Annotated in this window: 46 protein-coding genes and 1 riboswitch (1 of these 47 only partly in view); of the genes, 24 read left to right on the top strand and 22 right to left on the bottom strand. The window is 40.6% G+C overall.

Translation table 11 applies throughout. The annotated features are described in order from the left end of the window. A protein-coding gene (locus ACOB80_RS05340) for a methylmalonyl-CoA mutase family protein (protein ID WP_473164766.1) crosses the window boundary here: on the bottom strand, positions 1 to 2407 show its 5' portion. 974 nt of this gene lie to the left of the window's left edge; the window shows 2407 of its 3381 coding nt (coding positions 1–2407); the start codon lies at positions 2405 to 2407; the stop codon falls past the left edge of the window. Positions 2408 to 2689: 282 nt separating this feature from the next. Between ACOB80_RS05340 and ACOB80_RS05335 the strand changes: the two genes are divergently transcribed. After that, positions 2690 to 3559, top strand: a complete 870-nt coding sequence (locus ACOB80_RS05335; protein WP_473164765.1) for an AraC family transcriptional regulator — start codon at positions 2690 to 2692, stop codon at positions 3557 to 3559. A 122-nt stretch (positions 3560 to 3681) separates the two neighbouring features. Here ACOB80_RS05335 and ACOB80_RS05330 read toward each other — a convergent pair whose 3' ends face one another. The 3 genes from ACOB80_RS05330 to ACOB80_RS05320 all read right to left on the bottom strand — a co-directional run bounded on the left by ACOB80_RS05330 (position 3682) and on the right by ACOB80_RS05320 (position 10355). After that, a complete protein-coding gene (locus tag ACOB80_RS05330; protein WP_473164764.1) occupies positions 3682 to 6696 on the bottom strand; it encodes a TonB-dependent receptor in 3015 nt (1004 codons plus the stop codon). Positions 6697 to 7020: 324 nt separating this feature from the next. Then, on the bottom strand, positions 7021 to 9759 hold the full coding sequence (locus ACOB80_RS05325) for a glycosyl hydrolase family 18 protein (RefSeq protein ID WP_473164793.1): 2739 nt from the start codon (positions 9757 to 9759) through the stop codon (positions 7021 to 7023). A gap of 176 nt (positions 9760 to 9935) precedes the next feature. Further along, positions 9936 to 10355 (bottom strand): hypothetical protein, encoded by a 420-nt coding sequence (locus ACOB80_RS05320; RefSeq protein WP_473164763.1) that lies wholly within the window; start codon positions 10353 to 10355, stop codon positions 9936 to 9938. 385 nt (positions 10356 to 10740) lie between these two features. Here ACOB80_RS05320 and ACOB80_RS05315 point away from each other — a divergent pair, with 385 nt between their 5' ends. Further along, entirely contained in the window at positions 10741 to 12015 is a 1275-nt protein-coding gene (locus ACOB80_RS05315) for a hypothetical protein (RefSeq protein ID WP_473164762.1), read from the top strand. Positions 12016 to 12261: 246 nt separating this feature from the next. Here the strand turns inward: ACOB80_RS05315 and ACOB80_RS05310 are convergent, their stop codons facing one another. Continuing rightward, on the bottom strand, positions 12262 to 13446 hold the full coding sequence (locus ACOB80_RS05310) for an acetyl-CoA C-acyltransferase (RefSeq protein WP_473164761.1): 1185 nt from the start codon (positions 13444 to 13446) through the stop codon (positions 12262 to 12264). A 246-nt stretch (positions 13447 to 13692) separates the two neighbouring features. On the opposite strand from ACOB80_RS05310, the gene ACOB80_RS05305 reads away from it, so the two are divergent. The 10 genes from ACOB80_RS05305 to ACOB80_RS05260 all read left to right on the top strand — a co-directional run bounded on the left by ACOB80_RS05305 (position 13693) and on the right by ACOB80_RS05260 (position 24343). Further along, the gene (locus tag ACOB80_RS05305) at positions 13693 to 14091 is read left to right on the top strand and encodes a MerR family transcriptional regulator (RefSeq protein ID WP_473164760.1); all 399 of its coding nucleotides are present in this window, start codon (positions 13693 to 13695) and stop codon (positions 14089 to 14091) included. Between the two features lie 53 nt (positions 14092 to 14144). Continuing rightward, positions 14145 to 15314 (top strand): isovaleryl-CoA dehydrogenase, encoded by a 1170-nt coding sequence (locus ACOB80_RS05300; RefSeq protein WP_473164759.1) that lies wholly within the window; start codon positions 14145 to 14147, stop codon positions 15312 to 15314. 151 nt (positions 15315 to 15465) lie between these two features. Beyond that, a complete protein-coding gene (locus ACOB80_RS05295; RefSeq protein ID WP_473164758.1) occupies positions 15466 to 17073 on the top strand; it encodes a carboxyl transferase domain-containing protein in 1608 nt (535 codons plus the stop codon). A gap of 8 nt (positions 17074 to 17081) precedes the next feature. Further along, positions 17082 to 17894, top strand: coding sequence for an enoyl-CoA hydratase/isomerase family protein (locus tag ACOB80_RS05290; RefSeq protein ID WP_473164757.1), 813 nt, complete (start codon positions 17082 to 17084; stop codon positions 17892 to 17894). 22 nt (positions 17895 to 17916) lie between these two features. Then, entirely contained in the window at positions 17917 to 19956 is a 2040-nt protein-coding gene (locus ACOB80_RS05285) for an acetyl/propionyl/methylcrotonyl-CoA carboxylase subunit alpha (RefSeq protein ID WP_473164792.1), read from the top strand. Positions 19957 to 19958: 2 nt separating this feature from the next. Next, positions 19959 to 20858, top strand: a complete 900-nt coding sequence (locus ACOB80_RS05280; protein WP_473164756.1) for a hydroxymethylglutaryl-CoA lyase — start codon at positions 19959 to 19961, stop codon at positions 20856 to 20858. Between the two features lie 40 nt (positions 20859 to 20898). Further along, positions 20899 to 21600 (top strand): CoA transferase subunit A, encoded by a 702-nt coding sequence (locus ACOB80_RS05275; RefSeq protein ID WP_473164755.1) that lies wholly within the window; start codon positions 20899 to 20901, stop codon positions 21598 to 21600. 11 nt (positions 21601 to 21611) lie between these two features. Then, the gene (locus ACOB80_RS05270; RefSeq protein ID WP_473164754.1) at positions 21612 to 22268 is read left to right on the top strand and encodes a 3-oxoacid CoA-transferase subunit B; all 657 of its coding nucleotides are present in this window, start codon (positions 21612 to 21614) and stop codon (positions 22266 to 22268) included. A gap of 214 nt (positions 22269 to 22482) precedes the next feature. Beyond that, positions 22483 to 22571, top strand: a riboswitch (cyclic di-GMP riboswitch). Positions 22572 to 22638: 67 nt separating this feature from the next. Next, positions 22639 to 22998 (top strand): DUF3718 domain-containing protein, encoded by a 360-nt coding sequence (locus tag ACOB80_RS05265; protein WP_473164753.1) that lies wholly within the window; start codon positions 22639 to 22641, stop codon positions 22996 to 22998. A 193-nt stretch (positions 22999 to 23191) separates the two neighbouring features. After that, positions 23192 to 24343: a patatin-like phospholipase family protein gene (locus tag ACOB80_RS05260; protein ID WP_473164752.1), complete on the top strand. Its 1152-nt coding sequence runs from the start codon at positions 23192 to 23194 to the stop codon at positions 24341 to 24343. 38 nt (positions 24344 to 24381) lie between these two features. Here the strand turns inward: ACOB80_RS05260 and ACOB80_RS05255 are convergent, their stop codons facing one another. Next, positions 24382 to 26349, bottom strand: a complete 1968-nt coding sequence (locus tag ACOB80_RS05255) for a monovalent cation:proton antiporter family protein (protein WP_473164751.1) — start codon at positions 26347 to 26349, stop codon at positions 24382 to 24384. A gap of 271 nt (positions 26350 to 26620) precedes the next feature. Between ACOB80_RS05255 and ACOB80_RS05250 the strand changes: the two genes are divergently transcribed. Then, positions 26621 to 27511, top strand: coding sequence for a GGDEF domain-containing protein (locus tag ACOB80_RS05250; RefSeq protein WP_473164750.1), 891 nt, complete (start codon positions 26621 to 26623; stop codon positions 27509 to 27511). Here ACOB80_RS05250 and ACOB80_RS05245 read toward each other — a convergent pair. The 15 genes from ACOB80_RS05245 to rnm form a co-directional block, all read right to left on the bottom strand. Then, the gene (locus ACOB80_RS05245) at positions 27497 to 28159 is read right to left on the bottom strand and encodes a hypothetical protein (RefSeq protein WP_473164749.1); all 663 of its coding nucleotides are present in this window, start codon (positions 28157 to 28159) and stop codon (positions 27497 to 27499) included. The two genes, ACOB80_RS05250 and ACOB80_RS05245, sit on opposite strands and share 15 nt — an antisense overlap. Before the next feature lie 30 nt (positions 28160 to 28189). After that, the gene (locus ACOB80_RS05240; protein ID WP_473164748.1) at positions 28190 to 29503 is read right to left on the bottom strand and encodes a DEAD/DEAH box helicase; all 1314 of its coding nucleotides are present in this window, start codon (positions 29501 to 29503) and stop codon (positions 28190 to 28192) included. Positions 29504 to 29612: 109 nt separating this feature from the next. Beyond that, positions 29613 to 31022, bottom strand: a complete 1410-nt coding sequence (locus ACOB80_RS05235; RefSeq protein ID WP_473164747.1) for an alanine/glycine:cation symporter family protein — start codon at positions 31020 to 31022, stop codon at positions 29613 to 29615. A gap of 91 nt (positions 31023 to 31113) precedes the next feature. Beyond that, a complete protein-coding gene (locus ACOB80_RS05230) occupies positions 31114 to 32982 on the bottom strand; it encodes a collagenase (protein WP_473164746.1) in 1869 nt (622 codons plus the stop codon). A 145-nt stretch (positions 32983 to 33127) separates the two neighbouring features. Then, positions 33128 to 34525 (bottom strand): Re/Si-specific NAD(P)(+) transhydrogenase subunit beta, encoded by a 1398-nt coding sequence (gene pntB, locus ACOB80_RS05225; protein WP_473164745.1) that lies wholly within the window; start codon positions 34523 to 34525, stop codon positions 33128 to 33130. A 12-nt stretch (positions 34526 to 34537) separates the two neighbouring features. After that, positions 34538 to 36076, bottom strand: a complete 1539-nt coding sequence (locus ACOB80_RS05220) for a Re/Si-specific NAD(P)(+) transhydrogenase subunit alpha (protein ID WP_473164744.1) — start codon at positions 36074 to 36076, stop codon at positions 34538 to 34540. A gap of 231 nt (positions 36077 to 36307) precedes the next feature. Further along, positions 36308 to 36817 carry a YcgN family cysteine cluster protein gene (locus tag ACOB80_RS05215; protein ID WP_473164743.1) on the bottom strand — a complete coding sequence of 170 codons (510 nt, stop codon included), beginning with the start codon at positions 36815 to 36817 and terminating at the stop codon, positions 36308 to 36310. 22 nt (positions 36818 to 36839) lie between these two features. Then, positions 36840 to 37883: a lytic murein transglycosylase gene (locus ACOB80_RS05210; RefSeq protein WP_473164791.1), complete on the bottom strand. Its 1044-nt coding sequence runs from the start codon at positions 37881 to 37883 to the stop codon at positions 36840 to 36842. Between the two features lie 33 nt (positions 37884 to 37916). Next, positions 37917 to 38195 carry a YcgL domain-containing protein gene (locus ACOB80_RS05205; protein ID WP_473164742.1) on the bottom strand — a complete coding sequence of 93 codons (279 nt, stop codon included), beginning with the start codon at positions 38193 to 38195 and terminating at the stop codon, positions 37917 to 37919. A 59-nt stretch (positions 38196 to 38254) separates the two neighbouring features. Next, complete coding sequence (gene rnd, locus ACOB80_RS05200; RefSeq protein WP_473164741.1) at positions 38255 to 39403, bottom strand: ribonuclease D; 1149 nt, start codon at positions 39401 to 39403, stop codon at positions 38255 to 38257. A 69-nt stretch (positions 39404 to 39472) separates the two neighbouring features. Continuing rightward, on the bottom strand, positions 39473 to 40333 hold the full coding sequence (gene rluB, locus ACOB80_RS05195; protein WP_473164740.1) for a 23S rRNA pseudouridine(2605) synthase RluB: 861 nt from the start codon (positions 40331 to 40333) through the stop codon (positions 39473 to 39475). 122 nt (positions 40334 to 40455) lie between these two features. Continuing rightward, a complete protein-coding gene (scpB, locus tag ACOB80_RS05190; RefSeq protein ID WP_473164739.1) occupies positions 40456 to 41040 on the bottom strand; it encodes an SMC-Scp complex subunit ScpB in 585 nt (194 codons plus the stop codon). 53 nt (positions 41041 to 41093) lie between these two features. Continuing rightward, positions 41094 to 41918, bottom strand: coding sequence for a segregation and condensation protein A (locus tag ACOB80_RS05185; RefSeq protein WP_473164738.1), 825 nt, complete (start codon positions 41916 to 41918; stop codon positions 41094 to 41096). A gap of 32 nt (positions 41919 to 41950) precedes the next feature. Next, positions 41951 to 42571 carry an L-threonylcarbamoyladenylate synthase gene (locus ACOB80_RS05180; protein WP_473164737.1) on the bottom strand — a complete coding sequence of 207 codons (621 nt, stop codon included), beginning with the start codon at positions 42569 to 42571 and terminating at the stop codon, positions 41951 to 41953. 64 nt (positions 42572 to 42635) lie between these two features. Then, complete coding sequence (gene rnm, locus ACOB80_RS05175) at positions 42636 to 43508, bottom strand: RNase RNM (protein WP_473164736.1); 873 nt, start codon at positions 43506 to 43508, stop codon at positions 42636 to 42638. A gap of 361 nt (positions 43509 to 43869) precedes the next feature. Here rnm and aroF point away from each other — a divergent pair, with 361 nt between their 5' ends. From aroF to trpA, 7 genes are read left to right on the top strand one after another with little or no spacing between them, the layout of a single operon-like run. Continuing rightward, the gene (gene aroF, locus ACOB80_RS05170; protein WP_473164735.1) at positions 43870 to 44886 is read left to right on the top strand and encodes a 3-deoxy-7-phosphoheptulonate synthase; all 1017 of its coding nucleotides are present in this window, start codon (positions 43870 to 43872) and stop codon (positions 44884 to 44886) included. After that, positions 44883 to 46520, top strand: a complete 1638-nt coding sequence (locus tag ACOB80_RS05165) for an anthranilate synthase component 1 (protein ID WP_473164734.1) — start codon at positions 44883 to 44885, stop codon at positions 46518 to 46520. The genes aroF and ACOB80_RS05165 overlap by 4 nt, the downstream gene beginning before the upstream one ends. Positions 46521 to 46522: 2 nt before the next feature. After that, positions 46523 to 47140 carry an aminodeoxychorismate/anthranilate synthase component II gene (locus tag ACOB80_RS05160; protein WP_473164733.1) on the top strand — a complete coding sequence of 206 codons (618 nt, stop codon included), beginning with the start codon at positions 46523 to 46525 and terminating at the stop codon, positions 47138 to 47140. An 18-nt stretch (positions 47141 to 47158) separates the two neighbouring features. After that, positions 47159 to 48196 (top strand): anthranilate phosphoribosyltransferase, encoded by a 1038-nt coding sequence (gene trpD / locus ACOB80_RS05155; RefSeq protein WP_473164732.1) that lies wholly within the window; start codon positions 47159 to 47161, stop codon positions 48194 to 48196. Further along, positions 48196 to 49587, top strand: coding sequence for a bifunctional indole-3-glycerol-phosphate synthase TrpC/phosphoribosylanthranilate isomerase TrpF (trpCF, locus tag ACOB80_RS05150; RefSeq protein WP_473164731.1), 1392 nt, complete (start codon positions 48196 to 48198; stop codon positions 49585 to 49587). Before trpD ends, trpCF begins: the two co-directional genes overlap by 1 nt. A gap of 2 nt (positions 49588 to 49589) precedes the next feature. After that, the gene (gene trpB, locus ACOB80_RS05145; protein WP_473164730.1) at positions 49590 to 50795 is read left to right on the top strand and encodes a tryptophan synthase subunit beta; all 1206 of its coding nucleotides are present in this window, start codon (positions 49590 to 49592) and stop codon (positions 50793 to 50795) included. A gap of 1 nt (position 50796) precedes the next feature. Then, positions 50797 to 51624 (top strand): tryptophan synthase subunit alpha, encoded by an 828-nt coding sequence (gene trpA, locus ACOB80_RS05140; RefSeq protein ID WP_473164729.1) that lies wholly within the window; start codon positions 50797 to 50799, stop codon positions 51622 to 51624. 58 nt (positions 51625 to 51682) lie between these two features. Here the strand turns inward: trpA and ACOB80_RS05135 are convergent, their stop codons facing one another. Beyond that, the gene (locus ACOB80_RS05135; protein WP_473164728.1) at positions 51683 to 52552 is read right to left on the bottom strand and encodes a DMT family transporter; all 870 of its coding nucleotides are present in this window, start codon (positions 52550 to 52552) and stop codon (positions 51683 to 51685) included. 323 nt (positions 52553 to 52875) lie between these two features. Between ACOB80_RS05135 and ACOB80_RS05130 the strand changes: the two genes are divergently transcribed. The 4 genes from ACOB80_RS05130 to ACOB80_RS05115 all read left to right on the top strand — a co-directional run bounded on the left by ACOB80_RS05130 (position 52876) and on the right by ACOB80_RS05115 (position 57601). Next, positions 52876 to 53373, top strand: a complete 498-nt coding sequence (locus ACOB80_RS05130) for a CIA30 family protein (protein ID WP_473164727.1) — start codon at positions 52876 to 52878, stop codon at positions 53371 to 53373. Continuing rightward, on the top strand, positions 53370 to 53588 hold the full coding sequence (locus ACOB80_RS05125; protein ID WP_473164726.1) for a TIGR02450 family Trp-rich protein: 219 nt from the start codon (positions 53370 to 53372) through the stop codon (positions 53586 to 53588). Before ACOB80_RS05130 ends, ACOB80_RS05125 begins: the two co-directional genes overlap by 4 nt. Further along, positions 53567 to 54277 (top strand): flavin reductase family protein, encoded by a 711-nt coding sequence (locus ACOB80_RS05120; RefSeq protein WP_473164725.1) that lies wholly within the window; start codon positions 53567 to 53569, stop codon positions 54275 to 54277. Before ACOB80_RS05125 ends, ACOB80_RS05120 begins: the two co-directional genes overlap by 22 nt. A 531-nt stretch (positions 54278 to 54808) precedes the next feature. Next, positions 54809 to 57601: a collagenase gene (locus ACOB80_RS05115; RefSeq protein ID WP_473164724.1), complete on the top strand. Its 2793-nt coding sequence runs from the start codon at positions 54809 to 54811 to the stop codon at positions 57599 to 57601. Positions 57602 to 57671 lie beyond the last annotated feature (70 nt).

Below are 57671 nucleotides of genomic sequence, written 5' to 3'. Positions count from 1 at the left end.
TACGTACCCCTTTGTCAATAAAGTATTCTTGAACATCGCCCATTAAGCGAAGTGCAAATTCTGTCGAGAAAATACAAGTATTTTGCGCCTGATCTTCTTTAAGGATATCGGCCTGCACCGTACCGCGAACTTGGGTTAATGTTTTTGCTTTTATGTCTGCGTATACGTCAGCCGGTAATACTTGATCGCCAGTAACGCCAAGTAACATTAAACCAAGTCCATCATTACCTTCTGGTAATTCACCTTGATATTGAGGTTGTTCACTACCTTTCGCTTTATAGATAGCTTTTATTTTCTTCTCTACGTCTTTTTCTAAACCGTTTTCTTTAATGTAGATTTCACATTGCTGATCGATTGCTGCATTTAAGAAGAAGCCTAACAGAATTGGCGCAGGTCCATTTATGGTCATCGATACTGATGTTGCCGGATGTGCAAGATTAAAACCTGAGTAAAGTTTCTTTGCATCATCTAAACAACAAATAGAAACACCAGCGTTACCAATCTTACCGTAAATATCAGGACGTAAATGAGGATCGTTACCGTATAGCGTTACTGAATCGAATGCGGTAGATAAACGTTTAGCCGGCATTCCTTTTGATACATAGTGGAAACGACGATTTGTTCTTTCAGGGCCGCCCTCACCAGCAAACATTCGTGTTGGATCTTCACCTTCACGTTTAAACGGGAATAAACCTGCAGTATATGGAAATTCTCCCGGAACGTTTTCTTGTAGGCTCCACGTTAGAATATCGCCCCAGCCTTGGTACTTAGGCAAACATACTTTAGGAATATCAAGTTGAGATAAAGACTTAGAATGGGTTTCAATAGCAAGTTCTTTGTTTCGTACTTGGAACTTGAACACAGGCGCTTTGTATTTGTTAACCTTTTCTTGCCACTGTTCAATAATTTGCTTGTTTTTAGGGTCTAGATCTAACGCCACCTTATCAAACAATTCTTGAAGGTTTTCAGCAAGGGCTTTACCGCTTTCCTCACCACTTTCTAAAGCAGTGTCAATTGCCTGTTGGATACCATAAAGCTTTTGAGCGACAGCCGCTTGCTTTTCGACCCACTCGTCGTACGAGCGATTATTGTCAGCAATTTCAGATAAATAACGAGTACGTTTGCCCGGAATAACACTTGCTTTTTCAGCTTGAGTGCCAGATAAATCAAGCAAATCAACTTTTAGTGCTTCTGACTTTTTCGCTAACTCTGTGATGATTTTGTTGTATAACTCTGTCATACCTCGGTCATTAAACTGCGAAGCAATCGTACCAAATACTGGTACTTCATCATCACCAGCTTCAAACAAACCACGATTGCGCTTATATTGCTTTTTAACATCACGAAGTGCATCTTCAGCGCCACGCTTATCAGATTTATTTACCGCGATAACATCAGCAAAATCTAACATATCGATTTTTTCTAGCTGAGTTGCCGCACCGTACTCTGGCGTCATTACATATAAAGATAAATCAGAATGCTCTTCGATTTCTGTATCTGACTGACCAATACCCGATGTTTCAAGAATGATCAGGTCAAAATCAGCGGCTTTTAAGATATCTAATGTGTCATTTACATATACTGAAAGCGCTAGGTTTGACTGACGTGTTGCCAGAGAGCGCATATAAACACGTTCATTGTTTACCGCGTTCATACGAATACGGTCACCTAACAACGCACCGCCAGTTTTACGCTTAGAAGGGTCAACTGAAACAATAGCAATCTTGCTTTCGTCGGTTGCCATTAAAAAGCGACGAATAAGCTCATCAACTAATGAAGATTTACCTGCACCACCAGTACCTGTAATACCTAGAACTGGCGTTTTACTTACTGCAGCAATTTTGCGAATTTTATCTAAATCACTTTTGTTTTCTTCTGGCGCATTTTCTGCTGCTGAAATTAAACGCGCTATCGCTTGTTTATCGTTCTTTTTAAGGCTAGCGACATCATCTTTGGTAATGTTTGTACCTGTTTTAAAGTCACAACGCTTGATCATGTCATCGATCATGCCTTGCAGACCTAGCTCACGGCCATCATCAGGAGAATAAATACGCGTAATACCGTAGTCATGAAGCATTTTAATCTCGTCCGGTAGTATTACACCACCGCCGCCGCCAACGATACGAATATGCTCACAACCACGCTCTTTTAATAAGTCGTACATGTATTTAAAGTATTCATTATGCCCGCCTTGGTAAGAAGTCATCGCGATAGCGTTCGCATCTTCTTGAATTGCCGTGTTCACTACTTCTTCAACACTGCGGTCATGACCTAAATGAATTACCTCAACACCACTAGATTGAAGAATTCTGCGCATAATATTAATTGCGGCGTCGTGTCCATCGAATAGCGAAGCTGCCGTTACTACACGAACCTTGTTCTGTAATTCATATCTTTCTTGAGTCATTTTCATTCTCGATCTTTTTAAAACTTGCCTGTTAAAGGAGTGCTTACCTTTAAGAAGCAGCCTGATGACAAAAACTATTAGCCAAAATTTATTATTTAGCCAGTATTACTATTTCCTACATACATAGAACAGAGTAAACCTTATGTTTTTGTGCCTGTTTGCTAATTATCAATAAACTTACATTCATTAGAACACAGTAATTTTCTACATAAAATTGATTTTATTGCGCCAATGATGGACTATATTGTCATTATTACCCAAGAACAGCATTTGAGAGCTCGTGTGAATACTTCTCTAGCAAATTCTTACGCAGACATCCGACTAGTTATTCCCGTTTTTTTGCAAAAAAAACTTAAAGTCCACCCCTTAACTTCGGGCTTACATTTTTTAGCTCTCGGTAAAGCAAGCCAAGTCGTTAATAGAAGCACAGCTTCTGAGGCAGCAGACTATCACCAAGTTATCTATTGTCAGTATGGTGAAGGTATTCTCTATTACAAGGGAAAACAACGTGTCGTCAGTCGTGGTGATATCGTACTCATTTCTCCTCTACAACCTTTTAGTTATCAAGCAAAAGAAGGTAGTAAAAACGCCATATATTGGTTGAACTTTACCGGAAAGCTAGCCGATGATTTTGCGGAAAGATTATTAATGAAAATGGATGATGGCTTAGGGTTTACAGGCGCAAAGGACAATATATTTAAAGATTTAGATCAGCTTATTCAACTCGGTAGTCGAGGGTATACGGCGACGAATGTAATTCATGCTGTTCATTTGCTGCAGCAAACGCTAAGCTTTCTAGCATTGCAACTACGAATTGAAGCTTTCAACCAAAGTAGTCACTTTAATTTAGATGCAATTGAATCGTTAATGAAAGAGAATCTGCATCAAGATCTTAATTTAGATACCTTGGCACACTACAGTCAGTTATCAAAATATCACTTTGCCAAGAAATTTAAAGAGCTTACCGACACCTCCCCAATTCAATATTTTATTAATATGAAAATTCAACAGGCATGTTTTCAACTGGACAATACCGAAGATACCATAAAAAAAATTGGCGAATCGCTCGGTTACAATGACCCTTATTACTTTTCACGGTTGTTTAAAAAAATGGTAGGCATGTCGCCTAAACAATATCGAAGCTCGCAATAAACGGAGTTTAGATAGAAAAGACAACTAATAGATTAATTAAACATTCAACGGTGTAAGGGAAAGTTAAATGATTGTCTATTAGTTGTCTTGAAACTTATCAAAGACTATAAGCGATTACTTAACTAAAACTTAGCTGAGACATAAACACTAAATCTTCTATCTGTTTTAAAGTGACTTCGCGGTGTTTGACGACCATTTTGTTCATACATCATTTCGGTTTCTATGACTTCATCTAAAATGTTAGAAGCTTCAAACCCAACCTTAAAGTTATCATTAATTTGATAAGCAACAGATGCATCTAACTGCCCCGTCGCCTTGGCCACAACTGGAGCAAACAGGTCCGCGTCCCTACGTGTTAATAGATAATCGGAACGCCAGCTATATGCCATTCTTGCTGATATGTCGTACTTTTCATACATTAATGCCAAGTTTAACGTGTCATCTGAATAGCCTGGTAAGTCTAAGTTTTTAAAGGCGCGGAAATTATTTCGCCCACCGTCGCCATCAGACCCCTCACCAAAACCTACTTTATCGTCAATATCTGATTGTGCGATAAATGTATAATTTGCCGAGAAACCAAGGCCACTCCACGCGCCAGGTAAAAAGTCATAAAACTGGGTATAGGAAATTTCGAAACCGCTAAGGTTTCCTGACCCTTCGTTTGTATAGCTTTGATAGTCCACTGACTGGACAGCACCAGAGGTAGGGTTTTCTACGTTTTCTGTTGTCAGTCGTTGACGAATAAGGTTATCAAGCTCTTTTCTAAATAAGCTTACATTTAGTGAGCCCGCATCAGAGAAGTACCATTCTAAACTCAAATCGATGTTTAATGCTTCTTCTGGCTCAATAAGCGGGTTACCTGTTTTACCTGAGAAGTTAACCGCAACGATGTTTTCTCTCGAATAATCATAAACTCGGTTATGGGTTAGTTCTTGATAGTTTCTAAACTGTTCAAACACAGGGAAGTATACGTTTTGTGAAATAGCAAAGCGTGCGATATGCTCCTCACTAATTTCCATACTTAAGTTAAAGCTAGGAAGTACCTTAGTGTATTCTTCGCCTTTTATCGTTGTTTGAGGTCCTTCCGCAGCGTTAGCAAACGGAATTGCATCAGGAAATTTTTCAGCAATTTGTGCCGTTCTTGGATCCCAACCCGGAAATGGATTTGGAAATAAAATAGCGCCAGTAGACTCTACCTGCCAACTAATATATCTAAGACCAAAGTTACCTTTTACCGGGTACTCAAGATCATCGAACATGTAATCGGCCATAAGATACACTTCCCAGCGGTCTTCGGTTGTATCAGTGATTTCAGAATCTAAATAACCATCTGTTGTGTTAGCACGCTGAGCCAAATCAGGCCCTGCAAATGGTGTAAATTCAGCCATAGATGCGCCAAAATCATGATAATTATGAACACCTGACATCAATGGAAAATAAAATGTCTGATCGCCATTTAATACACCACCACCAAAAAACTCAGAAGCTCCGAAAGTATACGCTTCATATATTTCGGGGTGTAAAACAAGACTAGCCGGCGCAGGCTCTGCCGCCCATTGCCAACTCCATGCCGGTGATACAGATTGCCAGTTCCATATTGAATTACGCGATAACTGATTCTTCTCTGAAACATATAACCCCGCTTTTACAGCAGAAATCCAACCTTCGTCGATACGATACTCAAGATCTAACGCATAAGATGAGGAGTCAGCTTCATTAAATTCTTCATGATCCATTTTAGAATTCATGAATGCTTGCTCGTTATACATAGGGTTCGCACCATCACCAACAAAGTTAATATTTGTTGGTAAGCTACCTGATAAGTCAAATTCAGCGCCCACAGGTACGGTCGTTTCTGGTCTTCCATTAGGGCCATACCAGCTTGGGAAAGTTGGCATCATCATACTGCTATAGGTCCAATCTTTAATTTTATTGGTTGCGTCTACCTTTTGATAATCAAAAGACACATCAAGGTTATCGTTAGGGGAATAAACAAGATTAAAGCTAATATCTTCTATTTCATTACCAGACTGGTTATAGCGGCTTTGAGCCAGCATAAAGTTGTTATTCAGCTCACCCGCAACCATAAAGCCTTGATCATCAAATTGGCCATTGACTACTCCGACATTATTTGGGTTAACGATAAAGCCTTGCTCACCATATTGAACAACGCGTTCACTCCAGTCTCGTTGTGCTTCAGAGCTAATGTATTCACCTGTTAACGTTAAGGTTTTAGCGGTGTTTTGCCATTGCACAGAAGTAAATAAACCCTCTCGAGTGCGATCCGAATCAGCTGTTCGAATTGCAACACCTGCAGGCGCATACAAGGTTTTATCTTCATAACCAGGAATTGCCGTACCATTATTGCCAAAGTGCTCGGTTTCTCGTGCAGTAGCGCTCCGTTCATAATAGTTTTCAATACCGACACCATCACCTCTGTCTTTATATTCAGAATCGGTATAGCCTAATAAGAAACCGAATTTACCATGGTCTCCTTTCCATACATCGCTGAACATAAATGTTCCACTGGGTGTCCACTCTTCTCGGTGGTCACCGTAAGAGCCTTTGATTTGCCCATAAATAATTTGGTCATCGCTATCAAACGGTTTTCGTGTGACTAAGTTAACAGTACCCGCGACGCCGCCGGCAATAAGATCTGAAGTAGTATTTTTAACAACTTCTATTCTGCCTAATAACTCGCCAGGAATGTCAGCATAACTTAAGCCACCTCCTGTTGAACTCGCACTAAACGCATCACGTCCGTTAATTTCACTACGAATTCGTTTCAAGCCTCGCACAATGACACCTGTGCCTTCTGAAGAGAAATGGTTGGGGTCATCTGATGAATCAAAGCGCTCTATGGTAATACCAGGAACACGTTGCAATGCTTCCGTCACACTTTTGTCAGGCAAAGCACCAATATCGTCCGACGTAATAACATCTTTAACTGTGTCTGCTAACCGTTTAATTTCTTGTGAGCTCGCTACCTGATTTCGAATTCCTTTAACTTCAATAACTTCATCAACTTCGAGTTGCTTCTTTTCTTGTTTTTCTGTTTCCTGAGCAAAACCTTGTGAACCATAAACAGCAGACAATACGGCTAAACTTATTAGACTTTTATTTAAATGTTTAATCATGTGATACCCCATCCCTTCGTTTCTTATTTTTCAAATAGGCAACCGTGCATTAATAATTGATACAGCATTACGACAGCGCTGTCATTTTTTATTTTTAATAAACCCAACGTAAAACAAAGGGAATTATATTTTAGGTTGGGTCAAAAAAATTGCGCATATTTTGCACGACTTAAATACTATAGCAGGCAATACAATATTTAATAGAAGTTAACACTAACATCTTCACGAATGAACCCTAAAACAAACGTAAACCAATGTTATTAATTGATTTTATTTTCACAACAATAAAGAGGCTAATCATAAAGTGACCCCCATAACTTCATGTTAATCAAACCAGTGAGGGTAAAAATTTCGCAGAGTAGGTAAAAAAGTTCGGCTTATTGGTAGCGCTTTGTCATCTACTAGTATTTGATATTTCAATTTCGACAATTTTTCTATTTTCACTACTTTTTTCGGATTAACCAAATAAGAACGGTGTACTTGAATCAATAAATTATCATCGAAATAAAGTTTTATCGCTTTTAGCCTCATCGAAATAAATCTAGGCTCTTTTTCACCTTGGCGGTAAATACCAGAATAGCCAGACTCAGCCTTAATAAAGGTAATTTTGTCTTTTTGTTTAGTTAACTCATAGAGCTCTGCAAGAACTGTTGGCTCTTTGGTTAACGATTTAATGGCTTTTTGCACCATTAATACCTGATAAACCAAAACCTGAATAAATTGTTTATCTTGATCAGTTAGTAGAGTATGTGTCTTAATTTCAATTTTTACTTCTTCTGCGTTTACAACTACCTCATGTTTGGTACTGATGGACTCTTCTCCCACTGTTGCGACAAGCTGATCATGGTGATGAATAACCAACACAGCACTTTGCTTGATTACGTCAATAAAGTACTGACTTACCTCTTCAAGTGCGATGGTTATGTCTTTATTTGGTACCATCGACATGCTAAATGATGCCAACGAATCGATCCTATCTTCAGCACTTGCTAGAGTTTCAATGTTTGTCGATACGGGTTTAGTTTTTTCATCAATACCGTTACACGCTTTATCATTCTGGTCTACTGATAGACTTAACGGGGGTAAACAGATTTTTGAATTCAGTACTTTTTCTTTTGGGACAATAATAAAAAACTGCTCAAGGTTATTATCACTTCTAAAAGAGAGACCTTGCCCGCTAGCTTGCCTGTGTAAGGCATTCAACCGTGAATAGCTAGACAATTCGATTTGATGCTCGTTAGACGTAACTAGACTGATCGAAACAGCTAACTCCTCAGATAGTTTTACCACTTCTATGTTGACTTGTTGGCTATTTGGCCGAACATCAACAGCGAAGCCCACAATGTTATAAACGAGTTGTTGAAAGCCAGCCGAATTAACTACGATAGTTACATCCTCATTTCTTTTAAAAGAAATGCGACAAGATTCTGATTTGCTATTAGTAGCGTTTGATTGAGCCGTTATTAAATATTGTGTTGCAGCATTACTTAATAGCTGATTGATGTTAACGGCTTCATATAATCTACTGGAATAAGAACTTCTTAACTTGGTTTCGGAAAGAATTTGCGAAATTGGGACTATGGTCGCTAAAGCGATTTTATTCAGTTTTGACGTTAAACTTGGCTCTAATACTTTATTCTTGTGCAAAGCGTTAGAAACATCAGCAACCGCTAGTAATGGCCATTCCAATGAATGCAGCCCGTGCTGAATCTCATTAAAGTTATTAATATCAGCAAGCTGTTTCATTCGCTTTTGATGGCTCATCCAAATGAAACTACAAAAAATAGTGACGAATACAGCAATGATTTCTAACAGAAGAATAAGCAATGCCCTGTTGTCTTGCCAAAACTTTTCTCCTTGATAGAAAATACTTTTAAAAAAGTGATACTCATCAAATACGTGATAAAGCACTTGATCGCCGTTGTGTAACTGTAACACCGCCATACCAGCTAAGCCTTGGTCTTTGGCAAACCTAACCTTTTCAGCGACAGAGCGCTTGCTTTCGTAACTGATGAAGTGTCCATCAAATTTGTTCTCATTATATAAGTAGCTACTTTTAGTTACCTCATCCCAAAACTGTTCATAGCCCCCGATGGACAGGAAATAATTCAATGCTTTTTGATTATAAACACCTGTTTCCCCGCTGTGTGTACCATCCCAACTGCCCCAACTTAGCTTTTGAGGAATTTGCCTCAATCCATTATTTTTGATGGGAACGCCATCCCAACCGACCCCAAATGAAGCGACAGACACAATGATTTTTTCTCGTTCAATGCCAAATTGACTAAGCTTATCGACTAAACTCGACACGGAGCGCTTATCAGGGTAATTAAACAGAGAAGACTGTGGCTCAGCGAATTGTCCTTTATCGCCCGGTAACCTAGTACTATCTAATACCACCAAATCTAAGCTCTCAGAAAAACGAGCTGCATCCCATTCATCTTCAAGAGAATAAGGCGCTAATATAGATTGTAACCAGCAACTAGTACCACTTAGGTCACATTGTCGTCTTAGCTCTTCAACCAAAAGACTTAGGTGGACAGGATCTTGAGGCCTGTGAATAGTCTTTGAATTGTCTCGCGTTCTAAAAATTGGAAATTGCCAATCAACTTCAATACCATCAAATTGGTACTTTTTCATGAATGCGATAGCTTCTTTTGCTATTTTTTCACGCCCAGCTTTCGTGGTAGTTAACGTAGAATAATTATCTGAACGTCCCCAACCTCCAAGGCTGATAATCACTTTAAGAGAAGGGTTTTGCTGCTTGATAACTTGCAGCTGACGAAAGCTCCCCAAATACTCAGCCTTGTCATCGATAGCAGGAAACAAATGCTCTACATCGGCAAATGGATCACCAAGGACTACCTTGCCTTCTTCCGTTAAATCGGCACTTTTGTAAACCAAATGCGTCATCAAATGTGTTGGCAAGTCGAGTACTTGAACATTAGGTGTATATATTGCCCATTGAGAGTAATAGCCGAGAATGTAAGGTTTATTAGAAAAGGAAGTCGCTGAGCTACTTGAAATTACAGGGGAAGAGAAGCACCAAAAAAATACCAACATTGACACAAAATGCGCCGATCGTTTTAAACCTTTTCGGCTGAATCGTAAAGCGTTCAATGTAAGTAAAATTCTTGATATTAAACAAGTCAAATAGTCGTTAACTCGCAGTCATTACTCTTTTTATTAAAACAGAGAATAACGAAAAAAATCGCATAAGTTAACTATAAATAGTTGTTTTACAGTTGTGAAAGTTGATGACGTTTCGCAATAGTATTGAGAATTTTAGTCACCTTTTTGTCGAGTAAAATAGGAAGAATGGCTGCTTTTTCAAGCGATAAATCGATTTCATTAGCGGTTAACTGTAAAAAGCAACGGTATCTGTTTGCTCGTGAATCGAAAGAAACAATCACGTCATCTGCTAACTGTTCAATATCATGTGAAAAGTTCAATTCGACTTGATCAGCCGAGCGACAATTAATATCAAACTGCCAATGAATTTCATCTTCTGGTTCACCAAACCACCCTGCGGTCATGGCAACGAAATTTAGTTTAGCTTCTAATTTACTGGCGATAGCTTCTATTTTAGGTAACAGATCACGCGTGCTCGCTTCTACCATTAAGCTTATTGGCAAAGTTTCATTTACAGAAATATTCATGACGGTATTTTGACCATTGACTCCTAAAAAAGCCTTGACTAATTTTTAAACAAGTTTAATGCCAAGTCATTTATTGTATCGAAATGCAAAGATGAATATAAGAAATAAGATGAATAAGGCTTAACTTGAACTGTCAGATTTAATTGTTAGTGCTTAGTCGAATCTGACGGTCGCATTTGTGCCAGAAGCGGACGTTTAAATTACTCGACAAGGCTACCTTTGGTGGGTTGATTTGCCACCAAAGGAGGCATTCATATAATTACCTTGGCATGAATTTAAAGTCGTGCCAGTCGTGCCAAAGTATCCAATTGCACCAAATCGATTATTTAGGTAAATTTTTTCGAAGTGGAGTAATCGACATTAGATAATTTATAAGGTTCGCAAAATGGACAATGCAACCATCATTGGAACAATAGTTGGCGTCATAAGCATCATAGTTGGCGTAGCTAGCTTAATCGACCCCATAAATAGAAAAATAAAAAAACTAAAAAAAAACAGAGGTAATGAAAAAGTAATAAACCTAAAACTCTCTCGTATTGAAATTTATAAAGAGATGAATTCTTCGGGTTACAATGCTTGGTTGACAAACACCTTGGAGAAGATTTATTTCAAAACTAAGTTTCTATTTCTCTTTGGAAGAACATTCCCTGTTTATTTGATTAAACCTGCGAAAACCTTTAGTTATCCATTTAAGGAGCTTTGTTTTTTAGAGCATGTCCATATAGAAAACCTTGATGAGAACGATGAACAAAAAGAGTTTTTCAGTTTGCTCTCCGATCAAATAAAACGCCCCGAGATGATAGGGTTTAGCCTAAAAAGCATGAAAATTAATACTAAAGGTGAATTAGTAAGAATCAATGCAGTCCCTTGTACATATCGGCAGAATATAGTTACTTCACATATATTAGAGTGGGAGCTATATAAACAGAAAAAAATGAATGATTTTTCTAAAATGCAAGCACATCAAGTTTTAGAACATTTGCATTTTAGAAAGAAGTATCATGGTAGTAGAGACTCAGAAAATGGAATTATTGGAACGGACTCAGCTTTTCCGCTACTGAGTGTTCAGGGCATTGTAGTTTTTAAGGACTATACGGATGACGTTCCTGATTGGAAATTTGTAATTATGAAAAGGCCATCTGATGTTGCTGTAGCCCCTGAGCTTTGGCAGTTTCAGCCTGCTGGCGGGTTCGAGCTATACGGTAAGGAATCTCTTTGGGACGAAATTTTAACAGTAAAAGGATTTGATGTAAGGTTGGCATTATTAAGAGAGTATGCAGAAGAATTATTTGATATAAAAGAGTTCCAATATCAAAGCGATGGAAAAAACCCTGAATCTATACTTCAAGAAAAAAACATTTCCTATTTACTCAGTTTAAGAGAATCTGGCAAAGCCCATATAGACTTTTTAGGGGTGGTAGTTGATCTTTGTCGTCTAAGACATGAATTATCTTTCCTAATTTTTATTGATGATGAAGAATTCTCCATTAATCAGAAATGGGGGAGTTCTGAGGAGTCTTCTACTACCTTAAAACTATTACCTGAGGATATTAGTGATTATGTCGCAGATCAGCTGCATTCTTCGAGTGCTGGGCTTTTAGAATTAGCACTACAGCATGATCGGCTTATTGATTCAGGAATTAGCAAAAGGGTCTATTAATAAGCCATATCACAGTCAATATAGTTTTAGGTAAACTGTTTCTGTACGAGCATAGCCGATTGACTGCAATGAGCTTGAAACCGCATACGAAAATACAAACGCGACGGTTCGCTGTTCGCTCATAGCTGTCAGATAAGATTTAAGCTGCTACAAATAAATGAGTATAAGAAAAAACCGCGCCTTTAAAAGTGCGCGGTTTTAATCAATAGGCGAATGTCGCGAGCGTAGCGACAATCCAATCTATGTTTATAGCATTTCTAATGCAATTGCGGTTGCTTCACCACCACCAATACAAAGCGATGCAACACCTTTAGAAACACCACGGTTTTTCATTGCATGAATTAGTGTCACCATGATACGCGCACCACTTGCACCTAGCGGATGACCTAGTGCACAAGCACCACCGTTAACATTTACTTTTTCAACGTCAAGTTCAAGTTCTTTAATTGCTAACATTGTAACCATGGCAAATGCTTCATTAATTTCCCATAAATCTACATCTGCAGCAGACCAGCTTGCTTTATCAAGTACTTTTTTCATCGCACCGACTGGAGCAACAGTAAACTCAGCTGGCTTTTGTGCATGCGTCGCATGAGCAACAACTTTACACAGTGGTGTTAAGCCACGCTTTTCTGCTTCAGATTGCTTCATCATTACCAATGCTGCTGCGCCATCTGAAATAGAACTAGAATTAGCTGCGGTAATGGTGCCGTCTTTTTTAAATGCTGGACGTAACGCTGGGATTTTATCAGGACGAGCATTACCTGGTTGTTCATCGATATCGACAACAACATCGCCTTTGCGTGTTTTAATCGTTACTGCTTCAACTTCATTAGAAAAAGCGCCCGCTTCAATCGCTGCATTAGCGCGAGACAAAGAACGAATAGCGTATTCATCCATTTGTTCACGTGTAAAAGCAGCTTCATCTGCTGTTTCTTGTGCAAAACAGCCCATAGAAATACCGTCGTAAGCATTTTCTAAGCCGTCAACCATCATATGGTCAAGCACTTGACCTGCTCCCATTTTGATACCAGAGCGACCAGAAGGCAGCATATGTGGTGCATTAGTCATGCTTTCCATACCACCAGCTACCGCAGTATCGATAGAGCCAGCAAGTAATGCATCGTGAGCTTGCATCGCGGCTTTCATGCCAGAGCCACATACTTTGTTAATCGTTGTACAAACGGTAGATAATTCTAAGCCTGCTTCAAGTGCTGCTTGACGAGCTGGCGCTTGCTTTAAGCCCGCAGGTAAAACACAACCCATAATAACTTCATCAACTTGTTCGTTACTAAGGCCTGCTGCATCTACAGCTGATTTAATTGCTGTTGCACCTAAGCTTGGTGCTGTCACCGACGATAAAGCGCCTAAAAAACCACCCATTGGTGTACGTTTTGCGCTAACAATTACTACTGGATCTTGATTAGACATTAATGTTCTCCAATTTATTTTATGGAGCTAGACTACAACAAGTTAACGTTTACGCCAACGTTAACTTAAAAAATAGCTGAAGAAATTATATAAAAGAAGTGTACGAGAAACTTGCCAAGTTGCCAGTTTAACTCACTTAGACAAACGAGCAACGGAACTAAAACCGCAACATTCGCCAAAAGGAAGTTTACGTTAACGTAAACTTCATGTTATGGTTACCCTAGTATTATCAACGATGAACCAGTTATGAGCAACAAAAAAACCATCACTTATTCAATCGGTGAGTTGGCTAAAGAGTTCGACATTACCACTCGCAGTATCCGTTTTTATGAGGATCAAGGCCTAATTCACCCTACTCGTAAGGGACAAACTCGAATTTATAACCAAAGAGATAAAGTTCGACTAAAGTTAATTCTACGTGGTAAGCGTTTGGGTTTTTCGTTAGCAGAAACTGGCCGGTTATTTGAACTATATGATGCAGACAAATCAAGCGAAACTCAGCTTACAACAATAATGAAACTAATTGCTGAGAAAAAAGCAGATTTGAACCAACAACTTGAAGATATTAAAGCGGTTCTAGTAGAGCTAACTGGATTAGAAAACAATTGCCAAAGTGCACTTGACGATATCCAAAAACAAAAATAAAGAGCCACTATAAACCAATACATGAGAAACAAATTATTACTCAAGGACTCAACATGATTTCTACTTTTTCTTCTATCAACTTTAACTTAGGCGAAACCGTTGACATGATCCGCGATCAAGTGAACGCATTTGCTAAAGATGAAATTGCTCCACGTGCAGCACAAATCGATATCGACAATGAATTCCCGCATGACTTATGGCGCAAATTTGGCGACATGGGTCTATTAGGTATGACTGTTGAAGAAGAGTTTGGTGGTTCAGGCCTAGGATACTTAGAGCACGTTATTGCCATGCAAGAAATCTCTCGTGCTTCAGCATCTGTTGGCTTAAGTTATGGTGCGATGTCTAACCTTTGCTTAAACCAATTACGCAAAAATGGTTCACAGGAACAAAAAGCAAAATACTTACCTAAACTTTGTTCTGGTGAGCACATTGGTGCATTAGCTATGTCTGAGCCAAATGCAGGTTCAGATGTGGTTAGCATGAAACTACGTGCAGAAAAGCAAGGCGATAAATATATTCTTAACGGCAACAAAATGTGGATTACTAATGGTCCAGACGCCAATGTATATATTATTTACGCTAAAACCGATGTTAACGCAGGTTCAAAAGGTATCACTGCCTTTATCGTGGAACGTGACTACCCTGGATTTAGCCGCCACCAAAAACTAGATAAATTAGGTATGCGCGGTTCAAACACTTGTGAATTAGTATTTGAAAACTGTGAAGTACCAGCAGAGAACATTCTTGGTGAAGAAGGCAAAGGTGTACGTGTACTTATGTCTGGTTTGGATTACGAACGCTTAGTACTTTCAGGTGGTCCTCTAGGTATCATGGACGCATGTATGGACTTAGTTGTTCCTTACATTCACGACAGAAAACAATTCGGTCAGTCAATTGGTGAATTCCAATTAGTACAAGGCAAGATCGCAGACATGTACACGCAAATGAATGCAGCAAAATCATACGTTTATATGGTTGCTCAAGCATGTGACCGTGGTGAAACAACGCGTAAAGATGCTGCTGGCGTTATCTTATATACAGCTGAGCTTGCCACTAAAATGGCGCTAGACACAATTCAGCTATTAGGTGGTAATGGCTATATTAATGAATTCCCTGCTGGTCGTTTATTACGTGACGCTAAGTTATATGAGATTGGCGCAGGTACTTCAGAAATTCGCCGCATGCTAATTGGTCGCGAATTATTTAACGAAAGTAAATAACGAATAGTGAAGAGACTGAAAGTGGCTAGTATCTCATGTGCTTGTCACTTTCTAATTAATAGAAAGTTTACATATATCCCTTGGTCTTATCTGCCATGGCTAGTTTTACTTGGTTGCGCCAGATATCGAGGGCACTTAAAAGGTAACTCTAGTGGCTAAAATCAATTCAAAAATAAACCCACGTAGCCCTGATTTTCTTGAAAACGCAGAGCACATGCAGCTTCAAGTCGATGACTTAAAAGAAAAGCTTGATCAAATTAAACTTGGCGGTGGCGACAGAAGTCGAGAGCGTCATTTGTCCCGCGGCAAACTTCTCCCGCGCGACCGCGTTGCAGCTTTACTCGATCCAGGCTCACCGTTTTTAGAACTCTCTCAACTTGCTGGTTATGAAGTATACGAAGACAATGTACCTGCAGCGGGCATTATTACAGGTATTGGTAAGGTAAGCGGTCAAGAATGTATTATCGTTGCGAATGACGCAACAGTAAAAGGCGGTACATATTACCCGCTCACTGTGAAAAAGCATTTACGCGCACAAGCAATCGCTCAAGAAAATAACTTACCTTGTATTTACCTTGTTGATTCTGGGGGCGCTAACTTACCCAACCAAGATGACGTATTCCCAGATAAAGACCACTTCGGTCGTATTTTCTTTAATCAAGCCAATATGTCAGCGAAAGCGATACCTCAAATTGCCGTGGTCATGGGCTCTTGTACAGCTGGTGGCGCTTATGTTCCTGCAATGGCTGATGAGTCTATTATTGTAAAAGAGCAAGGCACAATCTTTTTAGCCGGTCCTCCGTTAGTAAAAGCGGCAACAGGTGAAGTCGTTTCTGCTGAAGATTTAGGTGGTGCAGATGTTCACTGTCGTACCTCGGGAGTGGCGGATCATTATGCTCAAAATGACAATCATGCATTGGAGCTGGCAAGAACAGCCATTAAAAACTTAAATCGTGTCAAGAACATTGAATTAAACATTCAAGCTGTTCAACCACCAGAATACGATGAAAAAGAAATTTACGGCATCGTGCCAAAAGACACTCGTAAGCCATTTGATGTAAGAGAAATTATTGCTCGCATCGTCGATGGTAGTAATTTTGACGAATTTAAAGCGCTTTACGGTACAACTTTGGTATGTGGCTTTGCGCACATTTTCGGTTACCCAGTAGGCATTGTAGCTAATAACGGTATTTTGTTCGGCGAATCGGCGCAAAAAGGCGCACACTTCATCGAACTTTGTGCACAGCGTAAAATCCCACTTGTTTTTCTACAAAACATTACTGGCTTTATGGTTGGTCAACAATATGAAGCTGGCGGTATCGCTAAACACGGAGCCAAAATGGTGACGGCAGTAGCGACAGCACAAGTGCCTAAATTTACCGTACTGATTGGTGGTAGTTTTGGCGCAGGTAATTACGGCATGTGTGGCCGAGCTTATGATCCTAGATTCTTGTTTATGTGGCCTAATGCTCGAATCTCAGTCATGGGAGGTGAGCAAGCCGCAGGCGTATTAGCGCAAGTTAAACGCGACCAAAAAGAAAAGCGTGGCGAAGAATGGAGCCAAGAAGCAGAAGCTGAATTTAAGCAACCGATCATAGATACCTACGAACATCAGGGTCATCCTTATTATGCCTCAGCTAGACTTTGGGATGATGGCGTTATCGACCCTGCCGACACTCGCATGGTACTGGGCTTGTCTATCTCAGCCTCATTAAACAAACCAATTGAAGAGACCAAGTTCGGTCTATTTAGAATGTAGGAGTCATCATGAACGAAGAAAATCAAAAAGTTTTGTTTGATGTTGACCGTTTTGGTGTGGCAACGGTGACCTTGAATACACCAGAAAAACACAATGCTTTCGACGACGGTATTATTGAATATTTAGGCAACCTTTTTACCAAAATAGCGGCTCGAAGCGATATTCGTATCGTCGTATTAGCGTCAAACGGTAAAAGTTTTTCAGCGGGTGCAGACTTAGGCTGGATGAAGCGCATGGCAGACTACAGCTATGAAGAAAATTTAGCTGACGCAGAATCGTTAGCGCATATGCTTAAATCACTTAATTTTTTACCGCAGACCACTATCGCAAAGGTACAAGGTGCTGCATTTGGTGGTGCTGTTGGTTTAGCTAGCTGTTGTGACATTGTTATTGCTAGCGATAGAGCCAGCTTTTGTTTAAGTGAAGTTAAACTCGGTTTAATTCCTGCAACTATTAGTCCATACGTGGTTAATGCTATGGGCCAAAAAGCATGTCGCCGTTATTTTCAAACGGCAGAACGCTTTACTGCTAATACAGCACAACAATTAGGGTTAGTTGATGAAGTTACTCAACCAAGCAAGTTAGACGAAACCGTTGATGACCTTATTCAAACCATCTTAAACAATGGCCCTGACGCTGTTCGACAAGCTAAGCAACTTGCATTGGACGTAGCTAACGAAGAGATTAATAGCGAACTCATCGGTATTACCAGTGAGCGCATAGCGGCAATTCGTGTATCTGACCAAGGGCAAGAGGGTTTAAATGCATTTTTTGAAAAGCGTAAACCTCAATGGCAAGTAGACCTAGAGAGTAAAGGGTAAATTCATGACAAAAGCATCCACAATGTTTACAAAAATTCTAATAGCTAACCGTGGTGAAATTGCCTGCCGTGTTATCAAAACGGCACGTAAAATGGGGATTTCAACTGTTGCAGTGTATTCCGACGCTGACAAAAATGCACTGCACGTGAATATGGCAGACGAGGCTATATATATCGGCCCTTCTCCATCTAGAGAAAGCTATTTACGTATAGACAAAGTCATCGAAGCCGCCAAGAAAACTGGCGCTCAAGCAATTCATCCTGGTTATGGATTCTTGTCTGAAAACGCCGAGTTTTGTCAGGCTTGTGCAAAAGAGAATATCACTTTTATTGGCCCACCGGTTGGCGCTATTGAAGCCATGGGCTCTAAGTCTGCCGCTAAATCCATTATGGAAAAAGCGCAAGTTCCTCTTGTGCCTGGTTATCATGGCGATGATCAATCAGAAGCTATCTTAAAGAAAGCTGCCGATGACATGGGCTACCCTGTATTACTAAAAGCGACCGCTGGTGGCGGTGGTAAAGGCATGCGTCAAGTTTGGAGCGAAGCAGAATTCGTAGAAGGCTTAGCGGCTGCAAAACGCGAAGCAAAGTCATCCTTTAACGATGATACTATGTTAGTTGAAAAATACCTCACTCAACCTCGACACGTTGAAATTCAAGTATTTTGTGATAACCACGACAACGCTGTTTACTTATTCGAACGCGATTGCTCTGTACAAAGACGTCACCAAAAAGTGATTGAAGAAGCACCAGCGTTTGGTATGACTGAAGCGTTGCGTGCACAAATGGGTGAAGCAGCAATTAAGTCTGCAAAAGCCATTGGTTATCAAGGCGCAGGCACGGTTGAATTCTTGTTAGATCACGATGCCAAAACGGGTAAAAGTGCTTTCTACTTTATGGAGATGAACACGCGTCTTCAAGTAGAGCACCCTGTAACAGAATTGATTACCGGCGTCGATTTAGTTGAATGGCAACTTCGAGTCGCTGCTGGAGAAACCTTACCTAAGGCGCAAGATGAATTAAGTATTAATGGTCATGCTTTTGAAGCACGTATATATGCAGAAGACCCTGACAACGATTTTCTTCCGGCAACAGGTAACTTAAAGTTCTTACAACCACCTAATGAGTCAAACAATGTTCGTGTGGACACTGGGGTGCGTCAAGGTGACGATGTAAGTGTATATTATGACCCGATGATAGCAAAACTGATTGTTTGGGATGAAAGCCGAGAGAAAGCGTTACAGCGCTTAACTAAGGCCTTAACTGAGTACAGAGTAAACGGCGTTACCACTAACATAGATTTTCTCTATAACGTTGCCACCTGCCCTGCTTTCGTTAACGAAGACATCGATACTGGCTTTATCGAAAAGCATCAAGATGAAATTTTTCACGATGACCAAAAAGCGTTATCAGATGAACTTCCAATTGCCGGTTTGTATCTTGTTTTAGCGCAGTCGTTAAAAGCTAAGAAACAAGCGCAAAACTCTACTGATGCAAGTTCACCGTGGCAACTCGCTAATGCATGGCGTTCTAATGAAGCAAACGTGCACACTTTTATCGTTTCACATCACGATGACACGTACACATTAACCGTTGAAGAAAAACGCGCCGCCAATAGTTCTTACTATCTGATTCAAGTCAGTCATGGTGAAACAGTTTCGCGTAAACACGACTGCCAGGGTTTTATCGACGGCAATACATTACACATCAGTATTGATGGCCATAGATCACAAGCTACTATTGTTGATTGTGATGATGACATCAGCTTGTTTCGCGCAAATGGCGTATTTAACTTTAGCCTAGTTAAACCAGACTGTGGTTTAGATGATGGTAGTGACACCGCGGGTGGTGTAACGGCACCAATGAATGGCACCGTCGTGTCGGTATTAGTTGCTAATGGTGAGCAAGTTGAGAAAGATCAAGCGCTGGTTGTGATGGAAGCGATGAAGATGGAACATACTATTAAGGCGCCAAGTAAAGGCACAGTATCAGCTGTTTACTTCCAAGAAGGCGACTTAGTTGATGGTGGCGCAGCCTTGCTCGCATTTGAAGCAGAGGAGTAAACATGACCCTTCCTAACCAGGTAAAAATTGTCGAAGTAGGTCCGAGAGACGGTTTACAAAATGAAAAGTCACCTATTTCAGTTGAAGATAAAGTAACGCTAATTCATATGCTTGCTAATGCAGGTGTTAGTTATATCGAAAGCGGTAGCTTTGTATCACCTAAATGGGTACCGCAAATGGCAACCTCGGCTGAAGTATTTGAAAAAATCGAGCGCAAATCTGGTGTTACTTATGCGGGGCTTACGCCGAATATTAAAGGCTTCGAAAACGCAATTGCCGTTGGCGTCGATGAAGTCGCTATTTTTGGTGCAGCGTCTGAGTCATTTAGTCAAAAGAATATCAATTGCTCTATTGAGGAAAGCCTTGAGCGTTTCGCTCCAGTGGTTGAAGCAGCAAAAAAAGCTGGGTTAAAAGTTCGCGGATATGTTTCCTGCGTTGTCGGTTGTCCTTATGAAGGCGAAATTGCTCCTGAAGCAGTTGCCAACGTTGCTAAAAAATTAATCGACATGGGATGCTACGAAGTATCCCTTGGTGACACCATTGGCGTGGGTACAGTAGCTAGCGTAAAAAATATGTTACAGGCAGTTACCGCCCTTGTTCCTAAGCAACAACTGGCTGTTCACTTTCATGATACTTACGGACAAGCGTTAACCAATATTTACACCGCTTTAGAAAACGGTATTTCTGTTGTAGACAGTGCCGTTGCTGGTTTAGGTGGATGCCCTTATGCTAAGGGCGCTTCTGGCAATGTAGCCACTGAAGATGTTTTATATATGCTTAACGGTTTAGATATCAAAACCAATATCGATTTCCAAGCAATATTAGAAGCTGGCTGGTTTATTAGTGATGTACTTGGTAAACCCCCTGTTTCAAAAGTATCAAACGCGTATCGTGCAAAATAATACGACTATATTTTTTAGAATAACGAAGAAGGATTAGATCATGGCCGGATTTGACAAAGTTGTGTCAAGTTATGAAGAAGCGCTTGCCGGGCTTGAAGATAATATGACTTTAATATCGGGCGGCTTCGGCTTGTGCGGTATCCCTGAAAATTTAATCGCTGAAATAAAGCGTAAAGGCACAACCGGGTTAACGGTTGTTTCAAACAATTGTGGCGTCGACGACTTTGGTTTAGGTATTTTGTTACCTAATAAACAAATCAAAAAAATTATCGCCTCTTACGTTGGCGAAAATGCCGAGTTCGAACGTCAAATGATGAACAATGAGCTTGAAGTAGAGTTAACACCACAAGGTACGCTAGCTGAAAAAATGCGTGCTGGCGGTGCTGGCATCCCCGCATTTTTCACGGCTACAGGTTATGGAACATTGGTTGCCGAAGGTAAAGAAGAACGCGAATTTGATGGTCGAAAATACATCCTTGAGGAATCTATCAAAGGTGATTTTGCCATTGTAAAGGCGTGGAAAGCCGATAGATTTGGTAACCTAGTGTTTAGAAAAACTGCGCGTAACTTCAACCCAATGGCCGCTACAGCAGGAAAAATTACGGTTGTTGAAGTCGAAGAAATAGTTGAACCGGGTGAGTTAGATCCTGATCAAATTCACACACCAGGTATTTATGTTGATCGCCTTATTCAAGGCACTTTCGAAAAACGTATTGAACAACGCACCTTGCGTAGCGAATAGGAGAAAAAATAATGGCGCTATCAAGAGAACAAATCGCTCAACGCGTTGCCCAAGAGCTTCAAGACGGCTATTACGTCAATTTAGGTATTGGTATTCCAACCTTAGTGGCAAACTATGTACCTGAAGGCATGGAAGTTATGCTGCAATCAGAAAACGGTTTATTAGGTATGGGTCAATTCCCTACTGAAGAAGAACTCGATGCAGATCTCATTAATGCTGGCAAGCAAACAGTGACTATGGCAACTGGTGCATCAGTGTTTGATTCTGCAGAATCTTTCGCGATGATTCGTGGTGGTCATGTCGACTTAACAGTGCTTGGTGCATTTGAAGTTGATGTTAACGGAAATATTGCTTCTTACATGATACCAGGCAAGCTCATCAAGGGTATGGGTGGTGCAATGGATTTAGTCGCTGGTGCAGATAACATCATAGTTACCATGACTCATGCTTCAAAGCACGGCGAATCCAAATTACTCGACAATTGCACATTGCCTTTAACGGGTAAAGGGTGCATCAAGAAAGTATTAACTGACTTAGCCTTTATTGAAATTAAAGAAGGCAAATTCCATTTACTTGAAAGAGCACCTGGAGTTTCTGTTGAAGAAATAGCTAAATTAACCGCTGGAGAGCTCGTAATCCCAGATAATGTCCCTGAAATGAAGGTTTAAATTTAGTTAACAAAAAGTAAAAGGCAGGTTAACCCCTGCCTTTTTTGAAAACTTTCAGACAAACTTTCTTTTCTATAACAAAATATACAATTTCATCATAACAGCTATAACCTACTGATTTAAAAATCAATTCAACAAACAACCTCATAACACTTCACATACCTTTGTTACAAACAGATTGAGTTTTTGTGTTTTTTTAGCGATACTAAAGGGGACAAAGAAAAGGCAAGACATACGAAAGTATGTTACGCAAAACCACCGGTCTACGGATGAATAGTCATCTACGACAGCGGAGTTACCGAGTTCAATTGGGAACGTCCTGTGGTTTTTTCTTTTAATAAACTCATTAATGCATTACAAGGTTATTAAAATGAAAAAATTATTACTAGTTGCTACTGTTACTACTTTAGCTGTAACGTCTATGATTTCTGCACCGAAAGCAGAAGCTTCAAATATCGCACAAACTTTGTGTGAGTATGTTGCTGCCGACGATAAGAAACGTATGCGTTCATTCTTAAAGACGAATAAACTTAAAATACGTTCAGTATTCAAAGAAATTCAATGTAATGGTAAAAACTTGTTAGTTTTTGCTGCTGATAGAGGTTCGGTTAACACTGGTTCTCTAATGATTCGCAAGTTACCTAAAAAGGTAGTTTCTGCAAACTTAGCGCAAATTCAAAATGGAGCGCAACCGTTGATAGACGCTGCTAACGAACGCGTTAGTAGCTAAAGATTTTTATTTGGTAGGCGTTATTGATTTTCAGTAATTTGTTTTACTAAGTAATATTTCTTCTGTCATCGCAAAAGCCAGCTTTCGAGCTGGCTTTTTTTTGTTCGGACAAACCCAATATATTAAATTCTGGTTGCAAAAAACAACAAAGATTACCCATACTTTTATTAACAACAATAAAAAAGAACTGTAAATGGTTAAACAAGACAGCACGAAGTGGCAAAAAAATGCATTAATTTTAACTGGAGGTGGCGCTCGAGCAGCTTACCAAGTTGGCGTGCTGTCAGCAGTATCAAAGTTCTACCCAAGACACTACCCTATCCCATTCCCAATTATATGTGGTACTTCAGCAGGAGCTATCAACTCTACTGCTCTAGCTTGCTGGTCGTCTTGCTTTCAGCTTGGGGTAAAGAAGCTGGAGTGGGTATGGAAGAACTTATCGACAAACCGCGTTTATCATAGCGACGCCTCGCGAGTCTTCGGCCATATAGCATCAGGTGCGATGGCGAGTTTTCAAGCAGATTACGCCAATAAAAGGTCACGAAGTTTATTAAACAACAACCCGTTAAGAAATATGCTAAGTGATGTCTTAGATTTTCAACGAATTGATTCCAATATATTAAAGGGTAAACTCAAAGCTTTATCTATCACTGCTTCTAGCTACACTTCAGGAGATTCAATAAGCTTTTTTCAAGCAGATAATAGCGTCATGCCTTGGCAACGTGCCAAACGACGAGGGCAGGCTTGCCAAATCACTATAGATCATTTGCTTGCGTCAGCTGCGATTCCATTGGTTTTTCCATCACAAAAAATTGGCAAAGAGCACTTTGGTGATGGCTCAATTCACCAATTATCGCCTTTAAGCCCTGCCATTCATCTAGGTGGAGAGAAATTGTTTATCATTGGTGTTGAGCAACCAAAAGAGCCATTGCATGCAGATGAAAACAACCCACATCCGCCAACCACAGCAACAATAGCAGGTCATCTTCTTGATGGGATATTTTCTGACACGTTACAAAGTGATTTAGAGCGTTTGAATCGAGTAAACAACACCTTATCTATGATTTCACCTGAAAATCGTGAGTCACATGAAGGATTAAAGCCAATTGAAACTTTAGTGTTAAACCCCAGCCACGACTTTAACGCAATGGCGGTTGAATACTACCCTCGCTTACCTTATGCCATAAAACTGTTATTAAGGAGCTTTGGCATCACCAATGATGCTGAATCTAGTATTATTAGCTACTTGTTATTCGATACAGCTTTCTGTCGAGAGCTGATGAAGCTAGGCTTTCAAGACGCATTAGAAAATGAAACAAAAATAAGGGCCTTTTTAGAAATATAGCCCCTATTTTCAAAATTTTTCAGATGAAAAGGTAACTTCTAATCACCCTCGTGAATATAGCGGTCTACACGCTCAACTCGTCTTGGCTTACCTCGAATAACAAGAGTGTCCTGAGCCTTAAGTACGATATTTTCGTCTGGCTCTTCCGTTTCTACTCCGTCCCTTCTCAGTGCGATAACCGCGACACGTCTTGCAGCTAAATTAAGAGAACGAATAGAGCGGCCTACAGCGAAAGAATCATCTGTTAGATTAACACCATTCGCAAATTCTATGCGATCTATGGCTTCGGGGCTCATGTCAGTATCTTCACCTTGGAAAAACCCGTGAAGGTGGCTGTAGTGGCTCTTACGCTCTTTTTGGACCCGTCTAACGATACGAGAAAATGGTACCCCTGTTAATGACAGTACTTGCGATACTAGCATCAAGCTTCCTTCAAGACTTTCTGGTACCACCTGATCAGCACCTGCTTCTTGCAATGAATCTAACTGGTCATCGTTTCGCGTTCTTACAAGAACCGGTACTTTAGGAGATAAGCTTCTCACTTTTTGAATAACTTCAATAGACTGCTTGTCTTCGCCGAAAGCCACTACCACTAGCCGTGCCTTTGATATTTTTGCCGCCTCGAGTAATTCCGCTTGTCGCGAGGAACCAAATAATACTCGCTCACCAGCTTCTCTTGCTTTCATCGTTCGAAGCGGATCGATATCAATAGCAACAAAATCAATATTTTCTTGTTTTAAGAATCGGCTAACTGTTTGTCCAACACGGCCAAAGCCACAAATAATGACATGATCTTCAAGACTTTCTTTATCTTTGAGTTCTCGTAGTTCTTCAGTATCAACTTGTTTTTCGCTCGACAAAAACTTCGACCATTTTTTAGCATGATCAATTAAATACGGTGTTAACGCCATACTCAACACACCGGTTCCTAATAAAATAGAAGCTATGTCATTTTCAAGAACGTTCACTTGAGTCGCTAAGGCAATAAGTACAAAACCAAACTCTCCCATTTGGCTAAGCATGATACCGGATGCCCAACTATCACTGGCTTTTTCTCCTGCTTTTACTGCCAATATTTTCACAATAATAACTTTTGCCACCATAAAGCTGACTAAAAGCAGAGCTATGGTCATTGGCGAAGAAATGAGTACCGATACATCAAGCTTCATACCCACTGTAACAAAGAATAAGCCTAATAATATGTCGCGATATGGGCGAATATCAGCCTCTAGCTGATGCTTATATTGGCTTTCTCCTAACATCATTCCAGCTAAAAAAGCCCCTAAAGCCATAGACAAACCAAACCACTGAGTTAATGCTGAAGCGACTAAGGTGACCAATAATGTCGTTAAAACAAAAAGCTCATCAGTTCTTACTTGAGCGACTAGGTTAAAGAGTCGAGGCAAAATCCACTTGCCTACAGAGAGTAAGATACCGACAACAAAGACACCTTTAACCAAAGCAACAATCAACGCCCACAGCATCGAGCTGTCACTAGATTGCGCTAGCATAGGAATAATAATTAACAGTGGAACAACGGCTACATCTTGAAAAAGCAGTACCGCGACAGAAATTTGACCTGATTTTCGTTTAATTGCGCCGGTTTCACTTAATTGTCTAATCACGATCGCTGTAGAAGAAAGTGCTAAAACACCGGCGATAACAAAAGAGCTCGCAAATGACTGACCGAGCAAGACACCAATAATGGTAAAGAGAACAAGCGAAATACCAACCTGCAAACTACCAACAGATACCACCAAGTGGCGCATTGCCATCAGTTTAGGAAGTGAGAACTCTAAACCTAATGTAAAGAGCAGAAAAACAATACCTAACTCAGCAAAATGCTCGTAATCTACATGTTCATTAGCAAATGCTAATCCATGTTCGCCTACGAGGACGCCTGCAATCAAATAAGCGAGAATCGCAGGTAAATTTAATTTCCGGAATAACCAAACAACAAAAACGGCACTGGTTAAAATTGCCAAGATTTCTAAGTGGCCAGTCACAAACTCTCTCTATAGGGGTCGCATAAGGATTATACTTATAGTATATGCCAACATCTTGAAGCTCAAAGTAATTTTTATAATTCACATGACGATTTTTAATTAGCGTATAGCCGCTTTCTATCGTTGACAAATTTTTGTCGAAATCACCTAAATGCAATGCAAGTTGCGACGAGAATTTACACCCAAAAACATAACACCTTGTTAAACAAAGATATTTTAACTTAGGAATAATTATTGCATTAAATTCACTGGGTTTAGAAGAGGTCTCAATATGCACACACTAAATATTGTTGAAGCAAAGCAAGTAGAATTTAACGCATTCAAATTATTTGATTCAGAATCTCAATACGACAATAAGAAGAAATTGGCGCTAGCAGAGCAACTGCAAACTAGTTTAGATATTAATGAACTTTTAGATATCTTTGCACGTGAAGCATCTAAACTTGTTGACTTTTCAGGCCTGTATTTTAAAAACACACAAGTGTCAGGGAAAGCGAGTAACAGTCGCTCAGGCAAACAAGAGCGTAGTTATCAATTTAAATTAAAAGGCCAATTTATTGGCAAACTAACCTATGCCCTAAACTCTCCCATTAGCTTAGCTGTCCATAAGAAGCTAACTGAGTTACATCAGCTACTATTGCACCCTCTAAAAAACGCTATTGCCTACAGTCAATTGACTAAACTTGCGATGGAAGACTCTTTAACAGGCATTGGTAATAGAAGGTATTATGACCAACAAATTAAGCGAGCGATGCATCACGCACACAGAACAGGCGCTAAAGTCGGTTTAATCGTTTGTGATTTAAATAAATTCAAAAGCTTAAATGATACTCATGGACATCAAGTTGGTGATCAAGTACTCGAGTATTTCGCGCGAGCGTTAGAAGTGAGCGTACGTGATTCTGACAGCTTGTTTAGGTTTGGTGGTGACGAGTTTGTTATTATCGTTGAACAAACCTCTGAAGAAGGTTTAAAGCGCATTTCAAACCGCTTACAGCATAATGTCGCGAATTGTGCATTTCTGAACAAATACCATGTTTCATGCTCTTTAGGTCATGCATTAATGACTAACGCTGATAGTGAAAGCGAGCTATTTGAACGAGCAGACGAAGCACTTTACGATCATAAACGTCAAACACCTGCTAAATTAAACGTTGTTTAATCTCTGTAACGACCTTATTGCCGCTCCTCTTTCTTGAGGGGTGGCACCTACATACAAACGGCAATACCTTACCGCTTCGGCAAATTTTTCTTTACCTTTAATGGCAACTATTTGTCTTAAGAATTTCTGCGGGACGTCATAAATACTAGCATATTGAGCAATGGCATCATCGATATTTGGATAAGTTACCCCGTCAAATACAAATGTTAGCTCAGGCGAATCACGGAATATTTCAATATTTTCGCCGTTAACCTCAAGTGGCCACCCGGTGTAATTGACTCTTTCTCGGGCAATTTCAAACATCATCCAAGCGCTTTTTTGAAAGCTCTCAAAATTACCGCCTTCAAAGCCACTGTTTGCCAATTCTTCTTTCGTCCAGTTAACACCTATTGCTAAATGCTTGCGGTACTTTTTCATTAAAGCACGTTTAACGTCTTCTTTGACAAGCCAGATATCGCGTTTATAAGCTTTATTCGCCCAAGGTAAGCATTCTGAGCAGGAATTAATAGCTAATGGTGGATGCGTTAAATCGAGCAGGATATTTTCACGTTGAGGAAAGCAAAACTGCTGGTTAGCGGGCTCACCACAAAACCAGCAGCAATAACGGTATTTAAAAGGGGTTTCTACAGCAGAAAATCCGTTATTCATATTATTGAAGCGTCAGGTTCAAACTCACTCTTATTTGCGTTTTGCTTTTTTACCTTGCTTTTTAAGACCCTTTTTCGCTTTTCCTTTAACAACTTTTAACTGTGATTTTTCCTTGCGTTTTTTCTCTAACGCAAAATTTTTATCTTTCGTTGCTTGGTATCTATTCTTGCTAGATTTTGCATTATTATCATCCGTTGCTTTCTTATCAGCAACTGCATCAAACTCATAACCTGGAACGATAATACGATTAAACTTTCGCCCAATTAGCGTCTCTATGTTACCAAGAAACTTCTCATCTTTTGGGCTAACTAAAGAAATAGCATGACCTGACTTACCAGCACGACCTGTACGACCAATACGATGAACATAATCTTCAGCTAGAAACGGCAAGTGAAAATTAATCACATAAGGTAAATCTGGGATATCTAAACCTCGTGCGGCAACATCTGTTGCAACTAGTACCCTAACCTGTCCAGAGACAAACTGCTCAAGCGCTTTGTTGCGAGCACCCTGAGATTTGTCACCATGACAAAGTGCAGCCTTAATGCCGTCAAGTTTCAATTCTTTAGCAAGAACATTAGCGCTTTCCCTAGTACCAGCAAACACCATCACTTGCTGCCAGTTGTTAACACCTATCAGCTCAGAAAGTAACTCTCTTTTACGTGCTTCACTTACCCAGTAAACAGATTGCTCCACTTTACCGGAGGTACTATTTTGCTTTGCCACCTCTACTTGCTTAGCATGATGTAAGATCTCGCTAGCCAGTGACTTCACTTTATTAGAAAAAGTAGCAGAGAACATTAAGGTTTGATGCTTGGCTTTAAGCAGAGGAATAATTTGCTCTATGTCTGTTAAGAAACCCATATCAAGCATACGATCCGCTTCATCGAGAACCAGTGTTCGTACTGACGAGAGGGAGAGGTTTCTTAATTGCAGATGCTCCAGTAGTCGCCCAGGAGTTGCAACGAGAATATCGACCCCCTCTTTTAATAGGCTCGCTTGTTTTCCCATGCCAGCGCCACCATAAACAACCGCTGTTTTTAACGATAAGTGCTGACAAAATTTTTCACTTTCTTGGGCTACTTGAATCGCCAATTCACGAGTTGGCGTAAGCACAACAGCTTTTAGTTCGTGATGCCCTTTATCTTCTTTTTCAAGCTTCTCGATAATTGGTAGTAAAAACGCTGCAGTTTTACCAGTACCGGTTTGAGCACTTGCCAGTACATCATGGCCTGCTCTAATAACAGGGATTGCTCGTTGCTGGATAGGTGTTAGTTGGCTGTATCCACTTGCTTTGATCGCTTGCAATAGGTTATTTGAAAAGCCAAAAGAATCAACACTCACAATTATTTACTCGAGTCTGTTAGTTTGGCGCGGATTATAGCAGCAATTAAGATAAAGTGTTGCTATATTCCGCGAACAGAATTGGAATGTTGAAAATAAAAACGCAGGCTTATTTATGGTCTTGCCAAATCCCCTTAGTCAAGCGCATATCACTGTGCTCTTGATCTGTAGGTTGAAAGTCTGGAGTTTTATTGTCCTTTAACTGCTGATGATAATCTTTTGTTATCGACACCACGACTTTAGAAAGCAGCAAAATTGCCGTTACGTTTAATATTGTCATTAACCCAGTAGACATATCTGCTAGCGCAATCATTTGTGGTAAAGTTGCCACAGACCCAAACACTAACATTGCCAAAAAGCCCAAGCGCAAAATCCAATGGCCGATAAAATGATCCATTTTAAGATATTTTAAGTTGTTCTCAGCGTAAGCAAAATTGGCAACTATTGATGTAAAACCAAAGAATAATATAGCAACACTTATAAAGTAGGTTCCCCAATTACCTACCTGCGACGCAAGCGCTTGCTGGGTCAATTGAATACCTTGCATTTCTTGTCCGACTGGCTGATACAGTAAAATCATAAATGCGGTACACGAACAGATCACAATGGTATCAAAGAAAACCGCTAACATTTGCACATATCCTTGAGACACAGGATGGGGAGGATGTGGTGTTGCGGCTGCAGCGACATTAGGCGCACTCCCCATCCCTGCTTCGTTAGAATAAAGGCCACGCTTTACACCTTGCATAATTGCAGCACCAACAAGCCCACCACCAGCTTCTTTTAAACCAAAGGCAGATTTGACAATATCAAGGACAATCGCAGGGATGTGTTGGATGTTCATCAAAATAACAACAATGCATACCGCGAAATAGGCTACCCCCATAAATGGTACGGTCAGTTCAGCAAAGCGCGCTATATTTTTTAAGCCCCCTAAAATAATCCACGCGGTTAAAATCGTAATAACAATACCCGTTGCTAGTGGTGGAAAGCCAAAAGAGCCTGAAAAAGCATCAGTAATTGAATTAGCCTGAACAGAGCTAAAAACAAAACCATAACCAAAGAATAAACAAAGCGAAAACGTAATTGCTAATGGCTTACTCTTTAGGCCTTTACTCATATAATAAGCTGGACCGCCTCGAAAATTCCCTAGACTGTCCTTTTCTTTATATACCTGACCTAACATGCTTTCAGCAAAGGCAGTGGCCATACCCACAAGCGCAATTAACCACATCCAAAAAACAGCGCCAGCGCCACCGAGTGAAATAGCAACAGCTACTCCCATTAAGTTACCAGTGCCCACACGTGCCGCAAGGGAGGTAGACATGGCTTGGAAAGAAGAAATACCGTGGCTATCACTTTTTCGGCTATTTTTAAGTAACGAAAACATGTGACCAAAGTGAGTAAACTGTAAAAATTTAAGCCTAAAGGTAAACCATATACCACAGCCAGTTAAAAGATAGATAAGAACACTGCCCCACATATAACCATTGAGGGTATTTACAAAATCAAAAATCACAAATGTATCCGCTTTTGGAGATGAAGATATGAGTGTACATCAAATCGTTAAAGTTCAAAAATTTGATGTACACCATTCAGTTAGGAAGTTATTAACCCCAGTTTTCGAAATGGAAATGGTCTTTCGTTAAAGGAAGGTGGGCTGGGCGTAAATAATCACGATACAAGTAACGATAGAGGTTTCGACCTTGTTTCTCTTTTACGGCATCGGCTTCAACCATACTCTCTTTTGTTGGCAATTCCGCCATCCAACGAGCAAACTCCTCTTGGTGGCTATTCGCGATTTCATCCAGTTTCTGTGTATAGCTGTCAAAATCGTTAACTTTTAGGGCTTGCACCAAGGCCTGACCTTTTTCTGGATAAAAAGTAAAAATAAAACGCTGAGCTAAATAACTCCAACGATATACACGTTCAGTACCATCAGCATAAGTCGTCGCAAAGATATCAGCTAAACTAGGCTGCTCTGCCACTGGGGTATCGTGAATTAGCTTTACCGATTTAGCATTCACATTTTGGCGATAAACGTACTCAGCAATACCTTCTGACCACCAAACTAACTTACCTGGATAATGACCAAAGCCGCCGAACTTAGCAAAACGTCCATCCAAGTAATGCACATATTCATGCTCCAAATTCCAAACAGAGAATTTAGGTTGTTTCCAAAACGCTTCGAAAGAATAGAAAGTGGCCTGATTACCTTCTTCTTCTGGCTTACCTTCTATATACATGCCACCGTTATTGGTATAGATATTAAAAACCAGCTGTCCCCACATATTGTATTGGGTGTAATTGTTAAAAATAACAACACGCAATTGCGTGTTCTTATCATTGGCGATCGGCTCACGCTTAGTATTTAAGGTGTCATGAAAAAAGCTCTCTTGCGCGATTAACCCTGCACATGAATTGTTTAATTGCGCTTCAGTCATTTGATTTGCACGAATAACAATAGAATCTGAGCATTCGTGATTTACCGGTAATACTTCATCTATTGTTGGAATACTGCATAATCCTTTAAAACTTTCTTCACAATGATCCGTTGTTCGCAACGAATTAGCTAAATAAATATGACTAAACAGTTTCTTGGCAGTTTCTTTGCCGTTTGTTTCCACAAACGCGTTATCAAACAAGCGCTCTTTAACTATTTTATCTAGTGCTTGTTGTGCATCTTCTTCCATCAAAACGTGGAGCATAGCAAGCGACCACAAGTTATGCTGTGTAAGCCAACTGTCACTATTTAAGACAGTAAGCTGCTTAGTTAGACTGTCACTAACCATATTATTTTTTAGCAACGCAGACTTCAGGTTTTCGTCTCTAACCGCGTAATATGCAATGAAGCTCACCAACCGGTAAAGTTCTATATTTCGGTAGTCTTTAGCAGAACGCTCGTTATTGTCTAAATCAGATAATAACCTTGTCCAAAAAGGCATAAAGTCGGCAATATTGCTTGCTAAGCCTTCCTTTGTTTTACCGTCAGCATAATACAAATAAGTAAGCGCTAATAACTGCTCTTGCAGCCTATATGCTTGTGCATTGTCAGCTAGCGTTTTAGGGTGGTTAGTCAAAGAAACTAATGCTTTGTGAAAGCTAGCTTTTTTATCTTCATTAATTTTTTCTAGGTCAGCGAAGTAGTAATGAGCGCGCAAATAATAAAGAGACTTATCTACCGCGTTAAAATCAAATGTGTCGCTACTAGCATTGTTTAAAATCGTCGCCAATGATTGAGCAAATTGACCGCTGTTGTCATGATCAAAACATGATGACCAGAACAAATCTTGAGCTGACATGGGCGATAATGTAGAACAATCATCAACTCTGTGCTCATACGTATCCGTTAATACGTTAATTTGCTCACTTACATTCGTTTTTAACTTAGTTTGAGGTGACTGTTCAGTATTATTACATGCAGTTAAAGCAAGGCAAGTTGCTATGCTTACTGATAAAGGCTTTATTATATTTTTCATAACCATCCAAATTGAATACATTATACCTTTGTACAGGATATAAAAAAAAACCGCTAAGATCTATGTTAGTTCACATATATCCATAGCGGTATTTTTATAAGGATTGTTTTTAAATTAAGTTATTTCAGTTGCTGAACTGCCGCAATTAAATCGCCTGCGATATTTTTTCAACACTTGCTTTCGCATCACCAAAAAGCATCTGGGTATTGTCCTTAAAGAACAATGGGTTTTGAACGCCAGCATAGCCGGTATTCATTGAGCGTTTAAAAACAACAACTTGTTTTGCATTCCACACCTCTAAAACGGGCATTCCTGCAATTGGACTTCCAGGGTCTTCAGACGCTGCGGGATTAACCGTGTCATTTGCGCCTATGACAAGAACAACATCAGTTTCTGGTAAATCGGGATTGATCTCTTCCATACCGAGAACCACGTCATACGGCACTTTCGCCTCAGCTAAAAGAACATTCATGTGACCAGGTAGTCGACCTGCAACAGGGTGAATGCCAAACCGCACATTAACGCCCTTCTCTTTTAATTTTTGAGTAAGTTCGAAAACTGGATATTGCGCCTGAGCTACAGCCATACCATAACCGGGAGTGATAACCACTGACTTAGCTTCAGTTAACATGCTAGCCACTTGTTCAGCTTGTATTTCAACATGCTCGCCGTAATCTTTATCACCATCAGACACAGGGTCATTGCCAAAACCTCCAGCGATTACACTGATAAAAGAGCGGTTCATCGCTTTACACATGATGTAAGATAAAATAGCGCCTGATGAGCCAACTAAAGCTCCAGTTACAATAAGTAAATCATTGCTTAACATAAAACCTGCTGCCGCTGCCGCCCAACCTGAATAAGAATTCAACATAGATACGACGACTGGCATATCAGCACCACCGATTGATGCCACTAAATGCCAGCCAAATACCAATGCAATTGCTGTCATCAGGTACAAGGCGAAGTTAGAGCCACCTTGTTGAACGAAGTAAATCATTAAAACAAAGCTAACGATTCCAGCGGCCAGATTCATTTTATGACGCTGCGGTAAAACTAATGCTGCGGAGTTTATAACGCCGCGTAGTTTGCCAAACGCGACAACAGAGCCAGTAAAGGTAACCGCGCCAATAAACACGCCTAAAAATACTTCAACTAAATGTATCGTAATTTTAGTTTGCTGAGCATCAGTCAGTATTAGCTGAGCTTCATGAGCCATTTCAAAATAACTATTAAAGCCGACCAAAACAGCCGCTAAACCAACAAAACTATGTAATATCGCGACTAACTCAGGCATTTGAGTCATTTCTACACGTCGCGCCAGCGACAAACCGATAAATGCACCAATAGCCATAGTCACAATGATAATGCCGTAATTATCAACCCGTGGGTCTGCAATTGTAGCTATAAGCGCGATAAGCATACCTATCATGCCGAAGGTATTACCATTTTGTGCAGTCTCCTGCTTACTTAAGCCCGATAAACTAAATATAAAAAGTAATGCAGCAACTAGATAAGCTGCAGTGATCATTCCAGTAGTCATGTGCAACTTCTCCTACTTGCGAAACATTTTTAACATGCGTTTAGTGACGGCAAATCCGCCAACTATGTTGATGGTAGCAATTAAGATTGCTACCCCCGAAAGCAGTTGTATTAAGAAGCTGCCACTACCTACTTGCAACAAGGCACCGACAATAATTATGCCTGAGATGGCGTTTGTTACACTCATCAAAGGTGTATGCAAAGCATGAGTAACATTCCATACCACGTAATAACCAATAACACAGGCTAAAACGAATACAGTAAAGTGGGCTAAAAAGTCTGCCGGGGCCACACTGGCAATCCACAAAAAGGCTAAGCCACCAATTGCCATAGCAGCATATTTTTTAGTTGAAGATTTAGGCTCTGCCTCTTTTATTTCTTGCGTCTCTTGTTTTTTAGGCGCTGGTTTTACCGGTGCCGCGCTGACTTTAATGGGAGGTGGAGGGAAACTTATTTCATCTTGATGAACAACGGTCATGTGACGAATAACTTCATCTTCGATGTTTACCGTGACTTCACCATCTTTGTTCGGCGTTAGTAGTTTTAGTAAATTAACTAAGTTATTAGCATAAAGCTGTGATGCTTGGTTAGGTAAGCGAGAGACTAAATCAGTGTAACCGATAATTTTTACACCATTTACATCAACCAGCTTACCAGCAACGGTAAGCTCGCAGTTACCACCTCCAGCAGCCGCTAAATCAACGATCACGCTACCTGTTTTCATTGAGGCAACCATATCTTCAGTAATAAGTTTAGGAGCGGGTTTACCAGGGATCATCGCAGTAGTAATAATAATATCGACATCTTTCGCCTGTTCAGCAAAAAGTGCCATCTCAGCATCGATAAAAGCTTTACTCATTTCCTTTGCATAGCCATCACCGCTTCCTGTATCTTCAGGCTCTTCGTAATCAAGCTCTAGAAACTCAGCGCCCATGCTTTCAATTTGTTCTTTCACTTCCGGGCGAGTGTCAAAAGCGCGAACAATAGCCCCTAAACTTCCAGCAGTGCCTATTGCAGCGAGACCTGCTACGCCAGCACCAATAATGAGCACTTTTGCAGGAGGCAAATTCCCTGCCGCAGTAATTTGCCCAGTCAAAAATCGGCCAAAGGTATTAGTCGATTCAACAACCGCTCGATAACCAGCGATGTTTGCCATGGAGCTGAGAGCATCTAAAGATTGAGTTTTGGTCATACGCGGCACCATATCCATGGCGAGCGTAGTGATTGATTTAGCGCGCAGAGCTTCTAATAACTCTGGAGATTGAGCAGGTGCAATTAAACTAATGAGTGTCGCGCCCTCTTTTAACTCTGCTGTTTCATCTAAAGTGGGAGCATTTACTTTTAGCACTACATCGCACTGCCATGCTTTCTTCTTAGTTACAATAACGGCGCCAACGTTTTCGAAATCAGCATCAGCAAAACTTGCTTTTGTTCCTGCTCCTTTTTGAATGTGGACGTCAAAACCAAGTTCAACTAGTCCTTTTACGCTGGTGGGAGAAGCCGCTATTCGGTTTTCTCCCCGTAGTGATTCTTTGACAACGCCTATTATCATTTAGCACCTTCTTATTATTTTGTTTAAACAACACACTGTTGTGATTAATTTTTTACCACGTTGTGATGATTAATCAAGCAGAAATGCGTAAACAATAGTCAACATAAGGTAGGTGAATGTTATTCTTCGTTACAAAGCTGGAGAAATAATGCGCTTAACATAACGGGTAAAGCGCAAATAGTATTAAAGAAAGTTGATGGATAATTGATATATAAAATAAGCCTTTGCGTCTTAATCGATATCGTCTAAAGGCCAAGTAACGATATTATCTTCAAAATAGGCAATGTCTGCTTCATCATCTTTTACGACTTTTCCACGTACAGACATTCCGGCTTTGTGCATCGCTGACTTTTTGCCTTTATTTAGTAATGGATGCCAACTTGGTAATCCTCGACCTTCCTGAAGTCGTCGATAAGAACAGCTCGGTGGCATAAAGAACACATCTTCCAGGTTATCTTGGGTTAATTGCACGCAATCAGGCACTAACTTAGTTCTTTTACTGTATTGTGTGCATTGACATGTTTTATCGTTGAGTAGATGGCAAACAATATTCGAATAAACAACTTGCTCGCCCTCGTTAAGGTGAGAAGTCGATTCAAAACCTACTTCTTCATCGGTTGAATCATCGTCGATAAAGGTGTGTAAGCAGCATTTAGCACAGCCATCACATAAAGATTCCCACTCTTGTCGAGTCATCTCTGCTAAAGTTTTTTCTTGCCAGAATGGTTTAATTGTTTTCATGCTACTTACTTAAATTGTGTCGTTAAAGTTCAACGGCTGGGTACTTGATACGGTCTGATAAATAACCAACCGAGGTGACAAAATAATACGAGAAATTCCAGTTCATTAAGCTTTTGTAATTATCATAAGCTAAATACACTCTCCCTTTCTCATTGTCAGGGAAAATCAACGCAGCTTTTAGATCTGTTACAGGTAAGTCCGAGCCGTCCGCTCTTCTTACCCCAAGCGCTTGCCATTCTGATAGTGGCTTTTCTAATCGTTTCCAATGCTGTTGCCACTTTTTACGACCACCATGTTTTTTAGGGATCGCGAGAGTCAAATCAAACTCTTGAGGTAATTTAACCTGTCTGCCCCAAGTCAGTTGGTCATTCCATCCTGCTTTTACCAAGTAGTTTGCCATAGAGGCAAAAACATCTTCTTGGTTTTGCCAAATATCTTTTTTACCGTCGCCGTCACCATCTACCGCGTAAGCAAGAAATGAAGTAGGCATAAACTGGTTTTGCCCCATAGCGCCAGCCCAAGAACCTTTCATATTTTCTGCTGAAATATGTCCTTCTTGCACTATGGTTAATGCTGCCCATAACTGCTTTTGAAAGAAGGCTTCTCTTCTGCCTTCATAAGCCAAAGTAGATAATGCGGAAACAACATTGTAATTGCCCATAATCTTGCCGAAGTTAGTTTCTAAGCCCCATAAGGCAACAATAAATCTTGGCTGAACACCGTACTGTTTACCAATACGTTCAAGCATCGGGTAGTGTTCTTTATATTTGGCTCTGGCTCTATCTACTTTCCATTGCGGAACACGCTTTGGTAAATAAGTATCGAGAGTTTCAACACGTTCAGGTTGGTTTCTATCTTTTTTAACAGCACGCTTACGAAACTTTGCATTGGCAAAGCTCTGTTCGACAAAACTAGGTTCAAAGCCTTTTTCTATCGCTATTTTTTTCAACTCTACTAAGTATTGCTTAAAGCCTTCTTCCGTTAATTCTTTCGCTTGAACATTAACGTGAGTACTCGAGGCTATGAATAAAATACTGGCTAGAATTGTGGAAACTTTCATTAAAATTCCTTCAGTTATAAGCGCGGTAAAAACTTAATACTAATGCTTTGGCTTCATCTGAGCTTTATGCTCAGCTAACAAATCTTCTTTCGGTGGTGGCAACTGAAGATAGAAACCATTTTCTTGAAGTTCTGACTTAACTTTAGCGATATCAGCAAGCGCCAAAGAAGTACGATCGGCAAGGTTTACTATAGTCACTAAATTTGGCGTACCAAACATTTTCATTAAAGCTTCTGGTACCTGACTGAAATCGTCGCGTTTGTTAACGTATAAATAAGTTTGCTCTTTTTTCGCACTGCGATATACGGCGCATAGCATAGTAAAACCCTACAAATTTAAAGAAGAATTAAAATAAAAATATAGCATGCCAACTTTTATCACGTCAGCTCACTAAAGCGAGATTTAGCGTGCTTTAATAGCACTTCACCAAATGAAAGGTAGCGCCAACCAAACAACAAATCTACTTGGTTAGTCTCGCCTTCAGGTAAGTTATTATTGTAGTAAGCAGACATGAGTTGATTGATTTGCTTTTTAGAAGCACATACTTCAGGTGCTAAACCAATAGTCTCTGCTTGTTTAGATATAAAGTTTTTCACTTTCTTAAATAACTGCTTATATCCTGGGTATTCATCCAATCGTCTAATTTTTTCTGGATACTGCTCTGGTTCAACGTTATCAGCTTGGCGAAGAACCGCTAACATGGCTTTGCCCTTGTGCCTTACATCCAACACATCAACGCCATCGATGTTGGCCATCGCACCAACACTTTTAGGTGAGCGCATCGCAACATTAATAATGGTGTGATCTTTAGCAATAAATCCAATCGGGCGATCTTTTTCTACCGCTAGTTGATAACGCCAGCTCGCAAGAAATTTAAGATTATTAAGTTGCTTAGGTGATAACTTCCAACTCATTTTTACCGAGTGATATAACTCGTCAAGCAAGATCGGGGTGAACTTTTTATTAATTAACGATTGCGTTTCTTGTTTTGCCGCTTGTTCCCAGGGCGTTTTACGAATATCCGCTAATAATAAAGGATAAATCTTATGTAAGTGTGTTACATCCGCTTCAGCATAACGTAGCTGGCTTTCCGATAGTGGTCTTTTCGTCCAGTCAGTTCTTGAATCAGACTTATCTAATCGAATATCTAAATAATGCTCTACTAAGGTAGCATACCCTACCGATAGACCATGCCCTAAAAACGAGGCCATTAACTGGCTATCAATTAAATTTGCTGGCTGGCAATCACCCCATGTTAGGAAAACTTCAAGATCTTCAGGGCAAGCATGAATAACTTTAACTAAGTTTTCATCTTCGAGTAATCGCCACACAGGAGATAAATCATCAATTTCAATAGGATCAACTAACGCTATCGTTTGTCCATCTGATATTTGGATCAGGCCTAACTTAGGAAATAAAGTGCGTGTTCGCACAAATTCGGTATCAATTGCCAAATGCTCGGCTTTTGCAAATTGACCACACAATTCTGTTAATTGTTGGTGAGACGTCACATAAAATGACTGCATTACACGACTCTCCTATTACTCTAAGTTAGCTATTATTAGTATTTTCTAAACAAGGCAAGGCGACTCGAATTAACGGCGACGCCTTGTTTGTTGCTGGTGACGATGTTGGTGTTTTTTAACACTTCGTCTAATGCGCCTTGCTTTGGCATTATCCATCGCCTTTTCGTCAACACGAAGTTTTGACTTAGTTTCAGCAGATAAGCCTACCAGCTTACGGTAGTAATTGACTTCTTTAATTGGCAGCTCAATCCAACCACCTAAAGGTAATTGGCGTCTAAGCTCTATATCGCCATAACGAACTCGAATTAGGCGCGACACCTGAACATCTTGGCTTTCCCAAAGTCGTCTTACTTCGCGATTTCGCCCTTCTGACAGCACTACATGGAACCAATGGTTGCGCCCTTCTCCACCACGATAAAAAATCTGTTGAAATTTCGCAGGGCCATCTTCAAGTTTTACACCCGTTTTTAGGCGGTTCAACATGGCATCATCAACTTCACCAAAAACACGAACCGCATATTCACGCTCTACCTTGCGTGAGGGGTGCATTAATCGATTTGCCAATTCACCGTCAGTAGTAAACAGTAGCATGCCCTGGGTATTAATATCTAAACGACCAACAGCAATCCAACGACCGGACTCTAGTTTGGGTAAACGATCGAATACCGTTGGACGTCCTTCTGGATCTTTACGCGTACACATTTCGCCTTCCGGCTTGTTGTACATCAAAATGCGACAAACTTCTTCAGTTTGTGGAGTTAGATGAACTTGGTGACCATCGACTCGAACTTGTTCAGTTCCTTCAATGCGGTCGCCTAATCGGGCAACTTTACCATCTACACTGACGCGTCCAGCGCTAATTAGGGTTTCCATTTCTCTACGAGAACCCTTGCCTGCTCGCGCTAGGACTTTCTGTAATTTTTCAGACATGCTCTTTCTCTTTCCGGCAGTAACATCACGCAACTCGAATACAAGTTAACGCTAAGTCTCTGTCTCTTTGTTGCCACTTTAGCAATCACGCCAAAGTGGTCGATGCGTATTATATCCTGCAATTAGCTCGGGTCGAAAGTATATTCTTCGATACTTTTTAATTCAGGTAACTCTTTTATAGACTTTAAAGAAAAATGATCTAAGAATGCTTTAGTAGTTCCATACATCGCAGGCCGACCAGGAACGTCTTTATGCCCAACCAAACGGATCCACTCTCTGTCTAATAAGCCACGAATAATCTGGCTACCTACAGCGACACCGCGGACATCCTCAATTTCACTTCTCGTAATCGGTTGTTTATAAGCAATCAATGCTAAGGTCTCTAACATAGCACGCGAAAGTTTGACGGGTTTTGCCTGCCGAGCATCGTTAAGCTCATTACTTAACTCTTTACTGACGATAAATTGATAACCAGACGCTAGCTTAACTAAGTTTACGCCTCTTTCTTGATATTGAATTTGAAGTTCATCTAAAGCGTCGGCAACTTGCTTTTTAGTTATTTGCACCGTAGTAGACAACAATTCAAATAGCTCTTTTGTCGACAGCGGTTTTTGCTCGGTAAATAGAGTCGCCTCAACTAAATGAACCATTTTAGTTGGCGTTAGCTTTTTCTTATTATTCGACAATTGCACTGATAAATCAGTCATCTGCTGGTTGTAATCCTATTTACCGTTAATAAAGTTGCACTTAGTATTAATCGTCAGTCAGCGTAATCGGTATAAGTTAACGCCAACATAATCTGCCCAGACTCTTCGTCTGACTTAACCTTGATTAAACCATCTTTTAGCAAAGACAATAAAGCAAGAAAGCTCACCACAACGCCAGCCTTGCCTTCTTTAATTTCGAAGCACACTGAAAATTTATGCCAGATATCATGTCCAGAGACTTCCAGCCTTTCAATAATGCGCCCTATTCGCTCTCTTGTCGACAATCGCTCTTTTTCTACATGATGATGCTCAAAGGCTTGTGCACGGTTTAACAAGTGCTTAAAGGCTTGGTGTAAATCTGCAAGCGAAACATCAACTGGCGGTAATGGGCTATCCATCTCTTGCTGTAACGAAAGCCGTGCTGTTAACAAATCTCGCTCTAATTGTGGTAATTCATCCAGCTTTTGCGCAGCATCTTTATATATCTCGTAAAGCTGTAGTCGCCTGACTAAGGCTTGTCGAGGATCTTCGTCGTCATTCTCTACTTCTGGCTTAGGTAACAATAACCGAGACTTAATTTCGGCTAATGTAGATGCCATCACTAAGTAGTCACCAACAAGTTCAGTGCTGGCATTCTTTAATACCTCAATATAACGCATGTATTGTTGTGTTATTGGCGCAATGGGTAAATCCAAAATATCGAATTTTTGCTTACGAATCAGGTAAAGCAGTAAATCCAGCGGGCCTTCAAATTGCTCTAAAATAACTTCAAGCGCATTCGGTGGAATAAACAAATCCTCAGGCTTCTCAACAACCGCCTCGCCGTGAATATAGGCTAGCGGCAATGGCTGTTGGATCATATTATCGAAATTGCTCATGCTAACTTATTGCGCTCATTTAGCTTAGCCGCTTACTCAAACGGGGAAGGATCACCCTCTCCGACGCGAATGACAGTGGCGTCGCCATCAGAAAAGTCAATAACCGTCGTCGGGTGCTCGCCTAGATGCCCGCCATGAATAATTAAGTCCACTTGATGCTCTAACGCATCTCGAATCAATTCAGGGTCATACTCAGCGAAATCCTGTCCCGGCATGATCAATGTCGTCGACATCAAAGGTTCTTCTAAAGCTTCTAATAACGCTTGGCTGATTGCATTATCAGGGACTCGAATCCCTATGGTGCGTTTCTTAGGGTTCATCAATCGTTTGGGTACTTCCTTACTCGCCTTAAAAATAAAGGTATAAGGTCCAGGCGTATTATTTTTAAGAAGTCTAAACGCAGAGTTATCGACGCGAGCATATTCTGAAAGCTCGGATAAATCACGACAAACCAAAGTAAAATTATGGTCTTTTTCAATTTTGCGAATAGCACAAATACGATCTAAAGCTTTTTTATCACCAATATGGCAACCAATTGCATATCCTGAATCCGTTGGATAAACAATAACGCCACCTTGTCGAATAATTTCCGCTGCCTGCTTCATTAATCGACCTTGTGGGTTGTCTGGGTGCACGTAAAAAAACTGACTCATAAATTAGGTCCTTAATGAATGATTGGAAATGCAAAGCGGTTATAGTGAAACAAAACACTTAGTGTTAATTCCAAAGCTGCCAAATGGGTTCAACTTGCTCTGGCATTTTGAGATTTTTACCAAGCTCACTCCAACCACCAGGGTAATGAAAATCTGATCCCATCGAAGCTTTCATTTCATACTCTAAACAAAAGCTTAGCATTAATTGATGCTGTGCGTTACTCATTTGAGGTAAAACTATTTCTAAACCTTGGCCACCATATGATTTAAACTCTAACACTAAACGTCTTAACCATTTAGTCGTCATATCGTAACGAACAGGGTGCGCCATAACCGAATTCCCGCCCGCTTGATGAATTACTTTCACCGCCGTTTCAATATCACACCATCCTGGTTTCACATAAGCCCGCTTGCCCTTTCCAAGGTATTTATCAAAAGCTGCTTGTAAATGATTGACATAACCAGCGTTCAACATAGCTTTGGCAAAATGTGCTCTTGTGATACTAGCGCCTTTTGCTAACGTTTTTGCTGCTGGGTAAATATCAGGGAAGCCGCATTTAGTGAGCTTTTCACCAATTTTTGTTGCTCTATCGACGCGTGCTTGTTGCTGCGCCGCCAATAACTGCTTTAACTCTGGTGAATTGGTATCAATATTTAAACCAACGATATGAATTTCAAAGTTGTGCCAACGAGTAGATATTTCGACACCATCGACGAGTGTCAAAGCAGATTGCTCCTGCTCTATATATTGTTTTGCAATATCTAATCCTGCTACGCTATCGTGATCAGTTATCGCCAAGACATCAATTTGGTGGTTAGTCGCCCGTAATATAAGCTCTTGGGGCGTAAGAGCACCGTCAGAACATGTGGTGTGAGTATGAAGATCAACTCGTAAATTTTTATAGTCACTGCATTTTTCGGTTGACATCATAGACATAATAAGGTTTTCTATAGGGGATTTTGCAAAGGCATTGTACTGAGTAAACGGCATTTAGCCAATGAATTTTAAGAAGACTTTCAACATGACAATGAACATTTCAGTAACAAACATTTGGTGGTGGCATAGCTCGACATAGTGGGTTGTGAGAAGTTACTGTATTTGCAGAAAAAGATATCCGAAACCCGCATAGTCAAACTAGGCGGGTTTTTTAGTTTTTACGCTGATGAATAATCAGCATATTGAAAATCAACAAAGTGAGCATTTTAATGTTAACAACTAAAGTAAAAAGTTGGTTTATTTGGTGGCTTCAGCCGATTTACGCCGGATGACAGAACTCAATTAAAACCAAGGAAACAACATGATTATCGTATTAAAGCCTCACGCAACTGAACAAGATGCGCGTGAAATTCTAGACAAAATAGCCAGCTTAGGCTTAAAACCTCTTTATATGCCAGGTGTTGAACGCACCGTACTAGGCGCGCTCGGCGATGAACGCGTTTTATCACAACTTCATTTAGACGCCTACCCTATGGTAGATGAATTAAAACCAGTATTAAGTCCATACAAGTTAGTTAGCCGCGAGTTGCAAGCTCACGACTCCATTATCTCAATTGGTAAACAAAAAGTGGGTGGCAATCAATTCTCCATTATTGCAGGACCATGCTCGGTAGAGAGTGAAGAGCAACTTTTTGGTGTTAGCGAAATGCTGCAACAACAAGGTATCACCATGCTAAGGGGCGGCGCATTTAAACCTCGTACTAGCCCATACAGCTTTCAAGGCTTAGGCGAAGAAGGATTAAAACTACTTAAGCAAGCCCGTGAAAAGTACGATATGGCCATTGTTTCCGAGATAATCGATCCAAATGATGCAGAACTCATGCACGACTATGTAGATTGTTATCAAATTGGTGCTCGCAATATGCAAAACTTCCGTTTATTAGAAGCGGTTGGTAAACAAACAGATAAAGCGGTTTTATTAAAGCGTGGTATGAGCGCTACGATAGAAGAACTGCTGTTAGCGGCTGAATACATTATTAATGCCGGTAACCCCAACGTAATTTTATGTGAACGTGGTATCCGTACTTTTGAAACTGCGACACGCAATACTTTAGATTTAAACGCAGTTGCATTACTTAAAGAAAAATCTCATTTACCGGTACTGGTTGATCCTTCTCACGGCACAGGCGTTAAATCGCTTATTAACCCGCTTTCTCGCGCGGCAGTAGCCGCTGGCGCAGACGGTATTATCGTGGAAACACATTTAAATCCTAAAGAAGCACTTTCTGATGGCCATCAAGCATTAACGTCAGACGACTTTAAAACGCTGATGGCAGATATCTCACCCTTTGTTTCTGCAGCAGGTAAATCGCTATGAGCCCGCACTTTAATCCAGAAAGCGACCAAAAACTTGGTCAAGTAAACAGTTTAACGGCAAAGGCAAAATATCAATCTGACCCGCTAACTTTGTATAAAAAACTATGTGGAAACAGCAAAAACAATATATTGCTTGAGTCTGCAGAAATAGATAAGAAGCATCAACTTAAGAGTTTATTATTAGTTGATGCTGCGTTAAAAATTGTCTGTAACGGTAATCAAGTCACTTTTACACCATTAACACTTAATGGCGAAGCCGCGTGTGCTTATGCTGAACAGGCCTTGGCAGAACGCGCCACCTTGACTAAAGAAGGCCGCCAGTTAAAAGCAATTTTTGCTGCGGTAGAACAACCGTTAGATGAAAAGTCGCGCTTACTAGCCAATAACGCCTTCTCGGCATTACGAATTTTTGATCAGATTAAAAATATTAATCACCACCCTTTTGCCATATTTCTTGGCGGCGCATTTGCTTTTGACATGATATCTATGGCTGAGCAGTTACCGCAAGTTGATGAAGGTCCAAACACTTGCCCTGATTTCGTGTTCTATTTAGCGGAAACCATGGTCATTATTGACCATGAGAAACGCGCGAGTGAAGTCATCGGCAATATTTTCTCTGGCTCAGAGATGCAAAAGTGTCATTTTGAAATAGCCCGCAGACTATCAGATATTAAAACCTTGGTTGAATCAGATATTCTACCACCACAAACTAAAGCAACAGACGTGCCTGTAGAGTTAGAAGTCTCTACTGATATTGACGATGCGACTTTTTGCCAAACTGTAGAATCTTTAAAAGAGCACATTAAAGCTGGCGATATCTTCCAAGTCGTGCCTTCAAGAACCTTCAGCCTTGTTTGTGAAGACACTTTCAATGCTTACATGTGCCTGCGTGAAAGCAACCCTAGTCCATACATGTTCTATCTTCAAGACGATGATTTTTGCATGTTTGGTGCATCACCTGAATCTGCCATTAAATATCAGGCGAGTAACCGCCAAGTGGAAATTTATCCTATTGCAGGAACGCGCCCTAGAGGGTTTAGAGCCGACGGTACTTTCTCATTAGACTTAGATTGCAGAATTGAATTAGAACTTCGTCAAGACAAAAAAGAACTAGCTGAACACACCATGCTAGTTGATTTAGCGCGTAACGATGTTGCTCGTGTCAGCAAACCTGGCACGCGCTATGTAGCAGATTTACTGAAAACCGACAGATACTCTCATGTTATGCACTTGGTCTCTCGTGTATGTGGCACCTTGGCAGACGATTTGGATGCCCTACATGCGTATCAAGCGTGTATGAATATGGGTACTCTTTCAGGCGCTCCTAAAGTTCGTGCAACTGAGTTAATTCGTCAATATGAAGGCAAACGCCGTGGTAGTTACGGCGGCGCTGTCGGTTATTACACTGGCGATGGTGAAATGGATTCATGTATTGTTATTCGAAGCGCATTTGTTAAGGATGGAGTCGCGCATGTGCAAGCTGGCGCGGGGGTTGTTTACGACTCAGTTCCTCAAGCCGAAGCAGATGAAACACGTCACAAGGCTAGAGCTGTTATTAACGCAATTCAAAAAGCGGCGCAGCTTGAAAATGTATCTGCATCTAGTAATGCAACGGCGCATGAGCAGGAGGCATAATCATGACGAATAACACATCGAATACAAAAATATTTATGCTAGATAACTTAGACTCATTTACCTATAACCTCGTTGATGAGTTCATGTGCCTTGGTTTTGAGCCAGTTATCTACCGAAACACTCTATCTGCAGAATTTATTTATGAGCAAATCCAAGCTCATGATGGTCCTGCGCTCGTTGTTTTATCGCCAGGCCCAGGAACACCTGCTGCTGCTGGCTGTTTAATGGCGCTAATTAAGCTGTGTGCAGGAAAATACCCTATGCTGGGAATCTGTTTAGGGCACCAAGCATTAATTGAACATTACGGTGGAAAAGTAGGACGAGCCCCTGAAATCGTTCACGGCAAAGCATCAAATGTACAACACGATGAAATGGCTGCGTTTGCCAACATAGAAAACCCGCTACCTGTTGCTAGGTACCATTCTTTAGTTGGTATTGAGATGCCAGAGCAACTTAAAACAACAGCGAGTTTAACCACCGACCAAGGTGTTGAGTTACCAATGGCTGTCCATCACCTTCAAGACAAAGCCATAGGTTTTCAGTTTCACCCCGAATCTATATTAACTACGTATGGCAGCACCTTGTTAGCGCAAAGCATTGACTGCCTGACAAGCGAATAACAAGTTAAGGAAGATAAAATGAGCATAGAATCAAATACAGACGTGTTAAATGCTTTAGTTGACGGAAAATCATTAACACAAGAACAAGCACAAACCTTCTTTACCCGCGTAATGAAAGGAGACGTTGCCCCTGAGCTTTTAGCCTCGGTACTTACAGCGTTAAAAATTAAAGGTGAAACCCCTGAAGAAATTGCAGGTGCGGCGGTTGCAGTAAGAGAATTTGCCACACCATTCCCAGAACAAACTAATGCTGTGAGCGATTGCGTTGGTACAGGTGGAGATGGTGCTAATACCATCAACATTTCAACAACCGCGGCTATTTTAGCCGCTGCTTGCGGGATTAAAATGGCTAAGCATGGCAACCGCAGTGTTTCAAGTATGTCTGGCTCAGCTGACTTGCTTGAAGCATTTGGCGTGAACTTAATGATGTCCCCTGAAATAGCAAGCGAATGTTTAGCACGGTCAAACGTATGCTTTTTGTATGCCCCTGCCTATCATCCGGGCTTTAAACATGCTGGACCTGTGCGCAAAGCTATGGGCATCCGCACTCTATTCAATATCCTAGGCCCACTCGTAAACCCTGCGAAACCGGAAGTGATGTTACTTGGTGTTTATACACCTGAACTTATTCCTACAATGGCAAAAAGTTTAGTACTCACCGGTGTTAAGCGAGGCTGGGTTGTTCACGGCAGTGGCCTAGATGAAATCACCTTACATGGTGAAACGCAAGTGTGTGAAATCAATAACGGTGAAATCACCAATAAAGTGATTACTCCTGAAGATTTTGGCTTGGAGCGATACACATTAGAGGATATTAAAGGTGGCACTCCTCAAGAGAATGCCGATTACATTCGCGCGATATTATCAGGTACGGGAAAATCCGCTCATAATGCCGCCGTTGTATTAAACTGCGCAGCCCTCCTTTACCTACATGAACTAGCGCCAGATTTAAAATCAGCCAGCCAGTTAGCTAGCGAAGTTTTAGCATCAGGAAAAGGTTTAGAGACATTAACGGCTATGGTAGACATTTCTAACAAAGAGGCAGCTGACTCCTAATGGCAAACGTATTAGCAAAAATAGTTGAAGATAAACGCGTTGAAGTTGCTAAACGCAAACAAGAGATGCCGCTTGAAAGCTTTATCGATGGCTTAGCGCCAAGTACAAAAGATTTTTATGGTGCGTTAGATCGCACTAAGGGCAAATCACACGCGGGGTTTATACTGGAATGCAAGAAGGCCTCACCTTCTAAAGGCTTGATTCGCCCTGATTTTGACGTCAAAGAAATTGCCAGTATTTATGACAAATATGCGGCCGCTATTTCTGTGCTAACCGACGAAAAATACTTTCAAGGGACATTTGAGTACCTAAAAACAGTCACTGACTTTGTCAGCTGCCCAGTATTAAACAAGGACTTTTTCGTCGACACGTATCAAGTACACCTTGCACGTTACTATGGCGCAGATGCAATACTACTGATGCTTAGCGTGCTTAACGATGACGAATACAAAGCGCTAGAAGACGTTGCTAAGCAATACAATTTAGCCATTTTAACGGAAGTTTCAACGCCGGAAGAGTTAACCCGAGCAATTGATTTAAACGCTAAGTTAATTGGTATAAATAATCGCAACTTACGTGATCTTTCCACAGACATTACCCGTACTTTTGAGTTTGCACCAGACATCCCAGAAGATCGTATTATTATTTCTGAATCCGGTATTTACACAAACCAACAAGTACGTGAAATTGCCCCTGCTGTAGATGGCTTCTTAGTGGGTAGCTCAGTTATGGCACAAGACGACGTCGACTTAGCTTGTCGCAAGCTAATATTCGGTGAAAACAAAGTATGTGGTTTAACTGCGCCTGAATTTGCTCAATCAGCACAGGAATCAGGCGCTGTTTATGGTGGGCTTATTTTTGCAGAAAAATCGCCTCGATTTGTTACCAAAGCGCAGGCAACAGAAATTGTTAAGCAAGTGCCTTCATTAGCCTATGTGGGTGTTTTTGTTGACCATGATATTGCTGAAGTATCCAAGGTTGCAGCAGAGTTAAACTTAACAGCAGTGCAATTACACGGTAAAGAAGATCAAACCTATATCGATACACTTAGCGCTCAGCTACCAAAAGATTGCCAAATATGGAAAGCGGTAGCTGTCCATGAACAAATACCAGCTTTAACGTTAAATCAAGTAGATCGTTTCTTATTCGATGGTAAACAGCCTGGAAGCGGAACGCCATTTGATTGGCGAGCGTTAGCCAATACTGAGCAAGATATTAGCGATAGTATGCTTGCTGGTGGCCTTAACGAAGAAAATATCGACAACGCTCTGGCGCTTGTTGTTAACGAGGAGTTAGCAGGGTTAGACCTAAACTCTGGCGTTGAACAAAGCCCAGGTAAGAAATGTCGCGACAAGCTAAATACAGCTTTCGCAAAAATACGGAATTATTAATAATGACTATTGAAAATAACAAGCAAAGCTTACCAGCATACTATGGTGAGTTTGGTGGCATGTACGTAGGCGAGTTACTTGTTCCTGCCCTAGAACAGCTAGAACAAGCCTATATCGAAGCTATGCAAGACGAGGCTTTCTTGTCGGAATTTAACGATTTGTTAGTTAACTATGCTGGTCGTCCGACACCGTTAACATTAACAAAAAACTTATCCCCTAACCCATTAGCGAAGATTTACTTAAAACGTGAAGATTTACTTCACGGTGGTGCACACAAAACTAACCAAGTATTAGGTCAAGCACTATTAGCGAAGCGTATGGGTAAAGAAGAAATAATCGCGGAAACTGGTGCTGGTCAGCACGGTGTTGCAACTGCAATCGCTTGTTCACTATTAGGTTTGAAATGTCGCGTTTATATGGGTGCAGTCGACTGTGAACGCCAACAGCCAAATGTATTTCGCATGAAGTTAATGGGTGCAGAAGTTATTCCGGTTACTGCAGGTGGCGGCACACTGAAAGATGCGGTAAATGAAGCACTACGTGACTGGTCAGCAAATTATGACGAAGCACATTATTTACTCGGTACCGCAGCGGGCCCTCACCCGTTCCCAACCATTGTGCGCGATTTTCAAAAAATGATCGGTGAAGAAGCTAAACAACAGCTTTTAGAACAGGAAGGTCGTTTACCTGATTATGTTATTGCCTGTGTTGGCGGCGGCTCAAACGCCATTGGTATGTTTAACGACTTTATTGAAGAAGAAGGCGTTAAAATTGTTGGTGTTGAAGCAGGCGGTAAAGGTATTGATACCGAAGAGCACGGTGCAACCCTTTCTGCTGGTACTAAAGGTATGCTCCATGGCAATTACACTTACATTATGCAGACTAACGATGGTCAAATTGAAGAGTCTTACTCTGTTTCAGCGGGTTTAGATTACCCTGCCGTTGGTCCACAGCATGCATTTTTGAAAGAGACAGGCCGTGCTCAATACGTGCCTATCAATGACGATGAAGCACTAGCAGCGTTTCAAACATTAGCAAAATGTGAAGGAATTATTCCAGCACTTGAATCATCTCATGCATTGGCACAAGCGCTAAAAATGGCTAAAGATGTTACCGAAGAAACAGTATTTTTAGTGAATTTATCTGGACGCGGTGACAAAGATTTAGCGCACGTTCATACCGTATTAAATGGCGCAGAGGAGCAATAAGATGACGACTTCGACTCAAGTACTAGGGCAACGTTACCAAAACTGTTTTGCAACCCTTGCCGATAAAAAAGAAGGCGCATTTATTCCGTTTGTTACCTTAGGTGACCCTTCATACGAGCAATCGGTAAAAATCGTTAAAACCTTGATAGACGCAGGTGCTGACGCCCTCGAATTAGGTATTCCATTTTCTGATCCAAGTGCTGATGGTGTAACTATTCAGGAAGCAGGAAAACGCTCATTAGCTGCAGGAACATCAATGGATGACTGCTTAGCAATGTTAGCGGAAATTCGTGACTATGCACCGCAAATCCCTATCGGTTTATTACTATACGGCAATTTAGTTTTTGCTCGCGGTATTGAAACTTTTTATCAAGATGTAGCTAAAGCAGGTGTTGACTCTGTGCTTATCGCTGACTTGCCAATCCGTGAGAGCGAACGTTTTCGCTCAGCGGCAAGTGCTGCAGGTGTGGCACCAATATTTATTGCACCACCTAATGCCAATGAAGAAAAGCTCGCGCAAGTTGCACAGTTAAGCCAAGGCTATACCTATGTACTAAGCCGTGCCGGTGTCACTGGCGCTGAAACTAAAGCGAAAACGCCTGCAGAAAACCTAATATCAACTTTAGATAAACACCAAGCAGCTCCGCCGGTTATTGGTTTTGGCATATCAGAGCCAGCACAAGTAAAATCTGCGTTAGAGGCTGGTGCCAAAGGCGCGATAAGCGGTTCAGCAGTGGTAAAAATTATCGAGAAAAACTTAGATAATGAAGCCGTAATGCTAGAAAAGCTCCATGAGTTTGTTAGCAATATGAAAGCTGCAACGCGCTAATCCATTAGTGCTTTTCATTTCAAAAAGCGCCTTTTAAACGGCGCTTTTTTGTTTCAATTTAAGCAGGTATTTTTTGAGGTTGTTTAATCACCCAATAAACACTTAACGCACATAGCGCCATTCCTATAAGCCCATAAAGAGAAAGCGTCTCATCAAACAATAACCAAGCCTCTAGACTTGCTAATGGCGGAACCAAATAGAAATAGCTTGATACTTTAGTCGATTCGCCCTGCTCTATCATGTACATAAGCAGTAAAATAGCGACTACTGACAGTGCTAGTACTAGCCAAGCAAGCGCTAATATAAACGTTGGATTCCATTGAATCTGTGAAGATTCAGCTCCCAAAGCAATAGGAACAAAAATCAATAAACTACCTACATATTGCCAAAACACTGACGAAATTAGCGGCTGTTCCGCGCAATAGCGTTTCTGGTATAGGGTACCAATGGTAATACCAAATAAAGCTACAACGGCGAACGACAACCCAAAAAATGTGACTGAAGACCAATCAATTTGATTAACTACCACTAAGTAAAGGCCTAAAAAGCCTATAGCGAACGCCACGAGTGTTTTTATCGTACTTTGCTGATTAAGCACTATGAAGGTTACACCAACAGTAAGTAGTGGCTGCAGTCCAACAATAATAGCAGCCACACCAGCAGACATTCCTTGCTCGATTGCGCCAAATACCCCAGATAAATAAGCGCCATGCACTAACATGCCGACAACAGCAGCATGAATAATTTGCTTTAGTGTTAATTTGGGCGGTTTAACAATTACAAGCACGATGATAAAGCAAGCAATATTTAACAGCGTTCTAACCGTGAGAAAGTCCCCCGTAGAGGCATATGGCAAGCCATATTTTGCACCAATAAACCCAGTGCTCCATAAGAAGACAAAGATAAAAGGAATGGCTTTTTTCAGCATAAATGAAATTGATAACCTCAAGAAAATAAGTAATTGTTGTTTGGTACTATTAAAAGCACAAACAAATCAACGAATTCTCAACAAGTATATCTAGCACCAATATTATCGACAGATACAGTTTGTCAAAAATACAAACTATACAGAGAAGTAAAATAAGCCTAATTAATTGAAAGAAAAACTAATCCAACTGCTAGTGAAAGTCGTACTAACGATAAACCAATATCAATACGATGTTCAGAAAAATGGTCAATGAAGAATATTCTCTCAACGACTTGTTTAATTTGAAAAAGCGACCTTTCATTTTCACGGTCTTGGTAACAATAATGACTTGCTCCATACAAGCTAATGAATTCATATCTGCAAAAGATTTGGATTGGCGTGTCATCAATGACAGCGTCATGGGCGGTATATCGCGAAGCGAAGTAATTTCTGCTGAGGACTTCGTTAGATTTACTGGTCATGTTTCTTTGGAAAATAACGGCGGTTTTGCTTCCCTTAGAGCTTTACATAATGTGTCTACAACCAACAAATCTATGATCACCATTAAAGTAAGAGGTGATGGTCATATCTACCAATTTAGGCTGCGTATCGATCGTTATTTTGACGGCCCGGCTTTTGTCACTACATTTAAAACTGAGCAAGACAAATGGCAGGAGTTCAAATTTTCCCCTCAAGATTTTGAATTGCAATATCGAGGAAGAAAGTTCGAAAGCCGCTATCAGCTTAACTTTAAAGACATAAACACAATAGGTTTTCTAATAGCCAATAAGCAATCAGGTGAGTTTGCTTTGGATATAGCAGAAATTGAGTTTAATCAATGAAAAACAAGGTATTGGCTAAAAAGCTTCTTATGTCTAAATGGACTGCATTAGCACCGACCAAAAAAGAAAAACACTTTATTGTTAGCCACTGCTCCTATGATGAAGATAACAAGGTCGAACAATGTATTATTACCGCCGTCTATTCTGGCAATGAATACGACATTGATTGGCAAAGCTTAAAAGATAGTACTAAATGGAAGATGGGCTGGAAATGACATCATTTACACAACATGTAGACTCAACATTATTACAAGAAATGGATACTCGTTTTCGAGCTAATTTTGTTAATTCTTTGTCGGGCTTTAAAAGCGCAAACCTCGTTGGGACAAAGAGCCTGCAAGGTATTGCCAATTTAGCCATGATAAGCTCTGTCGTTCACTTAGGCGCTTCCCCTGCTTTAATTGGGTTTGTTAGTCGACCTGATACGGTAACGCGAGATACCTTAACAAATATAAAGGACACCCAAAGTTTTACTATCAACCATGTTAACTGTGATATATGGCAAGCAGCGCATCAATCTTCGGCTAGGTATCCGGCAGATGTCAGTGAATTTGAAGAAACTGGATTAACCCAAGAGCTTCACCCTGGTATTTATGCGCCGTTCGTCGCAGAAAGCTCATTGAAAATAGCACTAAAGCTTAAAGAGATAATGCCAATAACATTAAACAATACCATGCTAATTATTGGTGAGATTACCGATATTTGGGTGGAAGATGGTATCGTGTCGTCAGATGGATATATCAATATCGAGGCCATTGACTCAGTGGCGGTTTCTGGCCTCGATAGCTATCATGTAACGACTCGGTTATCTCGCGTTAGCTATGCTAAACCCGACAAGGCAATTGAGTTGATCGACACATACTCAACCAATAACCGCATAAAAAGTAAAGTCGCAAGCGAGTAATCCCCAAAATCAGCTCTCTTGCGAAGTACCTCCATGTTAACAATATCTAACTTTTGAGACTTCGAAAGTTTTCTTAATATTTCAAAAATAATTTAAGTAAATAATTAATCCAATATTTACTATTGAGTTCATAAGCTTAAGAGATCCACCACCTACTTTTTGTAACACTTTTATGAATATTTATTTAACTTTTTGTAACAGATATATTTACATTTAATTTACACGCTGATAACTTTTACAGCAACTGTATACTATATATCCAGTTACAAAATAGACTATCTACTCATCATTTAGGTAGCGAGCCAGTTAATTCGTTAGGATTAAGTAGTTTGAGAATTAGAAGTTTGGCAAAAAGCGCGTCTAGTTTTATTTTTTAACTACACACTCCTTCTGAATAGTTTTGTGAATGAACCAAAATATCGGAGCATATAAACAGTTTACGTTTCAACACTCTAAGAATAATTAACGTAAACTTGAACACGGAAAGTCATTGTTCTTCACCTCAATAAATTATTGCTAGAGGTAAAACTTATGACAAAAACAATCGGTCCAGCTTGTACAATTGCAGCGGTTTACGCCCTGCTAGGAACCCCCTCGGTACAAGCTGCTTCAATAAATCAAACCTTTACTGAAAGTTATCAATGTAATTCAACAGTAAATCTGAGAGCACAAACCGGTGTTACTCAACAACAATTGATCCAAAGCTGTCAAGAAATTGCGGAAACGGACACAGCTTTCCACAACTTTTTTAATACTAACCCAAACTCTCCTCTTCCAAACGATAACAACGACACCCTGGATGTTTATATTTATCTATCGAGTGCAGAGTATAAGGCCAATGCTGGGACACATTTTGGTATAAACACTGATAACGGTGGCATGTACCTTGAAGGCACACCTTCTAACCCATCAAACCAAGCGAAGTTTATCGCGCATGTTTGTGAAGACAGCTGGGTACCGTTTTCTTGTGCTTATCAAGGTCAAGTTTATAACTTACAACATGAATACGTGCATTTCCTAGACGGTCGCTTTAATACCGCAGGCCCTTTTGGCACTTTTACCTATAACGCAGGTTTAGCCGAAGGTTTAGCCGATTTCCTTGCTCATGGCACAAATTACGCTCGTACCCTAAATGGCTTAAGCGGGGTAACAATTCCCCCTCTATACAATATTTTAAGTGCTGATTATTACCATGAAGACCTATATAAATGGGGCTATATGGCAATGCATTACCTGAGTGCTAATCATCGCAGTGAATATGACCTAATCATTGATGCATTACGTTCTGGAAACACCACGACCTATCGTTCAACCATAAAGGAAGTACATGGTCGAGTCGGTGCTGGATTCGATGCATATGTAGAGTCTTTAACAGCTGCAACAGCGATGAATCGTGGCACCGAGCCAGCTGACAATACTTTCGGTGCGTGTAATTTAGAACATAAATATGTACGCTATGTGGACGATCCATCTACACAAAACTTAACCGTAACTAACTATACTGACGTACCGATGCGATTAATGTGGATTAACAACACCACAGGATTCGCGGGTGTTGACGAAATTGCGCTATTAAATAACGGGCAGTCATACAACAATAACTTCTGGCGTGAAAACGATCGCTTTATCATGGTGAGTGAAAACAGAGAATGTGTCGGTGTTGGTATCGTCGGTCAAACGGCAAACTTCTCAATCGACAATGCGTTAGTGGCCAATGTGGTTCCTGATATACTGCCTGCTCAAAATGAAATAGGCTCTTGTAGTTTAGAGCGCCCTTACTTTAAATCTGATACTTCAACAGGCGTGACCGTTACTAATAACTCTAATGAAACCGTTGAGGTTCGTTGGGTCAATTATGTTACGGGTGTTCGTTCAGATACTGTTTATGCAACCCTAAGTTCAGGTCAAAGCTACACTGGCACAACATGGAAAGACGGCGATCGCATGGTCTTCGTAGACACGAACAACACGTGTAAAGGTGTGGTTGTTCTTGGTGCTGGTAACAACAGCTATAATATTTCAAACGGTGAAGTACCAAATGCAGCGCCAACAGCAAATGCAAATGGTTCATACACAGGAACTGAAAACACAGCCATTAGCTTTTCAAGTGCAGGCTCCTCAGACAGTGACGGCTCAATTGTAAGTTATAGCTGGAACTTTGGTGACGGCACAACAAGCTCTTTAGCAAACCCTAACCATACGTACGCGAGTTCAGGCGCTTACACCGTATCATTAACAGTAACCGACAATGATGGTGCTACTAATACATCAACAACAACTGCAACGGTTAGCTCAGACAACAACGGCGGAGGAAACGGTGGAGGAAACGTATCTGTTCCAGATGTATGTGCAACAGAAAGTGGCATTACGAGTGGTCGCTTAAATAATGGTGAAGCCGCATGTTTAGGAAATTCATCAACCATTTGGTTAAGTATGGCTGATGTTGATAGCCACAACAGTGTTACCATCAAAACGGCAAATGGAACGGGTAACTTAAGCCTCGAGTACAGTAACCAAGGCTGGCCAAACAGCAGCAATCTTGACGGTAGCTCAGATAACGCGGGCAACAACGAGTGTATTCACGTTACTGGCGGCACAAACTATTGGAGCTACTTAAAGGTATCGGGTTCAAATGGCACAGCCTCTATCTTAGTTGAATTTGATGGTGCGGGCTGTCAAACAAGTGGTGGGAACAACAATACAGCACCAACTGCAAATGCTAATGGAACCTATTCTGGCACTGAAAATTCAGCCATCAACTTCTCTAGCGCAGGTTCGTCTGACGTAGAAGGTCCTATTGCTAGCTATAGCTGGAGCTTTGGTGATGGTGCAACTAGCTCGGAAGCTAATCCAAGCCATACCTATACTACTGCTGGCACATACACTGTAACGTTAACCGTTACTGACAGTGATGGCGCAACTGGCAGCTCAACAACTACGGCTACAGTTAATGCTGATAACACAGGTGGTGGGAACGGCACTGTCGCGAACGCGTGTGCAAGTGAAAGTTCAACTTCTGGTTGGATAGATGCAAACGATGATATCTGTGTTCCTTCTGGGTCTTGGAGTAATTCAATTGCTTATTACGGTATCAACGTACCAGCAGGTACCAGTGCAATTGTTATTTCCACTGACCACGGAACTGGTAACGGCAACTTATATTACAGTGCTTCAAACTGGGCAAATGAAACCAGCTATCAACAAAAGTCTGAAAACTCAGGTAATAGTGAATCTATCACGGTAAATAACCCTGGTAGCGGCTACCAATACTTTAGTATCGTGGGTGTACACAGCGGAATGGCTGTAAAAGTAGAGTTTCAGTAAACAATAATCAGTAAAGAGTAAACTCTCTGAAAACAAAAAAGCTCGCAAATGCGAGCTTTTTTATATGTAG

Source organism: Thalassotalea coralli (genome assembly GCF_055786205.1).
This window is presented reverse-complemented; position numbering and strand designations above follow the sequence as displayed.

Excerpts from the sequence above, each read along its gene's own strand:
- ACOB80_RS05330 (WP_473164764.1), bottom strand. The coding sequence starts at position 6,696 with ATGATTAAACATTTAAATAAAAGTCTAATAAGTTTAGCCGTATTGTCT.
- ACOB80_RS05325 (WP_473164793.1), bottom strand. The coding sequence starts at position 9,759 with ATGTTGGTATTTTTTTGGTGCTTCTCTTCCCCTGTAATTTCAAGTAGC.
- ACOB80_RS05320 (WP_473164763.1), bottom strand. The coding sequence starts at position 10,355 with ATGAATATTTCTGTAAATGAAACTTTGCCAATAAGCTTAATGGTAGAA.
- ACOB80_RS05315 (WP_473164762.1), top strand. The coding sequence starts at position 10,741 with ATGGACAATGCAACCATCATTGGAACAATAGTTGGCGTCATAAGCATC.
- ACOB80_RS05310 (WP_473164761.1), bottom strand. The coding sequence starts at position 13,446 with ATGTCTAATCAAGATCCAGTAGTAATTGTTAGCGCAAAACGTACACCA.
- ACOB80_RS05305 (WP_473164760.1), top strand. The coding sequence starts at position 13,693 with ATGAGCAACAAAAAAACCATCACTTATTCAATCGGTGAGTTGGCTAAA.
- ACOB80_RS05300 (WP_473164759.1), top strand. The coding sequence starts at position 14,145 with ATGATTTCTACTTTTTCTTCTATCAACTTTAACTTAGGCGAAACCGTT.
- ACOB80_RS05290 (WP_473164757.1), top strand. The coding sequence starts at position 17,082 with ATGAACGAAGAAAATCAAAAAGTTTTGTTTGATGTTGACCGTTTTGGT.
- ACOB80_RS05285 (WP_473164792.1), top strand. The coding sequence starts at position 17,917 with ATGTTTACAAAAATTCTAATAGCTAACCGTGGTGAAATTGCCTGCCGT.
- ACOB80_RS05280 (WP_473164756.1), top strand. The coding sequence starts at position 19,959 with ATGACCCTTCCTAACCAGGTAAAAATTGTCGAAGTAGGTCCGAGAGAC.
- ACOB80_RS05275 (WP_473164755.1), top strand. The coding sequence starts at position 20,899 with ATGGCCGGATTTGACAAAGTTGTGTCAAGTTATGAAGAAGCGCTTGCC.
- ACOB80_RS05270 (WP_473164754.1), top strand. The coding sequence starts at position 21,612 with ATGGCGCTATCAAGAGAACAAATCGCTCAACGCGTTGCCCAAGAGCTT.
- ACOB80_RS05265 (WP_473164753.1), top strand. The coding sequence starts at position 22,639 with ATGAAAAAATTATTACTAGTTGCTACTGTTACTACTTTAGCTGTAACG.
- ACOB80_RS05260 (WP_473164752.1), top strand. The coding sequence starts at position 23,192 with ATGGTTAAACAAGACAGCACGAAGTGGCAAAAAAATGCATTAATTTTA.
- ACOB80_RS05250 (WP_473164750.1), top strand. The coding sequence starts at position 26,621 with ATGCACACACTAAATATTGTTGAAGCAAAGCAAGTAGAATTTAACGCA.
- ACOB80_RS05245 (WP_473164749.1), bottom strand. The coding sequence starts at position 28,159 with ATGAATAACGGATTTTCTGCTGTAGAAACCCCTTTTAAATACCGTTAT.
- ACOB80_RS05230 (WP_473164746.1), bottom strand. The coding sequence starts at position 32,982 with ATGAAAAATATAATAAAGCCTTTATCAGTAAGCATAGCAACTTGCCTT.
- pntB (WP_473164745.1), bottom strand. The coding sequence starts at position 34,525 with ATGACTACTGGAATGATCACTGCAGCTTATCTAGTTGCTGCATTACTT.
- ACOB80_RS05220 (WP_473164744.1), bottom strand. The coding sequence starts at position 36,076 with ATGATAATAGGCGTTGTCAAAGAATCACTACGGGGAGAAAACCGAATA.
- ACOB80_RS05215 (WP_473164743.1), bottom strand. The coding sequence starts at position 36,817 with ATGAAAACAATTAAACCATTCTGGCAAGAAAAAACTTTAGCAGAGATG.
- ACOB80_RS05205 (WP_473164742.1), bottom strand. The coding sequence starts at position 38,195 with ATGCTATGCGCCGTATATCGCAGTGCGAAAAAAGAGCAAACTTATTTA.
- rnd (WP_473164741.1), bottom strand. The coding sequence starts at position 39,403 with ATGCAGTCATTTTATGTGACGTCTCACCAACAATTAACAGAATTGTGT.
- rluB (WP_473164740.1), bottom strand. The coding sequence starts at position 40,333 with ATGTCTGAAAAATTACAGAAAGTCCTAGCGCGAGCAGGCAAGGGTTCT.
- scpB (WP_473164739.1), bottom strand. The coding sequence starts at position 41,040 with ATGACTGATTTATCAGTGCAATTGTCGAATAATAAGAAAAAGCTAACG.
- ACOB80_RS05185 (WP_473164738.1), bottom strand. The coding sequence starts at position 41,918 with ATGAGCAATTTCGATAATATGATCCAACAGCCATTGCCGCTAGCCTAT.
- ACOB80_RS05180 (WP_473164737.1), bottom strand. The coding sequence starts at position 42,571 with ATGAGTCAGTTTTTTTACGTGCACCCAGACAACCCACAAGGTCGATTA.
- rnm (WP_473164736.1), bottom strand. The coding sequence starts at position 43,508 with ATGTCTATGATGTCAACCGAAAAATGCAGTGACTATAAAAATTTACGA.
- aroF (WP_473164735.1), top strand. The coding sequence starts at position 43,870 with ATGATTATCGTATTAAAGCCTCACGCAACTGAACAAGATGCGCGTGAA.
- ACOB80_RS05165 (WP_473164734.1), top strand. The coding sequence starts at position 44,883 with ATGAGCCCGCACTTTAATCCAGAAAGCGACCAAAAACTTGGTCAAGTA.
- ACOB80_RS05160 (WP_473164733.1), top strand. The coding sequence starts at position 46,523 with ATGACGAATAACACATCGAATACAAAAATATTTATGCTAGATAACTTA.
- trpD (WP_473164732.1), top strand. The coding sequence starts at position 47,159 with ATGAGCATAGAATCAAATACAGACGTGTTAAATGCTTTAGTTGACGGA.
- trpCF (WP_473164731.1), top strand. The coding sequence starts at position 48,196 with ATGGCAAACGTATTAGCAAAAATAGTTGAAGATAAACGCGTTGAAGTT.
- trpB (WP_473164730.1), top strand. The coding sequence starts at position 49,590 with ATGACTATTGAAAATAACAAGCAAAGCTTACCAGCATACTATGGTGAG.
- trpA (WP_473164729.1), top strand. The coding sequence starts at position 50,797 with ATGACGACTTCGACTCAAGTACTAGGGCAACGTTACCAAAACTGTTTT.
- ACOB80_RS05135 (WP_473164728.1), bottom strand. The coding sequence starts at position 52,552 with ATGCTGAAAAAAGCCATTCCTTTTATCTTTGTCTTCTTATGGAGCACT.
- ACOB80_RS05130 (WP_473164727.1), top strand. The coding sequence starts at position 52,876 with ATGACTTGCTCCATACAAGCTAATGAATTCATATCTGCAAAAGATTTG.
- ACOB80_RS05125 (WP_473164726.1), top strand. The coding sequence starts at position 53,370 with ATGAAAAACAAGGTATTGGCTAAAAAGCTTCTTATGTCTAAATGGACT.
- ACOB80_RS05120 (WP_473164725.1), top strand. The coding sequence starts at position 53,567 with ATGGAAGATGGGCTGGAAATGACATCATTTACACAACATGTAGACTCA.
- ACOB80_RS05115 (WP_473164724.1), top strand. The coding sequence starts at position 54,809 with ATGACAAAAACAATCGGTCCAGCTTGTACAATTGCAGCGGTTTACGCC.